Origin of the sequence: Pelagicoccus sp. SDUM812005 (assembly GCF_031127875.1) — a bacterium.
GTDB lineage: Bacteria > Verrucomicrobiota > Verrucomicrobiia > Opitutales > Opitutaceae > Pelagicoccus.
This window is the reverse complement of sequence record NZ_JARXIA010000016.1, coordinates 115,022-169,240: the sequence shown is the minus strand read 5'-3', so window position 1 is coordinate 169,240 and position 54,219 is coordinate 115,022. Positions and strand designations below refer to the sequence as shown.

Here is a 54,219-nt window from a genome sequence, read left to right as displayed (position 1 = left end):
ATCAGAGATGAAGTGGACAGTTGGATACGGTATGCACGTAACTGATTGAATTTTTCGAACCAGGCATCGCACACAATGTCGGCAAACGCTCGCCCTTTCATAACGACTCCATGAAAATCAACATCAACAGACTTGGAACCACAACCGAAGCCGCCATCGTGTGGATTTGACGATGGGGAGAAAAATAAATTCCTAAAAGACCAACATGGCGACGTATCCATTTTCTAATTCCAATTATTAAAAAAAGAGATCCTGCATTGGTAAGAAAGATCGATTATCGAGACGACCAACCAATCAGACGTTCCATCTAAAAAACAAGATCCTGCAACGAAAAGACTGATCGACCCTACCCGACCGAAACCCCAAGCTAATGGCCAAAAAGAAGAAGCCAGAACTTCCATGCTCAACCCAACTCTAATCCTAAAACTAATAGCCCCATCAAGTCGGTTCTCACAACGTGCGCAAGCGCACGCGTGAGACCTCTGCGTTAGCCAATTAAAGAAATGACTACGACTCTCGACATAGTTGACACTGCAGTAAAAATCGGTCTTGGAGCCACGATAGCTGGGCTCAGTGCATATGTCATTGGACGCCAAAAGCATAATCAAGAAATAGAAAACAAAGATCGTGATGAACAAAAGTCACTTTCTAGAGAGCTGGCTCTTACAGTAGAGAAAATTGAGTCTAGCTTACAGGAATGTGCATTCGAGTTTCACAACCAGAACATCGAATTATCCAAGAAAAGCGTAGTGAACGCCGGTGACCATTTATGTACCGCTAGTGCCCTGTCCAACTTGCTAGGGAGCAGCACGCTAGTGGAAGAATTAAGAAAAGTATCAGAACACTTAGAATGGATTTACCATGAACTAAAATCAGACAGTCCCAAAGAATCAGAAATGGAAGGCAGGGTTCTGGAGATTGTAGAGATAAAAGCTAAGATGTATCCAGAAATCAGTAAATTTTACAAAACCAAAACAAGCTAACAAAGCGCTACAGACAACGAGCGCAAGCGCTCGTCGTCTGAGCTTGGCGTTCGCCAAAAATTATGAAAACGATAATACTGATATTCTTACTTCTTCCGACGTATATGATCGGATCGGAATTCACTTGGAAACTAGTAAAGGAAGCCGATGGCACGGCGAAGTTCGATATCGCCCTTGATGGAGGTTCAACTGGTCCAATATTTATCAACGCAGAGGGAGAAAAAAGATGTCTTTTAATCGATAAAGGAATGATCCCGACTGGGATCAAGTCCCCTACTGGTGAAAAAAATATGAGAACAAAAAAGATGGATTACTATACTGGGGTAAAAACGGATTTGGTCACAAAAAGCTAATCGATATAGATAGTCCTGAGGCCAAGCAACTTCTACGACTCATAAGAGAAGAATCAGAATCATTCGACAGCCAGAGCTATCATGAAATTTTTAGAGCTGCTGGAAGAACGAAGGCGAACCAAGCAGAGCTCACAACTCCGGACGCTGCGCGTTCTACGTCGTGAGTCTTTGGCGATATGCAGAACTAAAATGAAGGCCGGATGCGCGAGAGACTATTTCCTCAAGGATTCGATCTACAGATTGAAGAAAGACACTAAAGTCGGCTTTCAACGAGATTCAGAGATACAAGCAGGAACGAAGATTAGATTCACCAATTTACAGTATAGCCATTACGATGGATACTACGCGTGTCACTTCCTCAACGAAGAAACAAAAGAAAAGTTTGAACTATGGATACAAGACGAGTTGACGAAAGAAGAGCTGGAAGAGGGATTCGAACTTATCCAATGAAAGAAAAGCATATCAAGGCGCTTCTCACAACGGCGGCAAGCCGCCGCGTGAGAGCTTAGCGTTAGCAAAAAAGAGAATGAGAGTTTACCACTTCCTCAACGAAGAGTTTGGGCTGAAAGACCTACTGGAAAAGCGCATAAAGATATCTAACCTTTTGGATCTGAACGACCCGTTCGAATTTGGAAACATCGTATTTACGAAGTCATCAGAAAAGAACAGCCTTAGAATATCCATGGAAATAGTAGCAAGTTATACTGGAGTATTGTGTTTCAGCAGGAACTGGAAGAATCCAGTTCAATGGTCACACTACGCAGACCGACACAAAGGAATATGTCTAGGCTTTGAGATTAAGGACGAACTTCTTGAAGAGGTTCACTACACTCACCAAAGAATCGTGCTAGACAAAAAAGTATCGGAAGAAGAAATAACTCGAAGAAATCTCGTTACCAAATATATAGATTGGAAGTACGAAGAAGAGTATCGCACGTTCATCAACTTAGGTCAAAAGGAAGATGGCTATCATTTTGCGTATTTTGACGATGGCTTAAAACTAGCAGAAGTGATTATTGGGTGTAGATCGAGCGTCTCAGAAGATAAGATTCGAGAGCTTACTAAACCACTTGGAGATATCACTATTTCAAAAGCATTCACATCAGAAACCAACTTTGAAGTTCTAAAAACCGAAATCAAATAAGGTGCTAACAAAGCGCTGCAGACAACGAGCGCAAGCGCTCGTCGTCTGAGCTTGGCGGGAGAAGTAAAGGCGGGAGAAGTAAAGGGGTCAAACCGTAATGTTTGACGGGAGAAGTAAAGGGGTCAAACCGTAATGTTTGACTTTCCAGATGATAACCCCACCCTTCCGAAAGGCAAGAGCCCCACGCATTGAATATTCCGGAGCGATCTACCACGTAATCAATAGAGGTAACTACCGTTCCTGGATCTTCGAAGACTATGGAACGAAATTCGCATTCGAGAAATGCCTCTTCGAGGCTTGCGAACGCTCAGGTTGCATCCTTCACGCCTACTGTATCATGGGCACAACCACTACCACCTCGCGATAGAAACTGCGCGACCCAACCTCAGCGAAGAGATGCGATCGCCCGAAAACGCATACGCGAACCGTTACAATCGATTAGGAAGGATAGAGGCCATATCCTCAAAGGCCGGTTCAAGAGCATACTAGCAGGCGACTCGAACCGGCCCGTCTGGCTTCGCCGGCACCTCTACTATTTTTCGAAACCTTTCGGAAGTCATCGTCGCAGCAACGTATAAGCAAAAAGCACTTCTATGCTTTCCTGATCCAGGTCTTCACCGTCAAACATCAATTCAATATCTCGATGACTCTTCGGTCCTACCCCATGAGACGAGATATAAGCTTCAATACTTTCCTGCATAGGTTTGCGATAAGAGCGTGATCCGTGATCATTCGTAAGAGTTCCGGAATCTGTAATTATACTCGTACTATCCCAAATCGGATCGACTGCACGCTCCACCAAAACGACCCGACGGCCACTCGAATTCACCTCATCATTGCCTAGCGGAAAATAATCATAACGATCCAAAATCCGAGGGTCAAATCCCACTGGAAGGTAATTCAACAAACCCTTTTTATCCTTTGGAAATTCAAGATTCTCCTTCATCAAACGGTTAACGACCCGGGCCAGCTCCAACTGAGTGCCCCTCTTTGCAATCCACCTCAACTTTGACATGCTCTTCCTAAAGTCACCTTCGCCTTGGAATTCCTGAGCTTTAGTAACCTCAAGCCAATCTGACTCCGAAAGATTACTCATTTCCGGTATCGTGAGATCTGGGTTCCCGTCCACGTATTCGCCAAGGACCGAGACTTTTGTGGTCCACTTTTCAATACTCTCCTCAAAAACCGTATACCTATTAAATTTATTCGAGGATCGCGTGAGTGTGCCCCCAAAAACAGGTTCTTCCTGGAAATCCGTTTTTTCAACATCCTCTCCATTCGTTTGCAGGGCAGTATTGGAATCAGTGAAATAAAATTTTCGAAGCGCCAGCGAAAGGATAACAGCAAACATCAACGCCCACGTTATAAACAACTCTCTTTTCATAATGACCTTTACTCAAACAGGCAGGGATCAATCCGAGTATGCTATCATGTGATCGAACAACATTTCTTGAATCTCTTGGTCATAACCCGATTCGGAAAGAAAATCAGTCAATTGATTTACGCTTGTAGGTTGGGCTCCGTTTTTGTTGATAAATCCCTCAACGGCCTTTCTGATTCTTTTTTCGGGTTGGTCGTATCGACCAGCACCAAGAGCATATCCTTTATCGCTAATCCAAAAAACCGAATTAAATACGTCATCCACAGGCTCTTCGTATAGGATTATTAATTCCGACGTCTTCGGCCCTCCGTCGCGCTTCCCTGAAAGGCTGATTTTGTAGCGATCTAAGATCTTAACGTCAAAACCGGGCGGAAGGAAAGGTGCCAATTCTAGGCTATCCTGCATGGTTTCGATATTTCCCTCCAAGGAATAGCCCTGAATTGCTTTTCTCATATCGCCCATGACCTTTTGCTTGGCCGTAAATCTCAACCGAGCCAAGGCTTTGCGAAAATCAACTTCCGTCTTAAGTTCCCCGTCCTTCACAACCAGCAACCAATCTTCTGGTGTTAGAAGATCCATTTCAGGGATAGTGAACTCCGTAAACTCAGCAGCATATATCTCCAACGCCTCACGTCGTAAGAGCCACTCGTCTAGCTCTTTAGAAATGGTCACGTCCTCTTGATCTACGTATCCGATTCGTCCCCATTCGTCAGCGGGATCATTCACCGGCGTTTTCAATCCCTCTACTCCTTCCGAGGTAATCACACGATCACCATCCTCTTCACCGAGAGGTGAAAAATAGAGAAACGCTAGCGAACCAACCAAGCAACACAGGATAAAATTCACTACTCTATAACGCTTAAACAAAAAAACACTTCGTTCACATTTCATAAGTAAATCACCCTTGGTCTCCTTGAAAAAACCGACGTCATCGTCCAAATCAGCGTTTTAGAAACGCTACCGCCTCAGACCGTATTGGGTAATGTGAGGCAAAACATAAACCATTAACGAAGGCGAGGTCATGAATAGGATCTCCAGCCCGTTTAGCCAAATACTTTCTATTGTGGATCGGGGCGTTTTTCGGCGTCTGGCGCTCGAGCATGGCAGCGACAAGAACAATCGGGGATTCACGCCAAGGGAGCAGTTTGTCGCGAGGCTCTCCTGGAGGTAAGCCCTTAAGCGTCGATCCATACCCTTTTGCGGTTTAAGGCAAGCAGTCAGCGAAAGGGTCTCGGCTTGACAAACGAAGACCATCTGACCGAGGGCGAATCTTCGCCGCACATCGCTGAATCCGGTTAGCAGCCGCCTGGCTCCTCAGCTTCACCCGTCAAGGCGCGGTCCGGAGCAAGCTCGCCAGGGGCCTGCACGTCGCTTTCTTACGCTCGCCACAAACGATCAACGCAGTCCAAGCCCCCTAACCTCGTCAACCTCCTCTCCCCGGCGCTCGCGAGATATGCTCCATGGACGACTTGGGCTCCTTGGTTCGGACGATCAGACACGCCCTAGGGCTTGGCATGGGCAATGGGCTTGAACTGGGGCTATCCTTTAGCCTCGCAATCATAAGCAATACTGCTTGTTTGCTTCAAATGCTGAACTTAATGCCCTTGAGAGATGAATAGCGGCGATTTCGAATCCCTAAACGAATTCTATTCGGTAGCCACCGAGGTTTCGCTTCTCCTAGCTAAAAGAAAACTGGGAGAGGTTAGCGAGACGATCAACAAGGTATTGGGGATATTGGGACGCTATGCAAAGGTCGAGCGGGTTTACGTATTCACTTTCGATTACGAAAAGGGACTGAGCTACTACGATTTCGAATGGTGCGCCGCCGGGACGGATCCGCAGATCGATTTAGTGCCGAGCGTCAGCATCGAGGACCTACGGGAGTGGATGGAGCATTTCGAGCGTGGCGATCGGGTGTACCTGCCTTCCATTCCGGATATGGAGGACTCTCCTCTCAAGGAGATCCTCGACAGCCAATCAATCAAGTCGCTGATCGTATACCCCATGTTCCATGGCGACGACCTGCTCGGGTTCGTGGGCTTCGATGCGGTGAAGGAGTTCCGTTCGTGGGGCGAAAGGGATTTTGCCTTGCTGAAGATTGCCTGCGAAACGATCGGAACGACTCTGAGCAGCGAAAAATACCACAAGGAGTTGGTTCAAGCCAAGGAGGCGGCCGAAAAGGCGAACGCCTGCAAAAGCGAATTCCTGGCCAATATGAGCCACGAGCTTCGATCGCCCTTGAACAGCGTGATCGGGTTCAGCGAGTTGATCGACTTCGAGCTTGGCAAGGTGGACGAGGAAAAGATCCGCGAGTACGCCAGCTTTATTCGCACCGGCGGCAAGCATCTGCTCGGTTTGGTCAACGACATCTTGGACCTCGCTCGGATCGAGGCGGGAAAGATGCAGCTAGATAAGCAAATCTTAGACCTTCGCGAACTTTTGGAGCTGGCAGCAGGAACCTTCAAGTTGGCGATCGAGGAAAGGAAGCTAAGGCTTGTAACGAATTTCGGAGACAAGCCTTTGTACCTTGAAGCGGACGGGAAACGCTTGCGTCAGGTAGTCCACAACCTCATGAGCAACGCCATCAAGTTCACAGGTTCGGGTAAACGGATCGGCTTGGAAGTCCATACGGAGGGCAAGGCGGTTTGCATATCGATCTGGGACGAAGGCCGGGGAATACCTGACGACTGGAAGTCCCGCATTTTCGAGCCCTTCGAACAGGTCAATCCTTTCGACGCGGAACTGGAATCTGGATCGGGGCTCGGCTTAGCGATCGTGAATAGGATCGTGGCCTTGCACCAAGGCGAGATCGAGCTGCAAAGCGAAGTCGGAAAAGGCACCAAATTTACGATCACGATCCCGACGGGGCAGATCGCTTCAGAGCTACCCGACGAAAAGGTGATCAAGTCTCGCTCCGCCTTAGCGAGCAACGGCGAACGCAAACGGGTGCTTTACGTGGACGACATCGAGCCGAACCGGCGTCTATTGAGCTACGGCTTGTCACTGTGTAATTTCATTGTGGATACGGTAGAGACCGGCGAAAAGGCGCTGGATCGGATTAGCGCCGAGAAGTACGACATCGTCCTGCTTGACCTAAAGTTGCCCGGGATCAGCGGTTTCGAGGTATTCCGTGAAATAAGGGAACGAGGCCACGTACAACCGGTAATCGCGGTGACGGCCTCCTTTACCGATGGAATCCGAGAGGAGGCGAAGTCATTGGGTTTCGACGACTTGCAAGCTAAGCCCGTTGATTTCAAGAAACTGCTGGACTCTATGGGGAATTGCCTATCGCCCTCTCGCTAGCTTTCGCCAGTTTCGAGCACCTTAACAAGCGTATCCAAAATGCGCGACCGAAACGGTAACAGATCAGCCACGTACCACGAAAGGAAACCATGAAACTTGGAGCATTCTCCGTAAGCCTATCCGTTAAAGATATCCATGCCTCGAAGGCATTTTACCAAAAGCTTGGCTTCGAAGCCTTCGCGGGCGACATCGAGCAAAAGTGGCTCGTCATGAAAAACGACGACCACCTGATCGGGCTTTTCGAGGGCATGTTCGAAGAAAACCTGCTCACCTTCAATCCAGGCTGGGATCAGGAAGGCAAAAACAAAGATCCCTTCGACGATATACGAACCATCCAGAAGCGGCTAAAAACCCAAGGGATCCAAGTGGAAAAAGAAATCGATCCCGCAAGCGCAGGCCCCGCCAGCCTCTCCCTCACCGATCCGGACGGCAACCGAATCCTCATCGACCAACATCGCTAGGAAATCGCCGGCTTCGCGACTTCAGCACGAGCCGGCCTCCACACCGCTCGAGCTTCGCCCTGCGGCATTGCGCCCACCGTCGCTACAGAGAGCCATACGCTCTCACTCCAAACAAAGCCGCAGGGGTCCTTTCGGTGGGATGCTCCAAGCTCAAGCGCAGCCCTGCCACTTCCACTGGCTGGGAAAACTCGATATGGGCTATCGCCTGACGGTTTTCCTTCATCGAATACAAGAGCTTACCTTCCAGGTCAAAAAGCTGGAAGCTTCGAACCATAAAGGGGACCACCCGTTCCGCATGCCCCATCTGCACGCTCTCCATGGGGTGGTCGTAGTCCGGATCGAAATACAGATCCACCGACTCCAGCTTCGCCTTCCCTTCGAATACGATCGTCACCGTGGGGTCCGGGTCGGTGCGTTCGGCCACCCAGGCGTTGGAGCTCGCCACCGGCCGGAAGTAGCCGCGCTTGAGCTCCTCGACTCCGTAGGGACGCAACGGCGGGTCGAAACGCAGGGCTAGGTTTCGCCCAGCGGGCCTGCGACGCGGGCACCAGAACTCGAAGGCATCCACTCCGATGTCCGCCGGAGGCTTCTGCATGCCCTTGCTCGATACCGCTTCGTTCCCTTCGTTGAAAACCGAAACCGTCCCCGTCCGCAGCGCATCGCTGACGCGCAGGCGAAGGTTCGCATTCCCGTGAAAGGAAACGAGAACATACTGATCCGTATCCAGCTCAATCGGACACGCGACCTCCACCGCCTGCTCCCCTTCGGCTAGGGCGATCGTCGTTTCGTGAATACACGCTTCGGGCGTAAAATGCCCCAAGCGGTTCGCGGTTCGAATTTTCACCGTCAAATCGTTTTTCCCGGCGCTTTCGACGTAGGCGGTGATGCGGTACCACTGCTTCGCCCTGACAGGAATCCACTGCCCTGCCGCAAAGGAAAGGTCGACCCAACCGTCCTCGGACGGCTCCAGTGCCGCCAACGCGTTCACGCTGGAAAACTCGACCCGGGCAGACTGGACCAGATCGCCCTCGCCGGAAAGCGGCGTATCCGGAATCCCCTGACCGGCCTTGTTCAAATCCGCCTGCAGCGCTTTCATCCGACTCGCCTCCAGCAGATCGCGAGGAGCCAAACCTTCGGCCAAGCAGTGGGCCACCGCCACTCCCACCGCCTGTCCCCCATGGGCGCAGGTTACCATGACTCGACTCGATCCGAAAGCCACGTGCGAGGCGCTGATGATGCGGCCCGCCAGAAAGAGATTATCGAGGTTACGGCTGTAGTAGCAGCGGTACGGGATTTGATAGATTCCCTTGGCATGCCATTGGTCGCAGCTCGGAAGGTCTCGATATACGCCGTCCTGCGGGTGCAGGTCGATGGACCAACCTCCAAAGGCAACCGCGTCATCGAAGCGAGCGCCCTCTACGATGTCTTGCTGCTTCAGCATGTAGTCGCCTTCGAAGCGGCGACTTTCCCGCTTGCCGGGAATGGTGCCTACCCATTCTAGAGTCAAAGTCTCTGCCTCGGGAAATTTCCCTGAGTTTTTAATGTAGTTCCAAATCCCATACACGATCTTCCACAACTCCCACTTTATGTCCTCCGAATCGTGTATCGTGTCCAGACTGCCGCCAAACTCCACCCACCACAGCTTGCAGCCCTGATCCTTCACGTTGATCGACCGGTATTTCGGCAGGGCCGTGATGTCCTTCAAGGCGAAGGAAGGGGCCACGTAGTCGACCGGCTTTCCAACGTCCTTCGTATAGAAATAGATGGTATGGCCCAGCAGCTCGCCGTACTCCTCGCTGGGAGTGAACTTCTCCCCGAACTCGCTTTCCCGTTCCGCCCCCACGCGGAAAGCGGCTCCCGCCGCGAACCCCAGAATCCCGTCTCCGGAAGCATCGCAGAAGTATGGGGCCTCGATCTTGTACAGGGTCGCGTTCTGGCTGCAAAAGGCCTCTACCGACTCGATCCGCTTCGCCTCCCGCTTTTTAAGGGCGAAGACGGCTGTATTGAGCAACAGCCTCAGCTTCGGCTCCTCCCGTACCTTCTCAAGCAGCAGCGTATCGAAGATCAGCGGATTCCCATCGCGATTCCGATAAAGGTTCTCCGCTAGAATTTCATCGATGAGGCCGCCTTCCCGCGACCAGCGATTGTTGTTCCCCAAGTGCGAGGTTGCCCCCAGAGCCCAGAGTCGCACTTCGCTCGAAGCGTTGCCGCCCAGCACCGGTCGATCCTGCACCAAGACCGTATCTACCCCTCGCCGGGCCGCCGCGATCGCCGCGCAAACGCCGGCCAGTCCGCCGCCCACGACGACCAGTTCGCACACCAGCGAAATTTCCTTAAGCGCCCGAACGCCGGACTCAAATCCTTCCTTAATCATGGTTTATCTCCTAAAATTGACTCAGGCCTTAGCGATCGATCTCACCGATTTCAGTATCGATGCGCCCACTACAGCTACCACCGTTCCAATGGTTCCGATCAGCCATTGCCCGTCTTCCGCCAGAAAGCCGAAGCATACGATGAGGCAACCTATGGCGGTCACCCCGATGGCGATAACCGTGATCCCATGCTTGTTCTCGCGCTTCGCCTCCAGATCCTCGTCGCGCTGCTCGAAGCCACTTAGCTTGTCGATCGCTTGCAGCCGTTCGCGTTCATACGCCTCGAAGGCGTCGCTCGAAGGCCCGCGACGACTCAGCGCGATCTCCACCAACGCCATCAAAACCAACGGAAGACCCGCCCCGAGCACCTGAGTCTGGGCCTGGTTGAGAACGATCGCCCCGTTGAACTTGAAGAAGCAATTCACCGCCAAGCAAATCAGCGTGACTGAAAGCACTGTCTTCCCAGTCTGACGCTTCGAGAACAGGGACCACAGCGGCGGAACTAGCATCGCTCCCCCCGTGATGCCGCCGACCGCCCAAATCACGTTTAGAATCCCTCCCATGCGATCCACGGAAAGCGCGACCATCAGCATGAAAAGGCCGAACACCACGGTAGAGGCGCGGGCGACGAACATGAGTTGCTTGTCGGTGGCTCCAGACCTGAGCGATCGGTAAATATCGCTGGTGAATACGCCCGACACGATGTTCAAGGTCGTATTCAAAGAGCTCGCAGTCGCGAAAACCATCGCTCCCACGATCAAGCCCAGCATCCCGCTCGGCAGGACTTCCTTCGCTATATACATGTAAGCGTGATTCGCTTCGCCGGCCGCGATGTCCAAACCTGGATTATAAATCCGGTAGATCATGGGAGGCAGCATCCAGACCACGGGACTGAGCGTATACAAGCTGCCAAAGAGCAACGCCACCTTTCGCGATTCGGCAGGAGTCTTAACGCTGGTATAGCGCTGCACATAGGCCCAGTTTCCCGCGAGGTAGAAAAAGTTGTACAAACCAAAGCCTATCAGGAAGAGCGGCGTGTACTCGTCCGTCGTCAGCGAGAAAAAGCCCTCCGGAGCCTGCGAGGTGAACGCCTCGAAGCCGCCGATCTTGTCGAAAGCCAAGGGCACGATAATCACAACCGCAGCGGCTAAGATCACGAACTGCAGCACATCGGTCACAATTACTGCCCACAGTCCGCCGACCGAGGTGTAAAGCATGATCCCCAACCCTAAGCCGATCACTGTATACTCGAAGGGGAAGCCCGTCGCTGCCTCCACGATCTTGGCCACCGGATACAGGAACGCTCCCCCCGTAAACGCCGACAAGCCCAGGAACAGGTAGGAGTAAATCTTCTTAACCCGATGCCCCAGCCGTTTGCCGATAAACTCAGCCCCGGTCAACACCCCCGTACGCCGCCAACGCGCAGCCACAAAGCCCGCCACCGCGAATCCCCCGATGCACATGGTCCACTGCACCGATATCGCCACCCAACCATGGATGTACGCCAGCGACCCCCAGGCCACGAACGTACCTGCCGAAAAGAAACTCATGAAGAGCGACAGTCCACTGATCCACCAAGGGACCGCCCCGCCACCCGCAAAGAAGGTCTTCAGGTTCTTTCCCGATTTCGAGAAGGACATTCCCGCCGCGAACACGCCGAGCGTGAAGACGATAAGGGTGACGTAATCTAGCGTATCCATACTTTGGGGTCAATGAGGTCAAAAAGGCGAGGGCCACAAAGCCCTTCTAAAACAAAAAGGGCGAGGAAAGCCGAGCCTTCTACCCTACCCTACTTTTCATTCGCCAGAAATACGCAAACTCGTTTAATTTATACTTTATTGCGACAAAACGCCTCTCCATGCCTAAAAACAGCTCCATCCCCCGCATCGCCATCCTTGTAGATTCCGCCACGGGCTGGGGCCGGCGGCTTATCCAAGGCGTGCTTGAACACACCAAGCGGGCCGCAACCCCTTGGGACCTGCTCATCGAGCCGCACGGCCCCGACGAATCCCTATCCCTCGCCCGCTTCAAGGAGCTGGACGGAGTGATCGCTCGAATCGCTACCAAGGAACTATCCGAAGAGATCGCCCAGCGCCAGCTGCCTGCCGTCAACGTATCCCGCATTCAACTACCCGGACGTTCGTTTCAACGGATCTCCAACGACTACGATTCCTCCGCCAAACTCGCGGTGGAACATTTCCGGAACCGATCCTTCCAGAACTTCGCCTACGTCGGCCCCATCCACCTCCCACACGTCCAAGAGCACTGCAATGCCTTCGCGAGAGAGCTGAAGGCATACGGCAAAGTCCCGCATGTTCACTCCTTCGGTTCCGACTCGAGCTCCCTCCCCTCACTCGACGGCAACAGTGCCTTAAGAGATTGGCTGACCGAACTTCCGAAGCCCATCGCCATCTACACCTGGGCCTTCCAGATCGGCCGCGACCTCATCAACCTTTGCCGACGTTCCCGTATCCAAGTTCCCCACGAGGCTGCGATCCTAGGCGGCGACTACGACGACCTGCTTTGCGAGGCCTGCTATCCGCCCCTCTCCGGCGTACTTGTTCCCGCGCGCCAAATCGGCATCGAAGCCGCAGCCCGGCTCAACGCCATGATGATGAAGAAGCGAATCCCTCCCGCTCCGGACCTCCTCCTGGAAGCCGAAGGAATCGCAGCCCACCTCTCCACCGACACCCTAGCCGTCGACAACCCTCAGCTGCGCGACGCCATCCGATACCTGCGCAAGCACGCCTGCGCCGGCATTCAAGTGGATGACATCCTGCAAGCCGTGCCCATGGGGAGACGCTCCCTCGAACGCCAATTTCGGCAGTACCTCGACAGCACCCCCGCCAAAGAGCTACGTCGCGTCCGCGTTCAGCGTGCCCGCGAACTGCTTACCTCAACCGACTTAAGCTTGGAGCAAATCGCCGAGGCCTGCGGATTTCCCAACTACAACTACCTCAGCGCCGTCTTCAAGCAAGAGACCGGCATCGCCCCCGGCGCCTACCGGAAGCGCGCCGCAGGCCTATAAACTGCCCCCACTTCTCAGTGGCGTAAATTTGCCTCTAATTCGTTACGCTGGATCGCCTACCAATTTCCTGAAATCCCGACTATGCTTTGGGCTTCGACGTTTCACCCGCCCCAGCAATGCCCCTAAGACTTCCGACGTTCCTTATCGCGTACCTCGCCCTGGCCCGCTTCGTCTTCCCCAGCGCGATCGTCACCGTGGACGAGTCCGACCGCCTTCGCGCCCTCCTGCGCCTGCAGGAGGACTCCCCCCAGCAGCGCTATGCGCTGCAGCTCTCCAGCGACCTGCGCCAGTGGACCACCTATCCGCTCCGCTTCGACGCCGAGCAGGCAAACTGGTCCCTGCAGGCCGAAGGCGACGTTTCCCTCTTCAGCGAATCCAACAACGGCGACGGCACTTGGAGCCTCGCCTTTAGCGTACTCATCCAAGACGCGGTTTACCTGCGCCTCGCGCCCGTCTCAGGCCCTTTCCCGGTCGATCCCAGGGCCACCGCCGAAACCCAGAACCTCCTCAAGAACCTCCACCGCATCGGCTGGGATCCAGACCGCTACATCTTCGGCCAGGAGTTCCCGCTCAGCTTCAACTCCACCGACACTATCGGCAACGGCGACATCGAACAGTCCGAGTCGAAGGACGTGGTCGGCGATCACCCGGGCGTGCACGGAGCGGACTTCCTTTACCTGATCGACCAGCCCTGGCACGACGCCTTCCATATCGCCGCCGCGAAACGCGCCTACGCCGACGGAGCGATCGTGACCTTCGACTACCATTGGCCGGGCAAGTACGGCGGCAACTACCAAGCCCACCCGGAGGACGACAAGATTCTCGACTTCGTCGTTCGCAACGACGATTCCCGGGGCGACGTCACCTGGTTCTACGACAGCCTCGACCGCATCCTCGCCCTTATCAACGAGGACCTGCAGTTCCCCATCGTCTTTCGTCCCTTCCACGAAATGGACGGCAATTGGTTCTGGTGGGGACGCCAGATGCAGGGCGGCGCCGCCACCTACCGCCAAGCCTACCAACTGCTCGTCGACTACATGTCCGAGCGGACCGACTACCTGCTCTTTTGCTGGGGGCCCGACGTGGCTTTAGCCGACTTCGAACAGTTCTACCCCGGCGACACCTATGTCGACATCGTCGGGCGTGACATCTACAACGTCACCAACCCAGGCCGGCCGCTCAGCAATCTCACCGAAATGATCGCCTTCGCCGAGCAACGCGGCAAGGTGGCAGCCTTTACCGAGACCGGCTACGCGGGCAGCGGCTCCTTCGAGACCAACGTTCCTGACTGGTGGACCAGCCATATCCTCAATCCCATCGCAGCCGACGAAAATGCTGGCAAAATCGCCTGGGTGCTCACTTGGATCAATGCCAGCTGGTCCGGCCCCTACCTCCCCCACTCCGGCTCTCCGCAAGCCGCCAAAGACGACTTCAAGACATTCTACGACTCGCCCAGCACCCTTTTCCAACGAGAAGTGTCAGCCCTTAACGTCTACGACGCGCCAACGCCCAACGACTAAACCACGCCCCCTTTCATGAAAATCAAACGACTCACCCTCCTCACTACCCTGCACTTGGCCGCCCTTACAGCCTGCGCCCAACAGCCAGCCGTCTCTCCTGTCGACAAGAGCGTCTCGCCCGAAACCGCCAACCTCCTAACGAGCCTCCATTTCCTCGCCTGGGAAACCGACAAGATCGCCTTCGGCCAAGAGTTCCCCCTCAGCTACCAACGAGACATGAAAGGTATCAACGATCCCACTACATCCGACGTCAAGGATGTGGTAGGCGACCACCCCGGCGTGCACGGCTCCGACTTCCATTACCTCATCGACAAGGACGCGCACGAGCGCATGGCCCACAAGCTCGCTGCCTTGGCCGCCTACGAGTCCGGAGCCATCGTCACCTTCGACTACCACTGGCGAGGCAAATACGGAGTTTCCCACAACTGGCACGAACGCGACGCCCAAATTCTCCATAAGGTCGTCCACAACGACGACAGCGAGGGCGACGTCACCTGGTTCTACCAGCAGCTCGACGAAGTCCTGCGCGTGATCAACGAAGACCTGCAGTTCCCCATCGTCTTCCGCCCATTCCACGAGATGAACGGCAACTGGTTCTGGTGGGGCAGCCGCGCCCAAGGCGGCCCGGAGACCTACCGCAAGGCCTTCCAACTGCTCGTCGAGTACATGTCGCAACGATCTGAATACATCCTCTTCTGCTGGTCTCCCGACAAAAGCTTCCCGCTCGAGTACTATCCCGGGGACGAATACGTGGACGTCATTGGCTTCGATGGATACGGCCAAGGAAATCCCGAGATCCCGTGGTTCACCGTCGAGGACATGGTGAAGAATCTGGAAGCCGTCGTCGACTTCGCGGCGGAGCGAGGCAAAGTGGCCGCCTTCACCGAAACCGGCTACGGCACTTCCGGAACCATCGACTACCACGAGCGCCAGCCCGATTGGTGGAGCCGCAGCGTGCTCGAGCCCATCCTCGCCAGCGAAAAGGCCCGCCATATCGCCTGGGTGCTCACCTGGATAAATTCCAGCTGGTCCGGTCCCTACGCCCCCTACTCCGGCTCCCCCGAAGCCTCCCAGGAAGCGTTCCGCAAATTCTACGAGCACGAGGCCACCCTCTTCGAGAAAGACGTCGCCAAGCTAAAGGTCTACCAAGCTCGGGACTAGATCGTCCCCTAGTCCGCGTGCAGAACGCTAGACGTTGATGTTCATCAACTCCTCGTAGTAGTCGCTCACCCAAGCCACGATCCGGTAGCCGATGTAGGCAAAGATTCCGATCAACATGATTTTTGGATACAGCATGCTCGCTAGGAAAAGCTGGTTCTTGGCATCGCTGTGATAGCGCTTCGCTGCAGCTTCCAGGTTTTCCTCGAGGCTACCGGTCTCCTCTCCGCTCCGATACACTTGCTCGAAACCTTTGGGCGACAGCTTGCGCTGCCCTGCGATCGCTTCGCTGGCCTTGCCGCCGCTCGAGACGGACTCCAGCACCGCATCCGCCAGGCGATAAAGCTTGGGACTGTCCGCCGCGTTGGCCGCTATCTCCCAGGAACGCAGGGTATCCATCCCTGCCGCAAAGCCCGATGCCAGCACTTCGCACAAAGTCCCCGCTTCCCAATTTCGCCGGTAGCCCGCGAAGACCGGCAACACCCGAGCGACCGATTTAGCCCCTTGAGGAAACAGCTTCGCTCCCGCTACCAGAAACAATCCCAGCAGCCACACAGGTACCAAAACCATTCCCGCCGACACCAAAAACGCAGCGTTGTCGCCATCAACCAAATACGGCAGCGAAAAGGCGAGCGCCGCGAAATGCAGGATAAAAAGCGGATAAGCAGCCGCCACCAGCATGCGCCGCTTTACCTTGGCGAGCTCGCGCCGGGCTGCGGCGATCCGCTTCATCGCGGTCTGCAAGCGACCGGAATATTCCGCTGCTTGCAGAATCGAAAGCTCCGCGAAGCTCAGGGAAACCTCAGCAAGTTCCAAGGCATCCGCCCACTTTCGCCCCTCCTGAAAGGCGGCTTCCAGCGATTCGCTCCGCCCCTTCGGCAGCCGTTTCGCCAAGGCGATGGCGTTGCTTGGCTGCATTCCCGCATCCAAGCCTTCCGCGACTTGCTCCAGCCATTCGGCCAAACGCTTATCGGAAAGAGATGCCATAAAACCGGCTTTCGACTAAGCTTCGCCCGCGTATCCACCGCTCCACTTCAACTTATGGCGAACCACGTTGAAGTGGGAATAGTCTAGCTTCTGGGCGATCTGTAAGCGTTTTTCCGATACGGAAACTCCAAGCGAGCTGCCTTCCAGGATATTCAGGTTACGCTGCCCATCAAGCGCGACCAGCAGCCGTTGCCCGGGCTTGGCGTTCTCGATGCGCAGCTTTACGTTGCTCGGGAAAATGATGGAGCGATTGCTCAAGGTGTGCGGGCAAATCGGGGTCAGAGAAATCGCCTCCGAATCCGGATGCATCAATGGCCCGCCCGCTGACAGCGTATACGCGGTCGAACCGGTCGGCGTAGCGAAGATCAAGCCGTCGCACACGTAGGTGGTCACGAACTCGTCGTCGGCGAAAACGTTGATATGGATGATCCGACTGGAATCGGCCGCCTTGATCACCACGTCGTTCAAGGCGAGATCCAAATGGTCGTCCTGGGCGGAGCACTCTAGCAGCGAGCGGCTTTGCACCTTGAACTCGCCTCCCAGCACCGCAGGAAAAAGAGCTTCGATCTCCTCCGCCGTATAGGTCGTCAAAAAGCCGAGCGTACCGCGATTGACCCCGATCACCGGTATTTGACGCCGCGTCGCTTCCGCCGCCGCGCTCAAAAAGGTCCCGTCGCCGCCGACGACGCAACAGGCGTCGACCCCCTTGAGGCTCCCTTCGGGCACGGGAAAGCCGGTAATGTTCCGCGACTCAATCCCCAGCCCCTTGGCGATGGCAGCCAGCCTATCCACCAGCTCGTGCGATCCCATCTTGGAACCGTTGATCACGAACGCGAGTTGCTTGATTGCCGTCATAGTGTACTTGTTGGGAGGAAAGCGATAAACTCCTGATTTTCAAACGCTAAGCGCAAGACCCGCCCTAGTCGGACTTTCGCAGCCCCAAAAGGAACTCCACGTTTCCATCTCCGCCTTTGATCGGAGACACCATTTCGCCCACGTATTCGGCGCCAGAAAGCTCCTCCAGAGCGAAGCTCTTCACGTCCTCCATGGCCTTGGCCCGGGCCTTCTCGTCGCGTATGACGCCCTTGAACTTGTCCGCAATGGCCTTGCCAACTTCGAACTGCGGCTTAACCAGCGCCACCAAGACTCCGCCTTCCTTCAGGAAAGGCCAGACGCAGGGCAGCACGGTCTTCAAAGAAATGAAGGACAGGTCCATCACCATGCGATCGTAGGCCGCATGGGGCAACATCTCCGCAGTCAGGTAGCGAGCGTTGGTCTTTTCCAGATTCGTAACCCGCTCGTCGTTCCGCAGCTTCATGTGTAGTTGCCCGTAACCTACGTCTACGCAAGTCGCTCCCACCGCTCCATGCTGCAAGGCGCAGTCCGTGAATCCGCCCGTGCAGGCGCCGACGTCCAAAACCTGGGTCCCTTCGAAGTCCAAGCCAAACTGCTCGATCCAGCCGAGCAGCTTCTCGCCGCCCCGCCCCACAAAGCGCTGGCCGGCTTCCACCTCGATCTCGATATCCTCCTCGTACTTGGTACCCGCCTTGGTCAGGCGCTCCGTTCCCAGCCGAACCTTGCCCGTCATGATCAAGGCCTTCGCCTCGCTGCGTGAACTGGCGAACCCTCGCTCCAGCACGATTTCGTCGAGCCTCTTCTTCTTAGCGCTCATCGAAATATGCTTTCGCCTCCTCGACGTCTTTCGCGATCTGACGCTTCAGTTCGTCGATCCCGCTGAACTTCTGCTCCTGCCGCAGGAACTTGTGCCAAACCACCTTGAGGCGATGCCCGTAGTCGAAGGGGCACTTCTCCAGGAGGAACGCTTCCAGCAAGGGCTTGTTGGTCATCTCGACGGTGGGACGCAGCCCGAAGTTCGCTACGGCCTTGTATTGATGCGACAAGGACACATCCGAAACGCTAACCGCGTAAACGCCGTAAGCGGGCTTGAGGTCGCCTTCGAAAGGCAGGTTCAAAGTGGGAGCGTCGATGGTGCGGCCCATGCGCTTGCCTTGAGTCACGGTACCGATGCTATAGTAGTCGTAGCCCAGCAAAGCGTTGGCTTGCTCGATTTCGCCCACTGTCAGCAAATTGCGGATACGCGTACTGCTGACCCGCTCCGCGCCGGACTCCAGGCACGAGACCGCGTTAACCGTCACACCTATTTTCTCTCCTTGGCGAACCAGCTCTGGCATGTCGCCGGAGCGCCCTTTGCCGAATCGCCAATTCTCGCCCGCATGCACCGATGCGAGCGACGGCAGCTCGGCCTTGAGGTGGCTCAGGAATACTGCAGCTTCGATGGCCGCAAAGTCTCGGCTAAACGGTTCTTCGACGATGAAATCCAAGCCCAGCTTCGCCAGCTCCAAGCGCTTCAGCTCCGGGCTGAGTATCATGCGGGCTGGATCGTCCGGACGGAACAAGCGGCTGGGATGCGGCCAAAAGGTCAAGGCCCCGCAAACGCCGCCGCTCTCGCGAGCGGCGTCTTTCGCGGATTCGATCACCAACTGGTGCCCGCGGTGCAATCCGTCGAACATGCCGATCGCCAAGTGTACCGGACAATCCGCCGGATAGTTGGTCGACCTTAAACTCTCGAACTGACGCGTCCCGCCCATCTTTCTGTATCCAGTCTTTAGAGACGATTTTCCGGCATCGCTTCGTGGGCCGGGATCAGCTTCTTTTCGATATCGGAAATCTCCATTTCCTTGAAGACATCGAGCGGCAAAGCGCGGGAGGTATCGAACTCGTTGGAGGCGTCGCGACGCAGGGCCGTCAAGTGAGCGCCGCAACCCAGCTTTTCGCCGAAGTCGTTCGCCAAGGTGCGCACGTAAGTACCCTTCGAGCAATCGAGGGTGAAATCGATTTCCGGCAGATCGAAGCGGGTGATCTCGAATTTGGATACACGGATGAAACGGGGCTCGCGCTCCACTTCCTGCCCCTTGCGAGCGAGCTTGTAGAGGCGTTGCCCCTTTATCTTCACCGCCGAGAACATGGGAGGCGTCTGGTACTGGTCGCCCACGAAATCGCTCATGGCAAACTGGGCCTGCAGCTGCGTTAAGCCTTCGGGCAAGGGCTTCGTCACGGTGATCTCCCCGTCCGCGTCCTGCGTATTGGTCGACTCTCCCAGCTTGATGGTACCCGAGTAAGTCTTGTCCATGCTGGTGAGGAACTGCGAAAGCTTGGTGGCCTTGCCTACGAGGATGATCAGCAGGCCGGTCGCCATCGGATCGAGCGTTCCCGCGTGTCCGATTCGTTTCATTCTCAATTTACGGCGTACCTGGTCCACCACGTCGTGCGAGGTCATCCCGCTGGGCTTGTCGATTAGCAATACGCCTTCAAGATCTCTTTTCTGTTCCATTGTTCTAAACTTCCTTTTCCTGCTCGACCTCCGCAAGGCGCCGCTCGATCGCGGCAAAGACCTTGGGACGTATTTCCTCGAGCGACTCGTCCGAGCTGAAAGCCGCCGCGCAGGCGTGCCCTCCGCCGCCAAACTGGCGCGCCAGGCGATCAACGCGGTACTCCGCGGACTCCGCTCGAAAGCTGCCCTTCACGGTGGATTTCTTTTGCTCGAAATAGATGCCGATCTTCACGCCTTCCAGGGCCCGCGTGTAGTCGACGAAGCCTTCCGTGTGCTCGTATTTGGCGCCTGTATCCAAAAAGTCCTGATGCAGCACGTACCCTGTGCCCACCTTGCCGTCGCAACGCGTCGTCAAGGTCGCGAGAAAGCGCTGCAGCAGCTGCAAGCGGCATTTCGGCTCGTTCTCGTAAAGCGCTTGGGCCGTGAGCACCGGACGGGCGCCGCAATCGACCAAGCGGGCGCTGAGCTCGAAAACGCGGCTGGAGGTGGCCGCATAAGAGTAGCGGCCCGTATCGGTCATGATCCCCGTGAGCAGGCACTGGGCCGTCAGCGGGTCGACGTCCCAACCGAAATCGAAAGCCAGGCCGGCGATGATTTCGCAGGTCGCGGCGCTGCCCGATTCCACGAGGTTGAAATGGGCGAAATTCGTATTCGAAATGTGGTGATCGATATTGCCGAGGTAGTTGCTGCCCTCGATCAGCTTGCTCGACTTGGGCCCGATGCGAACCTCGTCCGCGCAGTCCACGAAGAGCAGCGAACTCCCGTCCAAGGCGTCCGCGCTGAACTTCTCGATCTTGGTATCGCCCATCAAGAACGACAAGGCATCCGGAACCGGGTCCGCGTTGTAGGCCACCGCGTCCACCCCTTCCGCCCGCAACAATCGGGTCAAGGCCAGCTGGGAGCCGATGCAGTCCCCGTCGGGGCGAGCGTGACCGAGAACCAAGACCCTGTCGTTCGCGATGCTGGCGAAAAGTTCGCTGAAGCGCTCGGCCAACTGCGGGTAGTAGCTCATGCCTCTGGCTTGTCGGCGCCCTCCGACTTGCTGGCTTCGCCTTCCGGCTCCACGAGCTCGTCGATCAATTCGTTCACCATGGCAGCCGCCCTGTTCTTCTCGTCGAAGGCGAAGGTCAAGGCTGGCAGGAACTTGAGGATGATGCGCTTCCCCAGCTCGCGGCGGAACATGGACGTGTTCTTCGCGAAGAACTGCTGGGCCTTCTTGCGGGTAAAGCCGTTCGCCTCGATCACGGAATAGAAGACGAGCGCGTTCTTGTTGTCGGGCGACACGTCGACCTCCGTGATGGTGATCAACACGGCGCTCGACTTGAAGCGCGTGTGCAGGATGTCGCTGATCTCACGCTTGACCAGCTCGCCTACTCTAACTTTTCGATTGCTCATCTGACTAGGGAAAAAAGGAGCGACCTCGGTCGCGAATCGGCTTTTAGGAAAAGAGTCTTCGCGACCAAGGTCGCTCCTACATTCGTTGAACTAAAGATTACAGAGCGGCACGAACCTCGTGCACCTCGTAGATTTCGATGGTGTCGCCCGGCTTGTAGTCGTTGAACTTCTCGACCTGGATACCGCACTCGGTACCGGCGCGAACTTCCTTCACGTCGTCCTTCACGCGGCGCAGGGTAAGGACCTTGCTGTCGTGCAGGACCTTGTTGCGACGCAGCACGCGAGCGTTGGCTCCGTGGGAAACGCGACCTTCGGTGACCAAACAGCCGGCAACGAAGCCCTTGGCGATCGGGAACACGGCGCGAACTTCGGCGGCGCCGATCTTGTTCTCGCGGAACTCGGGATCGAGCATCTCGATCATGTCCTCGCGGACGCGATCCACCAGTTCGTAGATGATCTGGAAGCTGGAAATCTTGACCGCCTTGTTCTTGGCCACGGCTTGTACGCCATTGTCGGAACGAACGTTGAAGCCAATGACTTCCGCGTCGCCGGCAGCAGCCTTTTCCACGTCGCTCTTGCTGATTACGCCGACGCCCTTGCCGATAATCTCGAGGGCAACCTTCTCGCTCTCGATCGAGTTGAGGGCTTGGCAAATCGCTTCCAGCGAACCGAAGGCGTCCGCCTTCACGATGAGGCGAAGCGTCTTCTTCTGAGTCTTGGCGATAGCGGCGAAGAGCTTCTCCTGCGGCGTCATGCCGGCAGTGGCTTCGTCTTCCATCGCAGCCAGCTCGGCCTTGATTTCGATTTCGTTCTCGGCGGCCTTGGACTTGGCAACCTTCTCGTTCTTGACGGTTTCGTACTGGTCTCCGCAATCCGGAGTGCTGGACCAGCCGATAACGCGTACCGGAGTCGATGGCGGAGCCACCTTCACCTGCTTGCCGTTTTCGTCGAGCATGGCCTTCACCTTGGTGGAAGCCGCGCCGCAAACGAGGGCGTCGCCAACCTTCAAAGTGCCAGCTTGTACGATAATGGTAGCCGTCGGGCCGCGGCCCACTTCCACGGAAGCCTCGATCACGATACCGGTCGATGGCTTCTTGGGGTTGGCTTGCAGTTCGAGGACTTCCGCCTGGAGCAATACCATGTCCAGGAGCTCTTCGATACCGGTTCCCTTGATGGCGGAACACTCGACGCAGATGGTCTGGCCGCCCCAGTCTTCGGAAGCGATACCGCGTTCCTGCATCTGCTGCTTCACGCGGTCCACGTTGGCGCCCTTGGTGTCGATCTTGTTGATCGCCACGATGGGCTGAACGCCAGACTTCTGGATGAACTTGAGAGCTTCGTCGGTCTGCGGCTTGAAGCCGTCGTCCGCCGCCACCACGAGGATGGCGATATCGGTGACGTCCGCTCCGCGAGCGCGCATCGAGTTGAACGCTTCGTGGCCGGGCGTATCGAGGAAGGTGATCTTGTGATCGTTGTGCTCGATCTGGTAGGCGCCGATGTGCTGGGTGATGCCGCCGGCTTCGCCCTTGGTGACGTTCGCCTTGCGGATGTAGTCGAGCAAGGAAGTCTTGCCATGGTCGACGTGGCCCATGATGCAGACCACGGGAGGACGGTGCTCGAGCAACTCCTCTTCGTCTACCGGCGCCGCGGCTTGCTTCTTCTTGGCCTTGTTGCCTTCGCCGCGGTGACGGATTTCCAGTAGGAAGCCGTGCTTGGCGGCCAAGGTGCTGGCGACCTCCTCTTCGAGGCTCTGGTTCACGGAGGCGAAGATGCCCATTTCCATGAGCTCGGAGATGAGCTTGAAGGGCTTGACGCCAATTTCCTTGGCGAAGTCGCGCACCACGATCGGCGGCTTCAAAGTGATTTGCTTGATCTCGTCCGGATCGCCGGCTTCCGTAGCCGCTTCAGGCTTGGCGGCAGAAGGAGGAGCTACGGCGCCAGGCCCTGCGGGAGCAGGCGGCTTGGGAGGTCCAGACAACGCTGGCGGCGCCGGCGGCGCAGGTGGAGCCTTGGGGGCCGGAGCTGCCGGAGGAGGCGCTGCCGGAGCAGGAGCCTTGACCGGAGCGGGGACCTTGGCCGCGGGCGGCGCAGGCGGCGTGGCCGACGGTGCCGGGCGAACCCCAGGGTTGGCCGCTGCGGGCGGCGGAGAGACGGGAGCTGGCTTGCTGGCAGCCGGGGGGGCAACACGGCCCGGACCGGACGGCGGAGCCATGGGAGGCGGCGCCACTGGACGTGGAGCAGGAGGACCGACGGGCTTCGGCGCGGCGGGGGCGGCGGGCGCGGGAGGAGGAGGTGCAGGCGGCTTCGGCGCAGCAGCGGCTGCGGCGGCCTTCTTGGCCTCTTCCTTTTCCTTGGCGATATCCTCGGGACTGCGGACAAAGGATGCGAGGTCCGGAGCCGAAGGGGGCTCGGGAGCTGCTGGTTCCTCTGCTTCCGGTTCCGAAGCTGCCTCGTCTGAGTCGCTTTCGCTTGCAGAGGTTTTATTGGCGAATTCCTCGCGGAGGGATTCGGCGGAGATGTTGTCGACCGTGCTGGACGCGCTCTTAACCTCGAAGCCGCGCTCGCGCAGCAACTCGATTAGTTCGGCGTTTTCCAGACCGATTTCTTTAGACAACTGGTAGATTCTAACGCTCATGCAGGGAAATGTGTGTCGCTGTAAAAAATGAAAAGTAAACGGAGGCGTTTGGAGAGTCCTATGCCTATTAAGATGAGATGTTCTGCGACTGGAGGAACTGAGTCACCTTAGCGAGGATGTCAGCCGCTTCTTCAGCGGAGAATCCCATTTCAGCCAAGTCGTCTTCTTCGACATCGAGGAAGAGTTCCGGGCTGATCAAACCATTGTTAACGAGACGCTCCGCAGTGGCAGCGTCGATACCTTCGATCTGGTTGAGGCCTTGGGCAGCTTCCGCTTGCTTGGTCTCCATGGAGACCTCCTTGACCTCTTCCTTCATGATGTCGATCTTCCAGCCCACCAGCTTGGAAGTGAGGCGAGCGTTCTGCCCCTTGCGCCCGATCGCGATGGCCAGATCGTCTTCGGAAACTTCGATCGTGATGCGGCGGTTGCGCTCGTCCATGTGCACGGCGCGCGGGATGGCAGGCTTGAGGGCCTCCAGAGCCATCTCCTTGGGATCCTCGAAGTAACGGATGATATCGATCTTTTCCCCGCCGAGCTCGCGAACGATGCTCTTGACGCGAGCGCCACGAGCGCCCACGCAGGCGCCGACTGGATCGACCTTCGGATCCGCCGACGTTACCGCGATCTTGGTGCGGTAGCCCGGCTCGCGGGAGAAGGCTTCGATCTTTACCGTTCCGTCCGCGATCTCGGTCACTTCGAGCTCGAAGAGGCGAAGCACGAACTTCGGGTTGGAACGGGTGAGGATGAGCTCCGGCCCGCGGTTGGTAGCTTCTATCTTAAGAAGGAAGCAACGGATACGCTCGCCGGGAGAGTAGTCTTCGCCAGGCACTTGGTCGCGCGACGGCATCATGGCTTCGGCCTTGCCGAGGTCCACGATCAAGTCCCCGCGCTCGCGGCGGCGCACGATGCCGCTGACGATGTCGCCTACTTGGTCCTTGAAGTCGTCGTAGATGCGCTCCTTCTCGAACTGGCGCAGACGCTGCATGATGGCTTGTCGAGCCGTCTGGGCGGCGATGCGGCCGAGGTAGGCCGGGTCGATTTCCTTTTCGTAAATGTCGCCGATGTTCAGCTCGTCGTCGACCAGACGGGCCTTTTCGAGGGAAATTTCAGTCTTCGGGTCGCTCACGGAATCCACCACGTTGAGCAAGGCCCACGCGTGCATCTTACCGTGACGCGGATCGATGGTTATCTTGAGTTCCTGGCCAGCGTTCACGCCCTTGGCTGCGGCGTTTTTAATGGCCGTAATAATGGCGGAGATCATGTCTTCACGACCGATCCCCTTCTCCTTTTCCATGTACTCAAGGACTGAAAGAATTTCGCTGCTCATCTTAGAAGTTGGTGCGTATTTGAAAAAAAAAGCGGGTCAATGACCCACTTTCAAAAAATAATTGAAATTGTGAAGCGGGCACTAAATTTCCCGACAATCAGAAAGTCAAGCGTGTGCTTGGACGTGGCTCCCCCCATCCTCTTCTCTATGACAGCGGCTTTTGGCGCCGAGCACCCCCTGCAGCCACCCGTTGCTCATCGGGGTCCGCCCACGCTCCAGAACCTGCAGCAGCCGCAAGGCTTCCGTGCAGGAAGCAGGGCCATTCCCAGCGTTCCAGTGGAACCAAGCGGCGAAGCCGTCCATGCCTCGCCTAGCCGCCACCAGCGGCAGCAAGGCGTCGCACACCAAGGTGTCCGCCTTCTGGCCGCCGATTTTACGAACGAGAATTTCTTCCGTCACGAATTTGCGAATTTTTGCCACTCCCATTTCGCAGCGCAGGGCCTGCGTGCCCCACTCCTCGTCTTCGGGCTCGACCTGGCACTCCACCCAATCCTCGCCCCAGTCCGCCAAGCGCTCCGGCCAATCCTCCGCCGCAGCGGCAAGCTGCAAGTACTGCTGCAGGCGCAGGCGCGGGTGATTGGCGGGGCGACACCCGCTCATCCGCCAGCGGTCCTCGCCGACATCCATTAGGAGATCCGCCGTCAAACCGCCCCGAGCGCAGTCCGCCAGCGAATGACGCTCCGCGATCATCAGCATGGGCACTCGATTGCGGGCGAAGCCCATCACCTCCAAGGCGCTCTGATGGCAGGCCCCAGTCCAGCCGAGGCGCTCGATGCGCTGGGCGGCGTAGTGGCACTTCATCTTCCAACGCCGTTGCGCGAAGCCGACCAGCTGCCGCCTGCGCTCCGCCAGGGAAAAGTTCATAAGAGTCTCCACCTCGGGCCGCAAATCCACACCCGTGGAGGCGATCAATGAATCGTCGCCCGCGTACTCCTCGAGCGAGTACCAAAGCAAGGGCAGCAAGGCGACGGTTGGCAAAACCGCTCCGGAGCGGGTGCGAGCCGCGGCGGAGCCCTTGGCAGGCGTGTAGTAGAGCACGTGCAGGACGACCCCATCGTAGGCTGCATCCCCCTGATGTCCGTGGGCGTTCCAGTCGGCTTGCGAAAAATGCATTTCCACGTCCCCCCGCACCTCCACCCCGTCGATGCGCAATATGGCATCGCGGAAATCCGGCCCGTCGAGCCGGTTCCAGGTTCCCGGGTGGATGACTTCGACCAAGCGGCCGAACTGGTCGCACAGCCGGCCAAGGTCGAAGGCCTGCTCCAGCCAAATCTTTTGCAGGACCAGCTCGCTGACTTGATAGGGACCGTAAGGCCCGTGGAATTCCTCCACGGATTGCAGACAGGTAGAATGGGGCATGGGTAACAGAGAGTTTGGAAAGCGATAGCCTAGAAACAAAACGCGCCCGACCAAGCGTTTTCTTTAGGCAGGCCGCTTAGGACAAAGCATTGACGCCGCTCCCGCTTTCCCTGCATATGCCAGCCAATGTCCCCGCAGAACGAGCCAGATTGGGAAGTCGTCGACGAACTTCCCGGAGAAAAGAAGCCTCAGAGCAAACGAGCCAACCTTGTCACCTTCCTCAAGAGGAAGACCCTCTGGATCGGCTTGCTGGCGGGCGCCGCCCTCGTGATCCTCGTGCCGGTCTTCCGCGTCATGCTGCAGAACCTCCTCCGGGCTTGGTGGATCTGGGTCGGCCTCGCACTCTACTGGATCTGGCGGCGGATGAAAAAAAACGCTACCGCCGCCCAACGGCGGAGGTAGCGCAATAAGGGTTTCGCGCGCTAACGCGGCCCCTTAGTGGTCGTGGCCCGACTCCGGCTCGTCGTCGTGGCAGCGGCAAGCGTACTCCTTGTAGTCGCAGCTTGGGCACTGGCCGAGATTGAGGTTGAAGCGCTCGCGCACGACCTCCGAGGTCGGGCTGGCCTGCACCTGCACCAAAATCGGGATACGCTTCTCCAAAGGCAGTTTCCCTTCGGAAACGAAGGCTTCCCCCTTCTTGTCGAAGGACATGCGGATCGGATTCATGCGGTCGCCCCCGACAAGGGTGACGACTTGCTCCGACGGCGAAATGACTTCGCCCTCGTCGCTCACGAAGGTCACGCGGACCTGTCCGTCATCGGCGATGTAAACTTCCGCCTGCGGATCGAGCGACTTGATCATGCGTCCGCCATTGGGCGGAACGATGCCATGATGGTCGCCGGAAGCGAATACGGAACTGAGCGCCAGGCTAGCCAGGGCTGCGATTGATAGGATGGTCTTTTTCATAATAGGCATATTTGTATTGGATTAATGGTTACGGACGGGCCGATCCCTACTCCGAGGCGGCCGCCTTGAGACGAATTGAGTTTTCTGCTGTCTTGCGACAAAAGGTGAGAAACAGGGCTGGCGTTACGCCGAGCCCTAAAAGGGTGGAGCTCACCAGCCCGCCCACGATGACGACCGCCACGGGATTCAAGATTTCCTTGCCGGGAGCGTCGGCCGCGAGCACCAGCGGGATCAGAGCGAGCCCTGCCGATATCGCAGTCATCAGCACCGGAACCAGTCGCTCCAGCGTGCCACGCACGACCATGGCACGACCGAAGGCTTCCCCTTCCTGTCGCATCAGGTGCAAGTAGTGCGAGATAAGCATGATGTTATTGCGAGCGGAAATTCCCGCCACCGCGATGAAGCCGACCAAGGTCGCGATACTGATATTGTTCAAAGTATAACGTGTATAGAGAACGCTTCCGATCAAGGAAATCGGCACGATCGTGAGCACCAGCAGCACGAAGCCAAAACCCTTGAAATAGCTGAAGAGCAGGAAGGTGATCACCAGCAACACGATAGCCGACATGATCAGGATCGTCCGCCGGGCCTCCTGCTGGGCCTCGTACTCACCCTCGAAGGAAATCGTGTAACCGGTCGGCAACTCGACCTGCTCCCGGACCTGCTCCTGCAATTCCTCTACCACCGAATTCAAGTCGTCCACCGTCGGGTTGATCGACACCACGAAACGGCGCAGCGTATTCTCCCGCAATATGGTATTCGGGCCGGTCGCTTGGCGAATCTCGGCTACATAGCTTAAAGGGATTCTCTGACCGCTTTGCGTATCTATATAGAGATTCGCCAAACGGTTCGGCGACTCTCGCCACTCTTGAGGAAGCCGCACCACCAGGTCGTAAACGCGCTGCTCCTCGTAGATCTCCGCCACGACTTCTCCCCCCATGAGGGCAGCCAGCTGATCGTTCAGCTCGCCAGGGGTCACTCCGTAGGCCAAAGCACGCTTGCGATCGACCTCGATCCGCAGCTGCGGAATCGGGGCCTGCTGCTCGATACGAGCTTCCTCCAAGCCGGGAATACTGCGGGCAATGCCTGCAATCTCCGTACCCATGCGGCGCAGCTCATCGAGATCCGGGCCAAAGACCTTGACCGCCACCTTCGCCGAAACCCCGCTCAGCATGTGTCCCACGCGGTCCGCCAAAGGTCCGCTCATGGCGCTAAAGGTTCCCGGAATGCCCCGCATCTTCGTTCGCAGGTCCTCCAAGATCTCGTCGCGCGGGCGGCCGAAATCTTCCCGAAACTCCACGTCGAACTCTACCGTAGAAACCGGCACCACATGGTCTCCCTTTTCCGCTCGCCCGACTCGATAGCCAACGGTCTTCACCTCCGGCACCTGCAGAAGCAAATCCTGAGCAGTCACGGCCAGTTCCGTCGTCTGCTTCAAGGAAGTCCCGGGTGCCGTGGTGGTCGCGATCAGCAAGGTCGGCTCGCGGAACGCCGGCAGGAAGCTTCCTCCCATTTGCATGAAGGAAGCGTAGGCAAAATACAGCAGCCCGCCGGTAAACAGTATCACGAGCAAGGGTTGGCTCAGCGAGAAGCGCAGCCACGTGTATTCAAAAAGCGACTTCAACCCACGAACGAAAAATCCGTCCCGATGGGCCTTGCCCGCTTTCGGCTTCAGCAGGTACGAGCTGAGCACTGGTATCACGGTCAAGGATACGATAAACGAAGCTCCCATGCTCACCATGGTCGCAACTGCAATGGGAGAAAACAGTCGCCCCTCTACCCCGCTCAAGGCAAGCAGCGGCAGAAATACCAAAATGATCAGCACCGTCGCGTAGAGGATGGATGAGCGAACCTCCGCCGAAGCTTGAGCGATCACTTCCAAGCTGGAGCGCGGATTCTCGAGAGCGGCGTTTTCGCGCAGGCGCCGAAATACGTTTTCCACGTCGACGATCGCGTCGTCCACCACCATGCCAATCGCCACCGCAAGCCCGCCCAAAGTCATGGAGTTGACCGACAGTCCCCAAAGATCGAATACGATAACCGTTATCCCCAGCGACAGCGGAATCGCCGTCAAGGTAATGAGGGTGATACGAACATTCAGCAAAAACAGAAACAGCACCGCCGCCACCATAATGGCTCCGTCCCGCAAGGCTTCCTGCAGGTTGCCGATGGCCAGATCGATGAAGTCGGCTTGCCGATAGACAGTCACCAAGCGCACTCCTTCCGGCAAGGTCTGCGACAGTTCTTCCATCGCCTTTTCCACTCGGTCCGTAAGGGCAAGCGTATCGAATCCGGGCGATTTGGTAACGCTCAGAATCACGCCCGTATAGCCAACGGTCTGCCCCGAGTCGTCGATATTGCCTTCCGCGTCGAGCTTGGTTCCCAGCCCTGCATCGCCCCGCATGGGCTCGATATCCCACACCACGTGAGCAACGTCCTTCAAGCGAATGGGACGATCGTTTTCGTAGCTCACCACCGTATCCGCGATCTCGTCCAGGTCGGTGCTCATAGCGAGGTTTCGCACCATGATCTCCTGGGCCGACTCGGTCAGAAAGCCACCGGTGGAATTGCGCACCGCATTGGCCGCCGCATCGTGTATTTGCTCGAAACTTACACCAAGGGCCAACATGCGATCGGGGCGCGGCTGCACTTGCACCTGCTTGACGCCGCCGCCCATGGCTAGAACTTCCGCGATTCCCGGGATCGCTTGCAAGCGGCGCCCCACTGTCCAGTCGGCCAGCGTGCGCAGCTCCCGAGGATCCGTTTTGCCGCTAGGATCCATCATGCCCACCAGCATGATATTGCCCATCAAGGAAGCGACCGGCGTCATGTAAGGAGTCACGCCTTCGGGCAACGATTCCGCCACTCCGGTGATGCGCTCCTGCACAAACTGGCGGGCTTGGTAGATATCGGTGCCCCAATCGAATTCGATGAATACGAGCGACAGGCCCACGTCATTGACCGAGCGCAGGCGCGACACTCCCGTCACTCCCATCAAAGCGTTCTCCAAAGGGATCGTCACCAAGGTCTCCACTTCCTCCGGGGCGAAACCGGGCGACTCGGTCAGCAAAGTGACGGTCGGCTTGGTCAAGTCCGGCAGAACCTCCACCGGCAACTCCCGGGTCGTCTTCACGCCCCACGCCAAAATCACAACGGCGAAGGCGAGAATCAATGCTCTCTGAGCGAGCGAAAAGCGTATCAGGTAATTCAACATCGTCCGCTACCCCTTCCGTTCTTTCGAGCGACGCATCAGCAACTGAGCCAGCACGGCGCACAGCAGCGTCACCGCAATCGCGTAGCCGATCAGCAACTTGGACGACTCCTTGCTCTCGCCGCCTCCCGCCGCCGCTCGCTTGGCCGCCGCCCGCTGTTCCGGCGTGATTTCCGAACCATCCTCGTTGTGCTCGTGGCCATGGGCCGCATCGAGCGCTTCCTTCAAGGAAATGCCGGAGCCCCCCCCCGCAAAAGCCAAGGAATAGGAACCGCGCGTCACCACCTCGTCGCCCGGAAAGAGGCCTGCCACCACTTCCACGAAACGATCGTTCTGCTCGCCCAGGACCACCGGCACCCGCACGAAGGCATGCGGCAAGTCGAAGTCCTTCACGAAGACGACCCGATTGGTCGGATCCCCTTGCACCGCCTCGCGAGGGATGCTCATCACGGAGCTACGCGACTGCAGCACGATGGAGAACTCCACTCGCATGCCGGGACGCAAACGGCCCGCCTCATTATCGAGCACGAAGATCCCCTCCACCGCTCCGGCTTGGCGGTCCGCATCGACCCCGAAGCGAGCCAAGGTGGCTTCGATCACGGCCTCGCCCAAGGCCGGTACGCGAATATGAGCCCGGGAGCCAACGTCGATCCGCGCCGCTTCCTGCTCTGGAATCTTGGCCACCGCCCACACGCGGGAGCGGTCCGAGATGTCCATCAGCTCGAAGTCCGGCTCCACCGGCTGCCCCAAGCGTACGTGGGAATTCACTACAAGCCCCGATTGCGGAGACTTGAGTTCGATCGTAGGAGGCGGATTGCCAAGCTGGCGACTTTCGATCCGCGCTAGTATCTGTCCCTCGGATACCGTATCCCCTTCGAAGGCGTTCAGGTCCACCACCCGCCCCGCGATGCGACTGGAAAGCACCGCTCGCGACGAGGGGATTTCCTCCACTCGACCGATTGCGAAAACCGTGCTTTCGAAATCCCGCTCCAAGGCTTCCACCGTTTGGATACCTAGGTTACGCACCCCGGACTCGTCCAATATTATCAAGTTCGGATTACCCGCCGCTTCGCTGCCAAGCAGCCCCAGCAAACAAAAAATCCCGATCAATGCGTTTCGCTTCATCTCTAAAAATAAAATCTAAATGTTCTTTGCTACAGCGGCCCGCCACTCGACGAGCGCCTGTTCGTAGTCGCGCACCATTTCCAGGTGAGCCGAGCGAATCTTGAGGCCTTGCCCCTGCGAACGAAAAACCTCGTTCAGGCTCACTAACCCCGCCGCATAGGCTTCCGCCATCTCCTTGAGATTGATCTCCACCAAGGTGGTAATCTTCTCCTGAAACTCCAGCGACTGCAGATACAAGTGAGCCGCTTCTTCTCGCATCGCTCTCGCCTTGCTGCGCAGTTCTAGCGACACCGCATCGCGCAGCTGCTCCATCTGGCGCCGTTCCAAAACGCTCTCCCGGTGCAGGCTCTCGCTGCGCTTCTTCATCGGCAAAGGCACCGACACGCTAAATCCCAATACCCGTTCCGTCCCGATCCCCAGCGGATGATCGATAGAACGCTCTTCCTTGATTCCCAGCCCCAAGGAAACATCGCCCCAGCGGCTTGCCAAGGCCAGCGACTCCCGCTTGTCCGCAATCTCCAAAAGCAGGCTTCTCAACTGGTACTCCGGGTGCGTCTCCAATTCCTCGATACCGAAATCCGTAAACACCGGTTCCTCGCGGCCAAGGTCCAAACGATAGCTCAAGTTAATGGTCTCGCCCACCTCGAAGCCCACCCGAGCGCGCAAGCTTTCCAGCAAGCGGGCCCGATCCGTCTCCAAGTGCTCGATCTCCTGCTCCAAGATATGCAACTCGATCCTGACCTGGTTCGCCTCGAAAGGCGAGGCCTCGGCCGTCTCGATGCGGGACGCCACGAAGTCCGCGAACTCCTTGTCGTTCTCCACCAAAGCGTGACGCAGCTCCAGCTCCGCATCGATGTAGGCGATCTCGTTGCAGAGCAGTTCAACCTCCCGAACCAGCAAGCGCTCCTGGTTGCGCACCTCCGCCTTCGCCAGCTCGATCTCCACCCCAGCGATCCCCTTCAAGATAGAGAGCCGCTTGGTCACGGGAAAGCGCTGCTCGAAGGCGACGCCCAACATCTGCTGCCCCTCGTCCTTAAAGAACCAGTCCGTAGAGTAGTCGAGCTTGAGCTCGGGATTGGAACGCAACCCCGCTCCCTCGCACCGCGCTTCCGCCTGCTCGATCAAGGTTCGCGCCGCCTGCAAGGACTTGTTGCCCTGCAGGGCCAAGCCCACGATCTGCGATCGGGAATAGCTTTGCGGCGCTGTTTCTTGCCCCGCGAGGGAGGCGTGAATCAAAAAAGTTGATACGATAAATGCTGAAAATTGATAGAATCTGAACATAGAAAAACTCCTGTCGGGATTAGCGAAGGGCCGCCCTCACGCGAGAGCAGCGATCTTTCCAGCGAAAGCCCAAGGCTCAGCCGAAACGCTAAAAACAGGAGTAATCAGATTCTCAATACAGTGCGCTTAACCTGCAAACGGGTCAGCGATTCGCCAGCAGGCGGAGCGCGAGTGGCCGGCAAAAGGGAAGCCAAACCGGAATCGAAAAGTTCCGCCAAGTCGAAACTGGTGAACTCCACCGAAACCACAGGCGGCGCCGCGATGCGTTCCTGGTTGGAACTGCGCAGCAAGTCCCGCAGATCGTCCCCGCCGACCTCAATATCCGTACAGGTCTCGCAACATTCCTCGACCGAGGCATCCCGCAACAAAATGGGATCGTGCTCGTGGCAAGCGCTCTCGTGCACCTCCACAACGTGAGCCTCACGCGAAACCAAGTGCGTATCGCCCGAAGCGTGCTCGCAAAACAAGATGCTACCAGAAAACCCTGTCGCCACATTGAAGGCGAGGGCTAGGAGGCTGAGCATACAGGCGAGTTTCTTCATCACTGTTACAAGAACGGCAAATCAGACGCAACGATTCAGGAAAAGTTCAAGCGTTTTACGACGACGGCCCACGGTTTTCCCTTAACGACAAGCGTTTGCAAAACCCAATAACAGCGCTCCGGAAGCCGCCGTCAGTCGAAAAGCGGAAACGGCCCCACCCGCTCGCTTTCCCGCTCCAGCAAATAGATAGCCCGCTCCAGCGACTCCTCCGAAAAGCGGAAATCCGGCCAGGTCACCGCGAACAAAGGCGTCAACGGCGACGGCTCCCCTAGCCACGTCGCCCAAGCCACGATCGCATCCTCCGATTCCCCCAGGTTCATGGCAAAGCCCTGCTTCTTGATCATCTCCAGCTCCGCTCGATACTCGTCGCTCGCTCCAGCCGGAATCAAATCCGGACGCACCCCAAGCAGCAGCTTGCCCATCGCCATCTTCTCGATCGCGAAACGACGCCCCACCGGCGGAGTCACCCGCACCCGGCAGTCCGGCTCCTCGCAGTGGATGTGCATGAACTCCCGACCCGAAAGCCGCCCCATGGTCGTCATCTCCCCCAGGTCGTCGGTGATCCGCCGCATCATCGGGGCGAAGCGCTCCCGCAACTGCTCGTCCGGATCCGCCTTGCGCCAGTCCCGAAAGGTCTGCGTCACCATGTATCGCCGCCCTTCCCCACGCGTCACCAAGCCGTAGTGGATCAGGCTGTCCAGCAAGCGAAGCAAGCTGGTGCGCGGCAAGCTCATCGACTCGACCAGCTCCTGGATCCCCAAGCCCTGCCGCTCCGCGGAGAGCAAAGACAAGAGGTCCAAGCCCTTGAAAAGAGATGTAGCGAGCTGACGTGTTTCTTTTGACATGCGACGAAGAAAGACTCTTACTCGTCCGCATTTCAAACAAATTTGTCCATTATGCTGACTCAAAAAATAGAAGACCAGATCCGCTCCAGCGGCATCATCGCTGTAATCGCAATCGAAGACGCTGCTGACGCGGTGCCGATGGCCCAAGCGCTCCAGCGCGGCGGAATCACTGCCATCGAGCTGACCCTGCGCACCCCCGCTGCCCTCGACGCAATCCGCGCCATCCGCGAAGGCGTACCGGAAATTCTCCTCGGAGCCGGCACCATCCTCACCACCGAACAAGTCGACGCCGCCCTCGCGGCCGGCGCCCAGTTCGGCGTCGCTCCAGGCCTCAACAGCCGCGTCATCGAGCACGCCGACAAAGTTGGCCTCCCCTTCGCTCCCGGCGTCATGACGCCTAGCGACATCGAGCGAGCCCTCGAGCTCGGCTGCAAGACCATGAAGTTCTTCCCCTCCGAATCGGCCGGCGGCATGAAGACCCTCAACACCATGGCAGCTCCCTACAAGCACCTCGGCATCGGCTTCGTACCGCTGGGCGGCTTGAGCGAAGCCAACATGGCTTCCTACCTTTCCTCCCCGCTCGTGGCAGCCATCGGCGGTTCCTGGCTCGCCAAGACCGACCGCATCGCCGCCAAGGACTGGGACGGCATCGAAGCCACCGCAGCCGCAGCCGTAAAAATCGCTGCGGAAGCGAAAGCCTAGGGATCCCAGTTCGCTTTCCCAGGTCCTACCCAAGGCCCCTATCTATTTCTCAGTACGCGATAATTGAGTGATATACGATTGAACGCCCCAGCCATAAAGCGGTGGGGCGTTTTCATTTTATAGGATCCGATTCAGAGAGTCCTCCGTCGTGAACGATGAGAACGATCGGACAGCTGTCGGCGTCGGCTTACAACCCCTAGAGCTCGGAACCGAGAACGCTCTCAAAGGGCTAACTCCCATATCTACTAGGGCTTCTCATCCCTCCGAGATCTTCATGGCGGAGTACCGAGCGTCAGCGACACTCGAGCAGAGCGGAGAAGGAGGGATTGGCTTTCGCTTCGCTACAGGTCCTGCGGACTCATGCTGCGCATGCCCCTTCTTCGCTCGCAGGCTCGCTGCGTCGAACCCCAGGGCTTCTCATCCCTCCGAGATCCTCATGGCGGAGAAGGAGGGATTCGAACCCCCGGTGGAGTTACCCCCACAACTGATTTCGAGTCAGTCCCATTCGACCACTCTGGCACTTCTCCAACATGAAAAACGGGCATCAAATGACCGAGAACGCAAATTGCAAGGCCTGTCTTCATTCCCTTTGAACTTCCTGGGCAGTCCCGACAAGATCCCTCTCCATCCTTAGCCGAATCGCCCCCACCATGATTCCCGAAGACCTTTCCGAACTCGTTTCCAACCCCCGCCTCATCCCTGGCATCCACAACTACTGCGACCGCTGGTGCGAGCGTTGTCCCCGCACCCTTCGCTGCTCCGTATTCGAAATCGAACAACGAAACGCCGCCCAGCAACCGAGCTCAGACCAAGAAAACCAAAGTTTCTGGAAGGCAATCGAAGACTCCTTGGCGCTCGCGCTTCAGATGCTCGAGCAACGCCTGCAAGCAGAAGGCATCGAATTGACCGACGAACTGCTCCGGCAAAGCGATCGAGACCTCGAGCAAAGCGCCAATCGCGCCGCAAATGCCCGCTGCGTCCAACTCGCCCGCCAATACGCCCGCCTCGCCTCTCAAGCCCTCGAGCAATTCGATCGACAGCGTAGCCAATGCAAACCGCTCGGCATCGACTTTCCCAAGCCACACGCAGAGGCCCTCGAGATAGTATCCTGGTACCAGAGCTTCCTATACACGAAACTACGTCGGGCGACGGAAAGCGCCCAAGATGAGATCGGCTTAGACGACGCCAATGGCTCCGCGAAGGTCGCCCTCGTCGCCGCGGACCGAAGCCTCTCCGCCTGGGGCCAACTTCTCAACGCGTATCCAGAGCATCAGGACGCGATTTTCCCGCTTCTGACTTTGCTGCAAAAGATCACGAGCGAAGCCGAAGCCAGCTTTCCTCAAGCTCGCGACTTCAAACGTCCTGGATTAGACTAGGCCACTCAATTGGCGAAAGGGCTGCCGCGCCCCTAACCCCTCACGACGCGTCACGGACGCCACAACCGGACGGGAACGCTATTGCCAATTTCGATTCTAAATAGTCACAGGTTTCCACGCTTCCCGTTTTTCTCCATTGCTCCCTCTCCTCGCAGACTGGGGCCGGAGCGGAAACGCGAGTGCCCTCGGATAGCGATACACCTCCCTTACCGCACCATGAAGCACTCAACACTTATCAAAGGCGTCCCCAGCCCAGCCGCCGCATCGAAGCACGGATTCAGCCAAATCCTCCCATCCAGCGACCTCCCAGCGAGCCCGGAGCTCCTCGAGCTGCAAAGCTGCCTCGCCATCGCTCGCAGCGGGCCCTTCTGGTTCGAGCCGTTTTTCGCGAAGCAGCCCGCGAAACTGGGCGAGCTGGCAGAAATCGCCCTCCTGCTTTGGGAAACCGCCCACCAAGGTTTCGTCGCCTTGCTTCCGCTGGCCTCCTCCCTCGGTCGGGCGAAGCTCTCCGCCGACGCGAACGGCCTATCGGCCCGCTGGATCCCTTGCTCCGCCTCCTCCCCAGCGAGCTCGGAGCACGCTTTCGCCCTCGGCTGCCACAGCCATCCTCGCGAAGCGATCGCCCTCGCCGTTGCCGCCGCCCAGAAGGAGCTCGGAACCTTTCTCCTTCGCGAGGAAAAGCCCGAGCCCCGCTTCATCGATCGCCTCGGCTGGTGCACCTGGGATGCCTTCTACCAAGACGTATCGGAAAAGGGGATACTGGAAGGATTGGAAAAACTCAAAAGCGGCGGCATCGCGCCGGGCTTCCTCATCATCGACGACGGCTGGCAGAAGACCGAACGCTTTCGCATGGTCGACTTCGCCACGGACGAAGGGAAATTCCCCCAGGGCCTCGGCGCCGTGATCGAAGCGGCCAAGCGAGACTACGGCATCGAACGGGTCGGCGTCTGGCACGCCTTGCAGGGCTACTGGCAAGGCGTCGATCCCCAGGGGCCGCTATCCCAAGCCTTCTCGATCCTCGCCTGCCCCGACGCCTCAGGCACCTTCGACGACTGGCCCGAACAGTTCGCGACCCAACTTCGCCACCTCGTGGATCCCACCGAAATCGCCCAGTTTTACGACGCCTTCTACCAGTGGCTGAAAAGCCAAGGCGTCGACTTCGTCAAGGTCGACAACCAAGCGATGATCGAGCAATTCGCCGGAGAGCGCCTGCCTCGCGTATCCACCCAGCTGAGCTACCAAGCCGCCCTGCAAGGCGCCAGCCAGCGCCACTTCCAGGACTCTCCCCTCCACTGCATGTGCAACGTTTCCGAGATTCTGCTCAACCTCTCCCAGGGCAACCTTTGGCGGAACACCGACGACTTCTTCCCGCTCAAGCCGGACGCCTACCAGGCGGACTTCGTTACCTGGAACGCCTACAACAGCCTGCTCTCCTCCCACTTCGCCATTCCGGATTGGGACATGTTCCAGTCCAAGGCGGAGCACGCCCCTTTCCACGCCGCAGCCCGAGCCATCTCCGGCGGGCCGATCTACCTTTCCGACAAGCCGGGCGAGCACGATTTCGAGCTGATCCACAGCGTCAGCCTCCCGGACGGAACGGTCCCGCGCTGGCCCCAGCCGGCCGGCTTACCCGTCGATCGACTGCTCGAAGATCCGCGCCAAGGTTCCCGCTTGCTCAAGATCGCCAACTACAAGACCCCCACCCTTGGTGCGATCGCCATGTTCAACGTCTCGCCCGCAACGGCGCCCGACGGACAAGCGACCTCCCTGAGCGATACCTTTTCGCCTGCGGACATCCCTTCCCTGACAGGCGAGCGCTTCGCAGTTTTCGACAGCCAAAGCGAGAGCTTGCAGCTCCTCGATCGAGACGCGTCGGCAACGGTCACCCTCGCTCCCCTGCAGGCCACCACCTTGACGCTAGCCAGCCTGCAAAACGGCGTTGCCGCCCTCGGAGCGACCGAGCTGCTCAACGGAGGAGCCGTGCTGGTATCGGCCGGCTGGCAGGAAGCGGGTAAGTTCGTTTCCTGCTACGAAGCCGGCGGGACGCGAGTAGGCTTCTACTCCGAAACGCCGCCCCTTCGCGCGACGGCGAACGGCAACCCGGCGGAAATCGAAACCGCTGCCCAAAATTTCTATCGCGTCCGAATTCCAAATTCGTCCCAGTGCGTTGTTGAGCTAGAATTCCCGCTCTAGCGCTCGCCACGGCGCGGCGCCACCCATCCCAAACCACACCGATGATACGTCCTTTCGCTTCAGCCCCCGCGCTGCTCCTTTGCTCGTTGCTGAGCCTATCCGCCGCGCCCGCGTCGCGGGCCGACGTCCCCGCTCCCGGCGCCCAAACGCCGCGCCCCGGCGCCGCCCAGCTCAAGGACATGCTCAATCGCTCCAGCGCCGGGTTCTTCAATCCCATGACGATCCCCACGGACCCGGTGCCGCTGAAGCGCCTTTACACGGAGTGGGACGAAACCAGAGCGCTCGCGGTGAGCACCTCGCTGGTCGACGCGATTCGCGAGGTCAAGGTGCAGGACTTCTACCGCGAGCTCATTGCCGCCGCCATCCAGCATGTCGACGTGGTCGTTTGCTACGACAACTTCGAATCGAAACACCTGATCCACTTCGAAAAGCTCCTGCTGCAAAACCCAACCATCGCAACGCACGCCTCCCGCCTCAGCTTCGCCGAAAGCCGCGCCGCATCCTTTTGGATACGCGATTTCGGGCCGATCTTCGCCCTGTCCCGAGAGAACCAGCTCATCGCGATCGATACCATCTACCGCAACGTGGAAGGCGAGATGGAGACCTTCGTCAACGCCCCCTTGGACCTCGACTCGCCCGACCTCCAGCAAGACCTCAACGCCTTTATATCCTTCCGCAAGGAAGGCCGGCAACTCGACGTCACTCCGCCCTACCTCGCCAAGCACATCCGGCAAACCCTGTCCATCGACTGCGACATCGTTCGGCCGCCCCTCACCCTGCAAGGAGGAGACTTCATCGCCGACGGCGCCGGAAACGTATTCATTTCCGAAGATACCATCCTGCTCAACGGCGGCAACAAGCGCCTCGTGGTCGAAACCATCCAAGACTACTTCGAAGCCAAGGAGGTTCACGTGCTGAACGCCTTTCCCGGCAACGCCGCCCGACACCTCGACCTCATGCTCAAGTTCCTGTCCGACGAGGTCGTCCTGTATTCAAAAGCTCCCGACACGACCTCAAGCCAAAGCGCCAGCGCCCGCCTGCTCGCACGCCAGGCCAAGCAAGCCCAGGACACCAACCTCGCCTACCTCAGCAAGAAGTTTCCTCGCCTCCGCCAAGTCCCGCTCCCCTCCCCAGCCTTGATCGAAGACAGTCCGGCCATGGTCACCAGCACCATCGTAGCCCAGGTGCTCGCCACGGTCTGCGAGGAGATCGGCATCAACTACCTCAGCTACCTCGCCCTGCCCCAAGGAGACCCCAAGAAACTCTCGGCCGACAAGATGATCGCCAAGCACTTCCACTCCACCGTCGGCAAGGCGCTCAACTTCAACAATCGCGAAGACCTCGACCTCGCCGCCCAACACTTCCTGCACGCCCCGCTCGAACAGCTCGAAAGCGTGCATGTATCCTACACCACCGTGTACCGCTCCTACGCCAACTCCATCATCCTGAAGCACGCGAAAGGGACCACCCTGCTGCTCCCCCGCTACCGTCCCGCCAAAGGCGAAACCCTCGAGCAAATGCAGGAAATGGAAAAGCAAGTCGAAGCCGCCTACGCCACCGCATTCCCCAAGGCTACCTTCGAATGGATCAACTCCGACTACATGGCCAAGGAGCTCGGAGCCCTGCACTGCGTATCCATTACCATCCCACAAGTCGCTCCGCTAGACGACTGATACGCCGTCCTGGCCGTAGCTACTTCTGCGTGAAGGCAGAGCGGAAGGACGCTGTATCCACATTTCGAGGCACCGTCTTCCCTGTTGCGTAAGCGTACAAGTAAGCCTTGAACACCGAATCCGCGGCCGAGGTGAAAGCTGCCACCAGCACGATCGCGAGCGCCGCAGCGCCTATGAACCCAAAAAGCAAAAGCGACGAGGCGCTGCCGCCCATTAGCTGGAACCCCAAGAAAAGCAGCAAGAGGATCGGCAGCATGAGCAGGAAGCCGATCAAGCCCAAGGAAAAGTTGCCGCTCAAGGCAGTCCCCCAGTTCTCCTTGAGAATCCGAGTCGACTTCTTGATAGCTCCCACCGCGCCTTCGCCATCCACCACGATCACCGGCACCACGAAATAGGCCAGAGCAGTCCATGCGAAACCGAGGATCGAAGCGATGAAGGATCCCACCTTTTCGTTCATGCGTTCGATCATCTTCAGGAGCATGCCGACCACGGCCGACAGCAGGGCCCAGCTAAGAATCTGCGGCAAGCGTTTCGCCGCGAAGGACATTCCATAGCCAAGCGATGCGGACTCCCCGTTTATAATCTTCAAGGCGCAAGCGACGAGGCCCGTATTGAAGAAGACGATCACGAAGTAATTGCAGAAATAGAAAGCGAAGGCGATCAGGTAGACCGTAGAATCCTCGCCCGTCTGGGCTGTGCCATCGAGGAAGGCCTGCCACTCCTCCAACTTCCCCGATTGCCAGAGCGGCAAAGCGAAGCTGGCCAACACCAGGAAGGCCGACACGGTCGAAACGATCGGAAACACAATGAGGTGCTTGTTTTCCCACATGAGCCCATAGCTCAACTTCGCGAATTCCCAACTCCGAGATAAACTTTCAAACATAACGAATAGCGGTTGTATCCAAAAACCAAGCATGCCTCGAATCCGCGGCCAGGAGCAACTCTTAAAACCGGCTCCGCCACGGACGCAAAAACGGTGCCTGCTCCAGGCAGGAGCGCTTTTAAAGCCAATTGACGATTTCGTCTCTTAAGCCGCTTTTCGAGCGGTCGATTTGCAGGGGCAACTTGACCGAACCACATCGAAAAACATGGCCTATAACATTTCGAAACTAGAACTCAAAGCAGCCGCCCAAAAACTTCCGCCTTCGCCTCAGATCTTCGCCAAGCTCACCAAGATGCTGAAGGATCGCAACACCAGCTCCAAGGACATCGTCGCCCTCGTCAAAAGCGACTCCTCCCTAACCGCCAAAGTCCTCAAGATCTCCAACAGCCTGGCCTTCAGCCTCGGCTCCCCCGTCGACTCGATCGAACAAGCGATTTCGCGAATCGGATTCGCCGAGCTCTTCAAGGTCGTCGGCATGGCAGCCGCATCCAATTCCTTCGCCCGCCGCAACGCGACCTACGGCATCGACGGCTGGCATTTCTGGGAAAACGCCGTGGCAACCGGACTCGCCATGGAAGCCCTCGCCAAGGCGGTCGGCATCGACGAAAAGGAGGCCTACACCCTTGGACTCCTGAGAAGCATGGGCAAGACCATCGTCGACGCCTGCTCCCAGAAGTTCATCGTGCCGCCGAGCTACGCGGCTAACGAGCAAACGCCCTTGCTGCTCTGGGAAGAGGAAAAGCTCGGCGTCACCAATCCGGAGGCAGCCGCCATCGTCCTGGAATCCTGGAACTTTCCGGAAGGCGCGATCGAGGCCCTTCGCTACCAATACAGCCCCGAGGAAGCGCCCGAGAAGAACTTGCACGCCTACCTGCTCACCCTGGCCGCCGCCATCGCCGACAACCTCGGACGCGGGGCTCCGGGCGAAAAGTCCTATTGGACCGTTACGCAAAAGCGACTCAAGGAAGCCGGGCTCGACATCAACGCCTTGCGAGCCGCCCACCAGGAGGTCAAGCAACGCATCGAGACACTCAGCCAAGAGCTCGCTGCCTAAAATTCGCTGCCCGGAGTCGCGTTGGCCACGCCGGCGCCTACTTGCTGATCAGGTAGCCAAGGCCGAGGCCCATGGCGCAGAGGGAGCCGACCATCCATGCTGCGGGGGCCAGATTCCCGGGAGAGAAAATCGCGAAGAGGGTTACGGTGACGGCGCTGACGCCGCCGACGATTGCGGCGATGCCGACGCAGGCCTTGGTGTTGAATATCTTGTCGTTCATGTTTCGTGGAATTTGATGCTTTCACGAAACAAGTGCCCCGCTCGGCCCGGACGGTGACAGGATTTTTGGAAAAAAATCGCCTCCCCGCCCGAGGCCGCGCCTACAGGGTGCGCAGCTGCAGCGTATCGATCACCTTGCCTTCGGCCAAAGCGTTGGTGATCACCGCCACCGTCGTCCCCTTGGCCACCCAATTCTTCTCCCTCAGAATTTTCAAGGAAAGGCTGATCGTCTCCTCCGGATTGTCGAAGAACTCGATGAGAAAAGGCTCCACGCCCCAAGGCAAAAGAAGCTGGCGAAAGATCGATTCCACATCGGTAAACGCAAAGATCGGCGCCCCGCGGGCCCGCAGGGCTCCCAAGGTATAGGCCAAGTAGCCGCTGCGAGTGAAGACCACGATCGCCGAGTCGCCCATGTCTTGGGCGAGCCGGGCCGCCGACCGCAGCAGCTTGGCCTTGGGCGTCGGCAGTTCGATGTCGCGGTTCAAGTCGTAGCTGACCGATGGCTCGATGCTTTCGATGATGTTTTTCATGACCTGCACCGACTCGAGCGGGTACTTCCCCACTGTCGTTTCACCGGAAAGCATGATCGCGTCGGCCTGCTCGCGGATCGCATTGGAAATGTCCGAGATTTCGGCCCGGGTCGGCATCGGTGAGACGATCATGGTCTCCAGCAAGTGGGTCGCGATGATGACCGGTTTGCCCGCCGCCCGGCAGGCCGCCACCAGATCGCGCTGCACCAAGGGGAGGCGATGGTAGTCGATCTCGATGCCCAGATCTCCGCGGGCCACCATGATGCAGTCCGCTTCCTCCACGATCTCGTCCATGTTGCGAACTCCCGCCTGGTCCTCGATCTTGGCAATGATCTTGGCCGGCGAACCAAGGGCGTCCAAAAAGGCCCGCAAGGTTCGGATATCGGACGCTTGCCGCACGAAAGAAAGGGCGACGAAGTCTATTCCCGCCTTCACCCCAGCCCGCAAGTCCTCCTCGTCCTTGGCCGTTAGGCAGGGCAGGTTGACGAATACGCCCGGCAAATTGATATGGCGCTTCGACCCGATTTCGCCCGGCGTCAAAACCTCGAGCCGAACCCGGCTTTCGTCCTTGGAAAGGACCCGCATCCGAATCAAGCCACTGTCGATCAAGATCACGCCGCCCACCTCCACGTCCGCCGGCAAGCCCGGATAGTTGGTGGAAACCGCAGGGACGTCGCCGCTCGGCTCGACTCCCTCCACATAGATCTCGAACAAGTCGCCTTTCCCGACCGCGATGGCTGTCGCCACTTTTCCGGTACGGATCTCCGGCCCCTTCACGTCCATCATCACGCCCACATGGCGGCCGATCTCCGAAGAGGCTTCGCGAATGTGCCACATGGCGTCGTCGACCCACTGGTGGCTGGCATGGGCCATGTTGAGGCGAAGGATATCGACCCCTTCGCGGATCAGCTTCGCCAGCATCTCCTTGGTATCGGTGGCGGGGCCGAGGGTGGCGATTATCTTGGTATGGCGAAAGAAGGAATGTGCGGCTGGCATGCCCCCGCTACAGCAGGAAAGACGCCATTTCCTGCTCGCTCGAAAAACGCAGCGCTGAGCAGGTGCCTTCCCGATTTCACAAGTCGGAAAACTTGGCGATCGCTTGGGAGTGCACCGTTCCCTTCGCGCCCTTCTGCAGGGCCTTGATCTCCGCTTCGACTGCTCGAATCGCTTTTTTGGTATCCAAATTCTCAACTACGAGCGTGGTCGTGCGCGACTCGCCGCCCGCTAGGGTCAGGACGCGGCCCTTCTCGCGTTCGAAGCGTCGGGGATTCGGGTAAGCGGTGGCAGGCTCGAGCCCCGTCACGTAGCCATCCTTCGCCCCAGCCGTGTTTTTCCACAGCGTAAAGCAGGGAAAATCTTTCAGCGAATAACGAAGCAGGGAAGCCTGGTCGCCCTTGGCGTTCTTCAGCATGGCCAAGGTCTGGCGGCTGCCGCGCTTGCCGGCCAATTCGAAAAAGTACGCCTGCTCCACGAAGCCAGCTTGCGGGGCCGCGTAGCGATCGAACTCAGCGATTCCTTCCGCCGCTCGCGGGTCGCGCGGGGCGACTTGCTTGAAAGGAGCCACGAAGCGCGAACCTTTCTCCAGCAGGCTGCTCCCGTAGTTCACATGGTAGAGCAGCTCGTGCTCGGTCGGCTTGTCGCCCAGGTTCGTCACGGTATCCACAATCGTGAGACTGCTGGATCCGAAGGCGGCTCGAATCTCGGTTTGCAGACGCAAGGCCGGACCGAACATCATGGTCTCGTCGACCTCGCCTCGCAGCACGATTGCCTCCTCCGTCACCTCGAGCGAAACGGTATGGGCTGGAATATTGGCGATATTGCCATGCAGCGGCAAGAAGGCCTCCATGGCGTTGCCGTTGTTGTCGACAAGCGTATCCATTCCGGGCGCCCCCATGCTGGATAGTCCGCAGCGAACGATCCATTCGTTGAATCCCTTCAGCCAACCAAGCCCACCATTTTCCAAGCCTTGCACGAAAGCGGGATGCACGGGCCTCTTGACGGGCGAATCCCAGCCCAGCTGAATCTTTCCAGCCTGGCCTTTCCAAATCCCCATGCCCCGCGTCGGAAGAATCGCAAAGGCGAGCTTGCCGGTGTCGATCTCGACTACGTCCACTCCCTCCTGGGTGCCACCGCGCAAAGTGCGGGTCCGCACCGACCACGCGTGCTTCGTTCCAACAGGAACCCGCCTACCGTCGATTTGCAGCGACGGCATCGATTCCGCGCTTTCCGGGTGAATGAGGGATTGAGAGAAGGCCATAAGAAGTGGGGACAGGGTTAAAAGCTGTAGTTACGGACTCCTTACAGCTGGAATCCTAGAAACCACCGCAACACCGCCACGCTCGAAACTCGCCCCCGTCGAATCAAGGTTAAAAGAGCCCCCAGCGACTAGAATCAATCGCTACATATAAAATAGACCGCGAACGACTCGCGAGCAGGCCTTCCACCCAGCTAATTTTCCAAAACGCTAGCAAAGAGCATTGAAGCCGGATCGGGTTCGCTCAGTCTAGCGCCTTCCCCAGAATCGAATTTTCCAATTCAAAAAAATCCGCTCAATTGCTCCCGTGAACAAGCGCCAAGCCTACGAACTGACCCGCTCCTCTTCCTTTCTCTGGAAAAGCTCGGCTCTCCTGCTGATTCTCATCATTGGGCTCGGTTTCGCGGCATGGAAACTGAAACCGCAGGACCATCGCTCCCCAAGCCCTTCCGAACGCTTCATCTTCCTAGGAAGCGATACGGCACCCATCGCCGTCAACACCGCCCAATACGAAGAAGCGGTCCGAGCGGAGCTCTGGGGCGATACCCCGCTCCCGCAAAAGCTCTACGCCCTGCAGTACCTGCTATCGCTGCCTTCCTCCGCCCTCCATTCCACCCTGCCGCCTCGGGCCCAACTCGCCCGCCTCAGCGACGGCGAATACGCCCTGCTGGCGGCCTTCGCGGAAGCGGCGCGCGAAGGCAGCGCCGAAAAGCGTCCGCCCTCCGGTCCCTCGCTCCGCGAACTCTGCGAACGCGAGCCGCCTCCACCCTACGCGAACTTCGCCTTGTCGCTTTTTTATACCCTGTATCCAAAAAATGGGTCCGCGATCCAAGCGGCTCGATCCGAAGCGAAAGCCCACCCGAGCGACGCGGCCCACCAACGACTCGTAGCGCTCTACGACCGGCACAACTTGCTTAGCGAACTGCGGCCGCTTCTGGACGATCCGAACTACGCCCCCTTCATAGACAGCCTGCTCCGGCGAGACATCGCCTTGGAGACCATGGATTGGCCCGTCCTACTGAAAACGCTTTTCCCTGTCGCCTACCAGGACCTACCGCCGAGCATCCTCCTTCTAGCCTTGGTGGCGGGTGGCGTTTGGGTGAGCTTGATCCTTCGCTTCGGCGGAGAATTGAGCTGGAAATCGACCGCCGTGAAAGGGGCCCTGCCCGCCTTGCTTCTCGGAGCGCTTTCCGCCCACCTGACCATTCTGGCGATCTACTTCCAGGAGGACCAATTGGGCTTGAGCCGCGGGGACGACTTGCTCAGCCAGGCGATCTATTGCGTCGCCGGGATCGGACTCAGGGAGGAGTTTCTCAAGCTGCTTTGCTTCGCGCCGCTCATTCCCTTCCTGGCCAAGCAAAAGGACGAGCTTGCGACCCTCATCCTCGCTAGCCTCGTGGGCTTAGGCTTCGCCATCGAAGAAAACATCAGCTACTTCGAGCAAAGCCAGGGCCTAGCCGCCTTCGGACGCTTCGTTACGGCGAACTTTTTCCACCTCGCCCTCACGGGCGTTTGCGGACTCACGCTGGCCCAAGCCTATCGGTACCGCGGCGCCTATATCAATACCGCCGTGTCGACCTTTGGCCTCGCGGTTCTGGCTCACGGCGCCTACGACGCCTTCATCATCGTGCCCGAGCTTCGGGACTACAACCTCGTGAGCTCCGTGGTCTTCATCCTGGCAAGCTACCAGTACTTTATCTGGCTCCGCCACCTGCGTCCGAATTGGAACGACACCATCAGCCTGTCCGCTCACTTCACTTGGGGACTGGTGCTCGTGTTCGGAGCCTCCTACCTGCTGCTCGCCTGGGATAGAGGCCCCATGGAATCGGCAACGCTTCTCATCGAAGAAACGCTCAGCCTCGGGATCCTGCTCGTTATGTTCTACCGCGAAATCCCGGAGGACATCTATTAAAAGCATCCTCGAGGCCGCAAAGCCCTTGGGCGCGTCTTTAAAGACACGCCCTAAGCCTTCTTGGGCTTGTAGTAGGAAACGATGGACGCCCGCGCGAGCTCGTGCTGCATCACCATCATGAAGCTGGCTTGGGCAAGCGGAGTTTGCGGCGTGATTCCAAGGCTTTCCACGTCCAAGGCGTATACAGTAAACAAATACGTATGCGTGAAGTCTCCGAGTGGCGGGCAAGGTCCGCAATAGGCAGCCATCCCTGTGTCGACCTCGGCCATGAAGGCTTTCTCGGGTAAAAGCTTCTTCTCCGGGTCGCCCGCTCCGCTCGCAAGTTCGGTCACGTTTCCTGGAATATCGAATACGGCCCAATGCCAGAAGCCGCTAGGCGTGGGGGCGTCCGGGTCGTGGCAAACGACCGCGAAGCTCTTGGTGCCAGCAGGAGCGTTCTCCCACTTCAGGTGCGGAGAAACGTTGCCCCCGTTGTATCCAAAAATATTGGCAAGCTGCTCTTCGGTAAAGTTTCCACCGAGATCGTCACTTCTTAGCGTAAAGGTATTCATAAGCTTGATTCTATTAAGGTTGAGTTTCGTTTTTGGTTATCGATCTAATAGCGACTAGGGAAGCTAGATCCGGACCAAAGTTATATCGACGGTATACTGTTGGCCATCTCGGAAGAAAACGATCGTCACCGTTTCCCCTTCCCGCTTTCGATCAAAGGTATGGTACAGGTCGTCGACGGTTTCAATCGCTTGCCCGTCGATCGACTGTATAAGGTCTCCCAATACGATACGGCCGCTCCGGTTCAACTCCAGGCCGCGCAGTCCCGCCGCTTCCGCAGGCGAGCCTTCCTGCACCGATTGGAGCATAACCCCCTTAAGTCCGAGACGCTGCACGAAAGAGCCGTCGCTCACCACTGTAATGCCTATTCCGGAGCGCACCGGTTCGCCATACTTGATGATCTGGTTGACGATACGGGTGATCGTATTGGAAGGGACCGCGAACCCGATGCCGGTTGAGTCGCGCAGGATGAGCGTATTCATTCCGATGAGACGGCCGTGGCTATCGAGCAAAGGGCCGCCCGAGTTGCCGGGATTGATGGCGGCATCGGTTTGAATCATGTCGCGAATGGTCACGTTTTGCACAATGGACGCCATGCTGCGTCCCAGCGCCGAAATCGTTCCCACCGTGAGCGTGTGGTCGAGCCCGAAAGGGTTGCCGATGGCGATGCTCTTCTGCCCCACGATGATCTTGGAGGAATCGGCGACCGTTTCCCCCAAAGGCGTGATGTTGATGCCGAGCAAATCGATTTTCAACACGGCCAGGTCCTTCTTCGGCTCCTCGCCGATCTTCTTGGCCTCGTAGGTCTTGCCGTCGATCAAGGTCACCGCGATGCGGTTCGCCCCCGCTACCACATGGTAGTTGGTTACGATATGGCCCGACTTGTCCCAGAGGAAGCCGGAGCCCGAACCTTGCGGCACTTCCGAAACGGTCCAGGTCCGGCGATCGAACTGGTTCTGCAAGTTGTACACGAACACCACCGACGGAGAGGCCTTCTGGAAAATGGATATCGTATTCCGCTCGTCCGGCAGCAGCTCGCCCGCGTTGGGGATAGCTGGAGTATCCACGTGCAGGCTCCCGTTCTTTTGCTCGAAGAGCTGCCTCGCAACGTAGGTCATGACAAAAACGGTCGCTGCGAATACGAGCAGCGGGAGAACGATGCGATAGGGACTGCGAGATTCGGACATAGATGCGAGGAGCCAGATAGGGAAAGTTGAACGCCCCAAGCGAGCGTCGCCCAGGCCTTTAGGAAAGCTCGTTTAGCGAAAGGATCGAATCAAGTCCCAAGAATCGCAAAGCCGCCTCGCCCAGACCTTTTTAGTTGAGGCGCGCCTGCGGCGCCCTAGTTTCTCTATCCGTTCAGAAATGAAGAAGCCCGAAAAGCAATACGAGGTAGCGATCTCATCGCTAAAGAAGGAGCGGTACCGCATCACGGAACCGCGCAAGGCTCTGCTTCGCCTTCTGGTCGAAAGCCAAAAGCCGCTTTCCGCCGAAGACGCCCACCTCTCCCTCGGGGCTCAGGACTACGACCTCGTCACCGTCTACCGCAATCTGGAAACCTTCGAGGCCGCTGGCATCGCCACCCGCATCCCCACCGAATCGGGCAAGTCGCTCTTCGAGCTCAACGCGGAGGAGCACCACCATCACCACATCATCTGCCGCAAGTGCCACAAGGCCGAGAAGCTCGACCACTGCGAAGTCGAAAAGCTGGAAACCTTGGCCGCCAAGCTGGGCTTCACCGAAGTCACCCACGTGCTCGAGCTCTACGGGGTTTGCGGCGACTGCCGCTAGCCAGGATCGCCTAACAGGTCAGGATGGCGTCGGAGGAAGCGAATACGTCCTCGAGCCGATCCGAAAAGTCCTCGACCATATCGAGGCTCATCCCTGAGCGCTTCCATACCTCCTCGTACATCTTCGGCTTGAGGATGTTGGCGAGCTCGTTTTCGGAAACGCTGCAAATGTAGTCCGCAATGTACACGAGGTCGACCAAGGGGTAATAGAGGCGGCGGCGCAGCTCGATGGGATTGTGGTGATAGCCCGCTACGCATTGCAGCTCCTCCGGCAAGCTCCACTTTTTGAAAAGGATGCGACCGACGTCCTGATGGGTGAAACCAAAGGTTCGCTGCTCCATCTCGTGGATTGCCATCCCCTCGTGGTTGGAGCGATCCATCAGCTCCAACATCTCGTCCGTAAAACCTTGGATCAGGGCCAGCATGCCGATGTCGTGCAGCAAGCCTGCCGTGTAGAGCAGCTTCGGATCGACGATCGTCTTCAGATGGCGAGGCGCTGCGAGGTAGACGTCCTCGGAAATCGTCGCAACCGCGAGACTGCGTGTCCAGAAGGTCCGCAGGTCGAAGCCGTCGTGGTCGATCTTGATTTGCTTGATCACTCCGAGCGCCAAGGAGCTTTCCACCACTTTCCTCAAGCCCAGCAGCTGGGCCGCGTCCTCGATCGTACCGACGTGAGAGCTGCCGTTGTTGTACAGGGAAGAGTTGGAAAGCTTCAGCAGGCTCGCCGCCAACTCAGCGTCTTTCCGAACCACCTCGACCACGTCCTCGATGTCGGAATGCGGATCGTTCGCGATCCGACGCAGTTGCATGAAGGAGTCCGGTAAGTTCGCTAACGAAAAGTCCGTAGTGAGAAAGTCTATGACTTGCTGCTTGTTCATGGACGGGAACCGTTTAGCTCATCCTCCCCCGAACTGGACAGCCCAATGCTCCAGAGAGAAATCAGAGACTCAATCGAGCTTTCTAGTGGTTGGCTAGCTGTACAAACGACAGTCATACTTAGGAGTATTTCGGATTCTACGCTAACTACCTAAACCATTCTTCCGAAGTTTCAAATAAAGATCTGATTATTAGCGATTTTTGAACACCTTAAGTCCCCTCTACGAAGGTTTTAACCCCAGTATTTACACGTATCCCCTATCGAGAGGCGGAATCGCGCCTAGTAGGTCGTTGAACCTCGCCCGCAAAAAAAAGTCCGACCTCGCAAGGAGGTCGGACTTTGCAGAAATATTTCGCGCCGCGGGAAGACGCTAGTCCTTCACCAGCCGATTCAAGGCGCTGACCACGCCGCGAATGGAGGCCATCGAGATGTTGGTATCGATGCCTGCCCCAAAGCAGCTCTTGCCGGTCGGACCTTTCAGCTCGATGTAGGAAACCGCTTCCGAACGGGCTCCCTTCGAGAGGGAATGCTCGCTATAGGAAAGGAGCTCGAAATCCGAATAGCCGATGCTCGCGACCGAATCCACGAAGGCCGCGATCGGACCGTTGCCGGTGCCGCGGAGATTGATCTCCTTGCCGTTGTGGCGCACCACTGCCCAGCCTTCGACCGTCTCGTCGTCGAGGCGCTCGGAGCGGTACTCGAGCACGTCGAGCGGCTCGCGGTTGCGAATGTATTCGTTCTTGAAGCACTCGAACACGCCGGCCGGAGTGATTTCCTCGCCCGTCTTGTCCGCGATCGCGTTGACCACCGCTCCCAGCTCCTTATGCATGGCCTTGGGCATGTTGAAGCCGTACTCCTTCTCCATGATGTAGGCCACCCCGCCCTTGCCGGACTGGGAGTTGATGCGGATGATCGCGCGATAGCTGCGCCCCAAGTCCTTCGGGTCGATGGTCATGTAGGGAACCTGCCAAAGGGCCTTTTCGTCGGACGGCATTTGGGCGAAGCCCTTCTTGATCGCATCCTGGTGGGATCCCGAAAAAGCAGTGAAGACCAAGTCGCCACCATAAGGTGAACGCGGCGGCACGTCCATCTTCGTCACGCGCTCGTAGACCTCGCGGATGTCGTTGAGGTTGGAAAAGTTCAGCTCCGGATCCAAGCCCTGGGTGTACATGTTCAAGGCCACGATCACGATATCCAGATTTCCGGTACGCTCGCCGTTGCCGAAAAGCGTTCCCTCCACCCGGTCCGCGCCCGCCAAGAGCCCGAGCTCCGTGGCAGCGACGCCCGTTCCGCGGTCGTTGTGCGTGTGCAAGCTGATGATCACGCTGTCGCGACGGCTGAACTTGCGGCAGAACCACTCGATCTGGTCCGCGTGCACGTTCGGCGTGAAAAGCTCCACCGTGGCGGGAAGGTTCAAGATCATCTTCCGCTCCGGTGTAGGCTCCCAAACGTCAGCCACCGCTTCGCAACACTCGAGGGAGAATTCCAGCTCGGTGTCGGAAAAGCTCTCAGGTGAATACTGCAGGACGATCTCGGTGCCGGGCAAAGTCGGAACCAGCTCCTTGACCAAGCGGGCGCCTTCCACCGCGATGTCGCGGATCTCGTCCTTGGAGGAACCAAAGACCACGCGGCGCTGCAACGGATTGGTGGAATTGTAGATGTGAACGATTGCCCGCTTCACCCCTTCCAGCGATTCGAAGGTACGGCGGATCAAGTGCTCGCGGCACTGCACCAGGACCTGGATGGTCACGTCGTCCGGTATCAAGTTGTCCGATACAAGGCGACGGAGAAAGGCGAACTCCGTTTCGGAAGCGGAGGGGAAACCGACCTCGATTTCCTTGAAGCCGATAGCCACCAGCGTCTTGAATAGCTCGACCTTCTCCTCGACGTTCATCGGAATCGCAAGCGATTGGTTACCGTCGCGTAGGTCTACGCTGCACCAGATAGGGGCCTTGTCGATGGTGCGACTTGGCCATTGGCGATCAGGCAGATCGATTACCGGATAGGGTCGGTACTTGCTGATGGGCTTTTTTTGCATGGCATTTTATCGGTTGTGAAAACGAACGTCTCTAAATGGGAGGGGCAATCCCAAAAAATGCCGGGCCGATACTCTGTTGATCCAATACTGGCGCGTCCTCACCGAGGAGCGATGATACATCCGTACGTCCCGACAGCCCCTATTCTTAAGCGAGGAATAGGCTGTCTAGGTTGCTAAGTCGTAGCTTCGTTAGGACGTTAATCTTCATCAGAGGATGGCGAACACAACCGCTCCCCCCGATGCTGTCAAGGTTCGAGCGTCCCCGCCCGATCTCCGGCCCACACTTCCCTTTCATCTGTGAGAGCAAACAGTTAAGCGAGGACGGTCCCAATTGGGTTTGCCCACGCCCTTCCCCGACCTACGCTTCCCCCATGCAATTCAATCCATTCGGCAAAGACCAAACCCAAATCTCGCGCGTCGGCCTCGGCTGCTGGCAACTCGGCAGCGATTGGGGCAAGCTCGACCTCGCGGAGGCAAACGCCATCCTGAAGGCATCGGTCGACAGCGGCGTCACTTTCTTCGACACAGCCGACGTCTACGGCGGCGGCCGCTCCGAAGAGATCATCGGCAACTTCCTTTCCCAGTCTTCCCTGCAAGACGAAGTCTTCGTGGCCACCAAGCTAGGACGCTTCGGCGACCTCTACCCCGACAACTACACCGCCGCCAGCATTCGCGGCCGCGTCGAGGAGTCCCTCGCCCGACTGAAAACCGAAGCCCTGGACCTGGTGCAGCTGCACTGCATCCCTACCGACGTCATGCGCGGCGACGAAGTTTGGAGCATCCTCGAGTCCTTGGTCGCGGAAGGGAAAATCAAGCGCTTCGGAGCCTCCGTCGAATCGATGGAGGAAGCGCTCCTATGCATCGAGAAAGCGCCCGCCCTCGCTTCGCTCCAGATCATCTTCAACATCTTCCGCCAAAAGCCGATCCGCAAACTCTTCGACCTAGCCCAGGAAAAACAGGTCGGCATCATCGCTCGCGTCCCCCTCGCCTCCGGTCTTCTCACCGGTAAGTTCTCCGTGGATACAAACTTCGGCGAATCCGACCACCGCAACTACAACAAGGATGGAGCCGCCTTCAACGTGGGCGAAACCTTCGCCGGGCTTCCCTTCGAGAAAGGCGTCGCCCTCGCCGACCAGCTCAAGCCCCTCGTCCCCGAAGGGATGACCCTCGCCCAAATGGCCCTGCGCTGGATCCTCGACTATCCCGCCGTCTCAGTCGTCATCCCGGGAGCCACCCGCGTAGAACAGGCCAAAGGCAACGCCGCGATCGCGGACCTTCCCGAGCTCCCCGCCGCCCTCCATCAAACCCTACGCGACTTCTACAAGCAGGAGGTACGCGACCATATTCGCGGCCCCTACTAGGCGAAAAAAGTGCCGAGAACGAAAGCCAAGCTCGACCTAGGCTCAGCTTGCGACTCCCATTCCACTCCTATGCGAGCGAAACTGAAACTGATAGCGGCCTCCCTGCTGGCTACTTGCGCCACAGGCTATGCCAACGATGC

Annotated in this window: 48 protein-coding genes and 1 tRNA gene (1 of these 49 running past the window's edge); 19 read left to right on the top strand and 30 right to left on the bottom strand. The window is 58.0% G+C overall.

What is annotated here, in order from left to right:
* A partial coding sequence (locus tag QEH57_RS18025) for a hypothetical protein (protein ID WP_309008168.1) occupies positions 1–221 on the bottom strand: 221 nt, incomplete at its 3' end.
* 282 nt (positions 222–503) lie between these two features.
* Here QEH57_RS18025 and QEH57_RS18020 point away from each other — a divergent pair.
* From QEH57_RS18020 to QEH57_RS18005, 4 genes are all read left to right on the top strand, one after another.
* Positions 504–983, top strand: a complete 480-nt coding sequence (locus QEH57_RS18020; protein ID WP_309008167.1) for a hypothetical protein — start codon at positions 504–506, stop codon at positions 981–983.
* A gap of 62 nt (positions 984–1,045) precedes the next feature.
* Positions 1,046–1,336 carry a hypothetical protein gene (locus QEH57_RS18015; RefSeq protein ID WP_309008166.1) on the top strand — a complete coding sequence of 97 codons (291 nt, stop codon included), beginning with the start codon at positions 1,046–1,048 and terminating at the stop codon, positions 1,334–1,336.
* An 81-nt stretch (positions 1,337–1,417) separates the two neighbouring features.
* Positions 1,418–1,786, top strand: coding sequence for a hypothetical protein (locus tag QEH57_RS18010; RefSeq protein ID WP_309008165.1), 369 nt, complete (start codon positions 1,418–1,420; stop codon positions 1,784–1,786).
* A 76-nt stretch (positions 1,787–1,862) separates the two neighbouring features.
* Complete coding sequence (locus QEH57_RS18005; RefSeq protein ID WP_309008164.1) at positions 1,863–2,480, top strand: DUF2971 domain-containing protein; 618 nt, start codon at positions 1,863–1,865, stop codon at positions 2,478–2,480.
* Between the two features lie 556 nt (positions 2,481–3,036).
* On the opposite strand, the gene QEH57_RS18000 is transcribed toward QEH57_RS18005, so the two are convergent.
* On the bottom strand, positions 3,037–3,864 hold the full coding sequence (locus QEH57_RS18000; RefSeq protein WP_309008163.1) for a hypothetical protein: 828 nt from the start codon (positions 3,862–3,864) through the stop codon (positions 3,037–3,039).
* Between the two features lie 27 nt (positions 3,865–3,891).
* Positions 3,892–4,800, bottom strand: coding sequence for a hypothetical protein (locus QEH57_RS17995; protein WP_309008162.1), 909 nt, complete (start codon positions 4,798–4,800; stop codon positions 3,892–3,894).
* Between the two features lie 672 nt (positions 4,801–5,472).
* Between QEH57_RS17995 and QEH57_RS17990 the strand changes: the two genes are divergently transcribed.
* Both QEH57_RS17990 and QEH57_RS17985 read left to right on the top strand, forming a co-directional pair.
* Complete coding sequence (locus tag QEH57_RS17990) at positions 5,473–7,164, top strand: ATP-binding protein (RefSeq protein ID WP_309008161.1); 1,692 nt, start codon at positions 5,473–5,475, stop codon at positions 7,162–7,164.
* An 89-nt stretch (positions 7,165–7,253) separates the two neighbouring features.
* A complete protein-coding gene (locus QEH57_RS17985) occupies positions 7,254–7,625 on the top strand; it encodes a hypothetical protein (protein WP_309008160.1) in 372 nt (123 codons plus the stop codon).
* Positions 7,626–7,707: 82 nt separating this feature from the next.
* On the opposite strand, the gene QEH57_RS17980 is transcribed toward QEH57_RS17985, so the two are convergent.
* Positions 7,708–9,999, bottom strand: a complete 2,292-nt coding sequence (locus QEH57_RS17980) for an FAD-dependent oxidoreductase (RefSeq protein WP_309008159.1) — start codon at positions 9,997–9,999, stop codon at positions 7,708–7,710.
* A 21-nt stretch (positions 10,000–10,020) separates the two neighbouring features.
* Positions 10,021–11,697, bottom strand: a complete 1,677-nt coding sequence (locus tag QEH57_RS17975; protein WP_309008158.1) for a sodium:solute symporter family protein — start codon at positions 11,695–11,697, stop codon at positions 10,021–10,023.
* A 158-nt stretch (positions 11,698–11,855) separates the two neighbouring features.
* Here QEH57_RS17975 and QEH57_RS17970 point away from each other — a divergent pair, with 158 nt between their 5' ends.
* The 3 genes from QEH57_RS17970 to QEH57_RS17960 all read left to right on the top strand — a co-directional run bounded on the left by QEH57_RS17970 (position 11,856) and on the right by QEH57_RS17960 (position 15,706).
* Entirely contained in the window at positions 11,856–13,025 is a 1,170-nt protein-coding gene (locus tag QEH57_RS17970) for a DNA-binding transcriptional regulator (protein ID WP_309008157.1), read from the top strand.
* A 116-nt stretch (positions 13,026–13,141) separates the two neighbouring features.
* The gene (locus QEH57_RS17965) at positions 13,142–14,545 is read left to right on the top strand and encodes a glycosyl hydrolase (protein ID WP_309008156.1); all 1,404 of its coding nucleotides are present in this window, start codon (positions 13,142–13,144) and stop codon (positions 14,543–14,545) included.
* Positions 14,546–14,560: 15 nt separating this feature from the next.
* Positions 14,561–15,706 carry a glycosyl hydrolase gene (locus QEH57_RS17960; RefSeq protein WP_309008155.1) on the top strand — a complete coding sequence of 382 codons (1,146 nt, stop codon included), beginning with the start codon at positions 14,561–14,563 and terminating at the stop codon, positions 15,704–15,706.
* 27 nt (positions 15,707–15,733) lie between these two features.
* On the opposite strand, the gene QEH57_RS17955 is transcribed toward QEH57_RS17960, so the two are convergent.
* The 10 genes from QEH57_RS17955 to QEH57_RS17910 all read right to left on the bottom strand — a co-directional run bounded on the left by QEH57_RS17955 (position 15,734) and on the right by QEH57_RS17910 (position 26,758).
* Positions 15,734–16,690: a type II secretion system F family protein gene (locus tag QEH57_RS17955; protein ID WP_309008154.1), complete on the bottom strand. Its 957-nt coding sequence runs from the start codon at positions 16,688–16,690 to the stop codon at positions 15,734–15,736.
* 15 nt (positions 16,691–16,705) lie between these two features.
* Positions 16,706–17,545 carry an NAD(+)/NADH kinase gene (locus tag QEH57_RS17950; protein WP_309008153.1) on the bottom strand — a complete coding sequence of 280 codons (840 nt, stop codon included), beginning with the start codon at positions 17,543–17,545 and terminating at the stop codon, positions 16,706–16,708.
* A gap of 64 nt (positions 17,546–17,609) precedes the next feature.
* A complete protein-coding gene (locus QEH57_RS17945) occupies positions 17,610–18,362 on the bottom strand; it encodes a TlyA family RNA methyltransferase (protein ID WP_309008152.1) in 753 nt (250 codons plus the stop codon).
* Complete coding sequence (gene ribF, locus QEH57_RS17940) at positions 18,352–19,299, bottom strand: riboflavin biosynthesis protein RibF (protein ID WP_309008151.1); 948 nt, start codon at positions 19,297–19,299, stop codon at positions 18,352–18,354. The genes QEH57_RS17945 and ribF overlap by 11 nt, the downstream gene beginning before the upstream one ends.
* Before the next feature lie 17 nt (positions 19,300–19,316).
* Positions 19,317–20,042, bottom strand: coding sequence for a tRNA pseudouridine(55) synthase TruB (gene truB, locus QEH57_RS17935; RefSeq protein ID WP_309008150.1), 726 nt, complete (start codon positions 20,040–20,042; stop codon positions 19,317–19,319).
* Between the two features lie 4 nt (positions 20,043–20,046).
* A complete protein-coding gene (locus QEH57_RS17930) occupies positions 20,047–21,054 on the bottom strand; it encodes a DHH family phosphoesterase (protein WP_309008149.1) in 1,008 nt (335 codons plus the stop codon).
* On the bottom strand, positions 21,051–21,437 hold the full coding sequence (gene rbfA, locus QEH57_RS17925; protein ID WP_309008148.1) for a 30S ribosome-binding factor RbfA: 387 nt from the start codon (positions 21,435–21,437) through the stop codon (positions 21,051–21,053). Before rbfA ends, QEH57_RS17930 begins: the two co-directional genes overlap by 4 nt.
* A gap of 97 nt (positions 21,438–21,534) precedes the next feature.
* Positions 21,535–24,072 carry a translation initiation factor IF-2 gene (infB, locus tag QEH57_RS17920; protein ID WP_309008147.1) on the bottom strand — a complete coding sequence of 846 codons (2,538 nt, stop codon included), beginning with the start codon at positions 24,070–24,072 and terminating at the stop codon, positions 21,535–21,537.
* 67 nt (positions 24,073–24,139) lie between these two features.
* Entirely contained in the window at positions 24,140–25,399 is a 1,260-nt protein-coding gene (gene nusA / locus QEH57_RS17915) for a transcription termination factor NusA (protein ID WP_309008146.1), read from the bottom strand.
* A gap of 105 nt (positions 25,400–25,504) precedes the next feature.
* Positions 25,505–26,758 (bottom strand): DUF2851 family protein, encoded by a 1,254-nt coding sequence (locus QEH57_RS17910; protein ID WP_309008145.1) that lies wholly within the window; start codon positions 26,756–26,758, stop codon positions 25,505–25,507.
* Positions 26,759–26,884: 126 nt separating this feature from the next.
* On the opposite strand from QEH57_RS17910, the gene QEH57_RS17905 reads away from it, so the two are divergent.
* Positions 26,885–27,160, top strand: coding sequence for a hypothetical protein (locus tag QEH57_RS17905; RefSeq protein ID WP_309008144.1), 276 nt, complete (start codon positions 26,885–26,887; stop codon positions 27,158–27,160).
* Positions 27,161–27,193: 33 nt separating this feature from the next.
* Here QEH57_RS17905 and QEH57_RS17900 read toward each other — a convergent pair whose 3' ends face one another.
* The 6 genes from QEH57_RS17900 to QEH57_RS17875 all read right to left on the bottom strand — a co-directional run bounded on the left by QEH57_RS17900 (position 27,194) and on the right by QEH57_RS17875 (position 34,668).
* Complete coding sequence (locus QEH57_RS17900; protein WP_309008143.1) at positions 27,194–27,664, bottom strand: hypothetical protein; 471 nt, start codon at positions 27,662–27,664, stop codon at positions 27,194–27,196.
* Between the two features lie 46 nt (positions 27,665–27,710).
* The gene (locus tag QEH57_RS17895; protein WP_309008142.1) at positions 27,711–30,878 is read right to left on the bottom strand and encodes an efflux RND transporter permease subunit; all 3,168 of its coding nucleotides are present in this window, start codon (positions 30,876–30,878) and stop codon (positions 27,711–27,713) included.
* A 6-nt stretch (positions 30,879–30,884) separates the two neighbouring features.
* Entirely contained in the window at positions 30,885–32,000 is a 1,116-nt protein-coding gene (locus tag QEH57_RS17890) for an efflux RND transporter periplasmic adaptor subunit (RefSeq protein ID WP_309008141.1), read from the bottom strand.
* Between the two features lie 15 nt (positions 32,001–32,015).
* Positions 32,016–33,236, bottom strand: a complete 1,221-nt coding sequence (locus QEH57_RS17885) for a TolC family protein (protein ID WP_309008140.1) — start codon at positions 33,234–33,236, stop codon at positions 32,016–32,018.
* Positions 33,237–33,385: 149 nt separating this feature from the next.
* Positions 33,386–33,805, bottom strand: coding sequence for a hypothetical protein (locus QEH57_RS17880; protein ID WP_309008139.1), 420 nt, complete (start codon positions 33,803–33,805; stop codon positions 33,386–33,388).
* Between the two features lie 149 nt (positions 33,806–33,954).
* A complete protein-coding gene (locus QEH57_RS17875; RefSeq protein WP_309008138.1) occupies positions 33,955–34,668 on the bottom strand; it encodes a helix-turn-helix domain-containing protein in 714 nt (237 codons plus the stop codon).
* A 51-nt stretch (positions 34,669–34,719) separates the two neighbouring features.
* Between QEH57_RS17875 and eda the strand changes: the two genes are divergently transcribed.
* On the top strand, positions 34,720–35,370 hold the full coding sequence (gene eda, locus QEH57_RS17870; RefSeq protein WP_309008137.1) for a bifunctional 4-hydroxy-2-oxoglutarate aldolase/2-dehydro-3-deoxy-phosphogluconate aldolase: 651 nt from the start codon (positions 34,720–34,722) through the stop codon (positions 35,368–35,370).
* Between the two features lie 437 nt (positions 35,371–35,807).
* Here eda and QEH57_RS17865 read toward each other — a convergent pair.
* Positions 35,808–35,897: transfer RNA gene (locus QEH57_RS17865), tRNA-Ser, on the bottom strand.
* A 123-nt stretch (positions 35,898–36,020) separates the two neighbouring features.
* Between QEH57_RS17865 and QEH57_RS17860 the strand changes: the two genes are divergently transcribed.
* The 3 genes from QEH57_RS17860 (at position 36,021) to QEH57_RS17850 (ending at position 40,612) form a co-directional block, all read left to right on the top strand.
* On the top strand, positions 36,021–36,746 hold the full coding sequence (locus tag QEH57_RS17860) for a hypothetical protein (RefSeq protein WP_309008136.1): 726 nt from the start codon (positions 36,021–36,023) through the stop codon (positions 36,744–36,746).
* A 216-nt stretch (positions 36,747–36,962) separates the two neighbouring features.
* Positions 36,963–38,939 (top strand): Sip1-related alpha-galactosidase, encoded by a 1,977-nt coding sequence (locus QEH57_RS17855; RefSeq protein ID WP_309008135.1) that lies wholly within the window; start codon positions 36,963–36,965, stop codon positions 38,937–38,939.
* 41 nt (positions 38,940–38,980) lie between these two features.
* Positions 38,981–40,612 (top strand): agmatine deiminase family protein, encoded by a 1,632-nt coding sequence (locus QEH57_RS17850; protein WP_309008134.1) that lies wholly within the window; start codon positions 38,981–38,983, stop codon positions 40,610–40,612.
* Positions 40,613–40,631: 19 nt separating this feature from the next.
* On the opposite strand, the gene QEH57_RS17845 is transcribed toward QEH57_RS17850, so the two are convergent.
* Positions 40,632–41,495: a DUF6159 family protein gene (locus tag QEH57_RS17845; RefSeq protein ID WP_309008133.1), complete on the bottom strand. Its 864-nt coding sequence runs from the start codon at positions 41,493–41,495 to the stop codon at positions 40,632–40,634.
* A 205-nt stretch (positions 41,496–41,700) separates the two neighbouring features.
* On the opposite strand from QEH57_RS17845, the gene QEH57_RS17840 reads away from it, so the two are divergent.
* Positions 41,701–42,549: an HDOD domain-containing protein gene (locus QEH57_RS17840; RefSeq protein WP_309008132.1), complete on the top strand. Its 849-nt coding sequence runs from the start codon at positions 41,701–41,703 to the stop codon at positions 42,547–42,549.
* Positions 42,550–42,586: 37 nt separating this feature from the next.
* Here the strand turns inward: QEH57_RS17840 and QEH57_RS17835 are convergent, their stop codons facing one another.
* The 3 genes from QEH57_RS17835 to QEH57_RS17825 form a co-directional block, all read right to left on the bottom strand.
* On the bottom strand, positions 42,587–42,769 hold the full coding sequence (locus QEH57_RS17835; protein ID WP_309008131.1) for a hypothetical protein: 183 nt from the start codon (positions 42,767–42,769) through the stop codon (positions 42,587–42,589).
* 100 nt (positions 42,770–42,869) lie between these two features.
* Positions 42,870–44,294 (bottom strand): pyruvate kinase, encoded by a 1,425-nt coding sequence (gene pyk / locus QEH57_RS17830; RefSeq protein WP_309008130.1) that lies wholly within the window; start codon positions 44,292–44,294, stop codon positions 42,870–42,872.
* 76 nt (positions 44,295–44,370) lie between these two features.
* Positions 44,371–45,555, bottom strand: a complete 1,185-nt coding sequence (locus tag QEH57_RS17825; RefSeq protein WP_309008129.1) for an aldose 1-epimerase family protein — start codon at positions 45,553–45,555, stop codon at positions 44,371–44,373.
* A 304-nt stretch (positions 45,556–45,859) separates the two neighbouring features.
* Here QEH57_RS17825 and QEH57_RS17820 point away from each other — a divergent pair, with 304 nt between their 5' ends.
* On the top strand, positions 45,860–47,464 hold the full coding sequence (locus QEH57_RS17820) for a PrsW family glutamic-type intramembrane protease (protein WP_309008128.1): 1,605 nt from the start codon (positions 45,860–45,862) through the stop codon (positions 47,462–47,464).
* Positions 47,465–47,514: 50 nt separating this feature from the next.
* On the opposite strand, the gene QEH57_RS17815 is transcribed toward QEH57_RS17820, so the two are convergent.
* Together QEH57_RS17815 and QEH57_RS17810 are read right to left on the bottom strand one after the other, a co-directional pair.
* The gene (locus tag QEH57_RS17815) at positions 47,515–48,015 is read right to left on the bottom strand and encodes a YbhB/YbcL family Raf kinase inhibitor-like protein (protein ID WP_309008127.1); all 501 of its coding nucleotides are present in this window, start codon (positions 48,013–48,015) and stop codon (positions 47,515–47,517) included.
* Positions 48,016–48,078: 63 nt separating this feature from the next.
* Positions 48,079–49,200 carry a trypsin-like peptidase domain-containing protein gene (locus tag QEH57_RS17810; protein WP_309008126.1) on the bottom strand — a complete coding sequence of 374 codons (1,122 nt, stop codon included), beginning with the start codon at positions 49,198–49,200 and terminating at the stop codon, positions 48,079–48,081.
* 178 nt (positions 49,201–49,378) lie between these two features.
* On the opposite strand from QEH57_RS17810, the gene QEH57_RS17805 reads away from it, so the two are divergent.
* Entirely contained in the window at positions 49,379–49,804 is a 426-nt protein-coding gene (locus tag QEH57_RS17805; RefSeq protein ID WP_309008125.1) for a Fur family transcriptional regulator, read from the top strand.
* Between the two features lie 10 nt (positions 49,805–49,814).
* Here the strand turns inward: QEH57_RS17805 and QEH57_RS17800 are convergent, their stop codons facing one another.
* Both QEH57_RS17800 and leuA read right to left on the bottom strand, forming a co-directional pair.
* Positions 49,815–50,681 (bottom strand): HDOD domain-containing protein, encoded by an 867-nt coding sequence (locus QEH57_RS17800; protein WP_309008124.1) that lies wholly within the window; start codon positions 50,679–50,681, stop codon positions 49,815–49,817.
* Positions 50,682–51,050: 369 nt separating this feature from the next.
* On the bottom strand, positions 51,051–52,718 hold the full coding sequence (leuA, locus tag QEH57_RS17795; protein WP_309008123.1) for a 2-isopropylmalate synthase: 1,668 nt from the start codon (positions 52,716–52,718) through the stop codon (positions 51,051–51,053).
* 371 nt (positions 52,719–53,089) lie between these two features.
* Between leuA and QEH57_RS17790 the strand changes: the two genes are divergently transcribed.
* Both QEH57_RS17790 and QEH57_RS17785 read left to right on the top strand, forming a co-directional pair.
* Positions 53,090–54,079 carry an aldo/keto reductase gene (locus QEH57_RS17790; RefSeq protein ID WP_309008122.1) on the top strand — a complete coding sequence of 330 codons (990 nt, stop codon included), beginning with the start codon at positions 53,090–53,092 and terminating at the stop codon, positions 54,077–54,079.
* Positions 54,080–54,088: 9 nt separating this feature from the next.
* A protein-coding gene (locus QEH57_RS17785) for a TonB-dependent receptor (RefSeq protein ID WP_309008121.1) crosses the window boundary here: on the top strand, positions 54,089–54,219 show its 5' end (the start). It continues 2,017 nt past the right edge of the window; only the first 131 of its 2,148 coding nucleotides appear in the window; the start codon lies at positions 54,089–54,091; its stop codon lies off the right edge, out of view.

Excerpts from the sequence above, each read along its gene's own strand:
- QEH57_RS17860 (WP_309008136.1), top strand. The coding sequence starts at position 36,021 with ATGATTCCCGAAGACCTTTCCGAACTCGTTTCCAACCCCCGCCTCATC.
- QEH57_RS17805 (WP_309008125.1), top strand. The coding sequence starts at position 49,379 with ATGAAGAAGCCCGAAAAGCAATACGAGGTAGCGATCTCATCGCTAAAG.
- rbfA (WP_309008148.1), bottom strand. The coding sequence starts at position 21,437 with ATGAGCAATCGAAAAGTTAGAGTAGGCGAGCTGGTCAAGCGTGAGATC.
- QEH57_RS18005 (WP_309008164.1), top strand. The coding sequence starts at position 1,863 with ATGAGAGTTTACCACTTCCTCAACGAAGAGTTTGGGCTGAAAGACCTA.
- QEH57_RS17890 (WP_309008141.1), bottom strand. The coding sequence starts at position 32,000 with ATGAAGCGAAACGCATTGATCGGGATTTTTTGTTTGCTGGGGCTGCTT.
- QEH57_RS17910 (WP_309008145.1), bottom strand. The coding sequence starts at position 26,758 with ATGCCCCATTCTACCTGTCTGCAATCCGTGGAGGAATTCCACGGGCCT.
- leuA (WP_309008123.1), bottom strand. The coding sequence starts at position 52,718 with ATGCAAAAAAAGCCCATCAGCAAGTACCGACCCTATCCGGTAATCGAT.
- QEH57_RS17810 (WP_309008126.1), bottom strand. The coding sequence starts at position 49,200 with ATGTCCGAATCTCGCAGTCCCTATCGCATCGTTCTCCCGCTGCTCGTA.
- QEH57_RS17970 (WP_309008157.1), top strand. The coding sequence starts at position 11,856 with ATGCCTAAAAACAGCTCCATCCCCCGCATCGCCATCCTTGTAGATTCC.
- QEH57_RS17930 (WP_309008149.1), bottom strand. The coding sequence starts at position 21,054 with ATGAGCTACTACCCGCAGTTGGCCGAGCGCTTCAGCGAACTTTTCGCC.
- truB (WP_309008150.1), bottom strand. The coding sequence starts at position 20,042 with ATGGAACAGAAAAGAGATCTTGAAGGCGTATTGCTAATCGACAAGCCC.
- QEH57_RS17985 (WP_309008160.1), top strand. The coding sequence starts at position 7,254 with ATGAAACTTGGAGCATTCTCCGTAAGCCTATCCGTTAAAGATATCCAT.
- QEH57_RS17900 (WP_309008143.1), bottom strand. The coding sequence starts at position 27,664 with ATGAAAAAGACCATCCTATCAATCGCAGCCCTGGCTAGCCTGGCGCTC.
- infB (WP_309008147.1), bottom strand. The coding sequence starts at position 24,072 with ATGAGCGTTAGAATCTACCAGTTGTCTAAAGAAATCGGTCTGGAAAAC.
- QEH57_RS17965 (WP_309008156.1), top strand. The coding sequence starts at position 13,142 with ATGCCCCTAAGACTTCCGACGTTCCTTATCGCGTACCTCGCCCTGGCC.
- QEH57_RS18010 (WP_309008165.1), top strand. The coding sequence starts at position 1,418 with ATGAAATTTTTAGAGCTGCTGGAAGAACGAAGGCGAACCAAGCAGAGC.
- QEH57_RS17975 (WP_309008158.1), bottom strand. The coding sequence starts at position 11,697 with ATGGATACGCTAGATTACGTCACCCTTATCGTCTTCACGCTCGGCGTG.
- nusA (WP_309008146.1), bottom strand. The coding sequence starts at position 25,399 with ATGAGCAGCGAAATTCTTTCAGTCCTTGAGTACATGGAAAAGGAGAAG.
- ribF (WP_309008151.1), bottom strand. The coding sequence starts at position 19,299 with ATGGGCGGGACGCGTCAGTTCGAGAGTTTAAGGTCGACCAACTATCCG.
- QEH57_RS17875 (WP_309008138.1), bottom strand. The coding sequence starts at position 34,668 with ATGTCAAAAGAAACACGTCAGCTCGCTACATCTCTTTTCAAGGGCTTG.
- QEH57_RS17845 (WP_309008133.1), bottom strand. The coding sequence starts at position 41,495 with ATGTTTGAAAGTTTATCTCGGAGTTGGGAATTCGCGAAGTTGAGCTAT.
- QEH57_RS18000 (WP_309008163.1), bottom strand. The coding sequence starts at position 3,864 with ATGAAAAGAGAGTTGTTTATAACGTGGGCGTTGATGTTTGCTGTTATC.
- QEH57_RS17790 (WP_309008122.1), top strand. The coding sequence starts at position 53,090 with ATGCAATTCAATCCATTCGGCAAAGACCAAACCCAAATCTCGCGCGTC.
- QEH57_RS17825 (WP_309008129.1), bottom strand. The coding sequence starts at position 45,555 with ATGGCCTTCTCTCAATCCCTCATTCACCCGGAAAGCGCGGAATCGATG.
- QEH57_RS17960 (WP_309008155.1), top strand. The coding sequence starts at position 14,561 with ATGAAAATCAAACGACTCACCCTCCTCACTACCCTGCACTTGGCCGCC.
- QEH57_RS17850 (WP_309008134.1), top strand. The coding sequence starts at position 38,981 with ATGATACGTCCTTTCGCTTCAGCCCCCGCGCTGCTCCTTTGCTCGTTG.
- pyk (WP_309008130.1), bottom strand. The coding sequence starts at position 44,294 with ATGCCAGCCGCACATTCCTTCTTTCGCCATACCAAGATAATCGCCACC.
- QEH57_RS17855 (WP_309008135.1), top strand. The coding sequence starts at position 36,963 with ATGAAGCACTCAACACTTATCAAAGGCGTCCCCAGCCCAGCCGCCGCA.
- QEH57_RS17950 (WP_309008153.1), bottom strand. The coding sequence starts at position 17,545 with ATGACGGCAATCAAGCAACTCGCGTTCGTGATCAACGGTTCCAAGATG.
- QEH57_RS17835 (WP_309008131.1), bottom strand. The coding sequence starts at position 42,769 with ATGAACGACAAGATATTCAACACCAAGGCCTGCGTCGGCATCGCCGCA.
- QEH57_RS17800 (WP_309008124.1), bottom strand. The coding sequence starts at position 50,681 with ATGAACAAGCAGCAAGTCATAGACTTTCTCACTACGGACTTTTCGTTA.
- QEH57_RS17880 (WP_309008139.1), bottom strand. The coding sequence starts at position 33,805 with ATGCTCAGCCTCCTAGCCCTCGCCTTCAATGTGGCGACAGGGTTTTCT.
- QEH57_RS17955 (WP_309008154.1), bottom strand. The coding sequence starts at position 16,690 with ATGGCATCTCTTTCCGATAAGCGTTTGGCCGAATGGCTGGAGCAAGTC.
- QEH57_RS17905 (WP_309008144.1), top strand. The coding sequence starts at position 26,885 with ATGTCCCCGCAGAACGAGCCAGATTGGGAAGTCGTCGACGAACTTCCC.
- eda (WP_309008137.1), top strand. The coding sequence starts at position 34,720 with ATGCTGACTCAAAAAATAGAAGACCAGATCCGCTCCAGCGGCATCATC.
- QEH57_RS17895 (WP_309008142.1), bottom strand. The coding sequence starts at position 30,878 with ATGTTGAATTACCTGATACGCTTTTCGCTCGCTCAGAGAGCATTGATT.
- QEH57_RS18020 (WP_309008167.1), top strand. The coding sequence starts at position 504 with ATGACTACGACTCTCGACATAGTTGACACTGCAGTAAAAATCGGTCTT.
- QEH57_RS17815 (WP_309008127.1), bottom strand. The coding sequence starts at position 48,015 with ATGAATACCTTTACGCTAAGAAGTGACGATCTCGGTGGAAACTTTACC.
- QEH57_RS17980 (WP_309008159.1), bottom strand. The coding sequence starts at position 9,999 with ATGATTAAGGAAGGATTTGAGTCCGGCGTTCGGGCGCTTAAGGAAATT.
- QEH57_RS18015 (WP_309008166.1), top strand. The coding sequence starts at position 1,046 with ATGAAAACGATAATACTGATATTCTTACTTCTTCCGACGTATATGATC.
- QEH57_RS17840 (WP_309008132.1), top strand. The coding sequence starts at position 41,701 with ATGGCCTATAACATTTCGAAACTAGAACTCAAAGCAGCCGCCCAAAAA.
- QEH57_RS17945 (WP_309008152.1), bottom strand. The coding sequence starts at position 18,362 with ATGAGCGCTAAGAAGAAGAGGCTCGACGAAATCGTGCTGGAGCGAGGG.
- QEH57_RS17990 (WP_309008161.1), top strand. The coding sequence starts at position 5,473 with ATGAATAGCGGCGATTTCGAATCCCTAAACGAATTCTATTCGGTAGCC.